This window comes from Aliivibrio sp. 1S128 (assembly GCF_001691065.1).
Lineage (GTDB): Bacteria > Pseudomonadota > Gammaproteobacteria > Enterobacterales > Vibrionaceae > Aliivibrio.
The window spans coordinates 1-57,671 of sequence record NZ_MAJV01000002.1; the positions used below are offsets into that span (position 1 = coordinate 1).

Consider the following 57,671-nt stretch of genomic DNA (forward strand, 5'->3'; position numbering starts at 1 on the left):
AAAGAGCCACGGATCCCCCCCACTATAAGAACACGCGTGTTGGGAGTACTTATCTCGCAAATTACAAAATAAACGTCCGTAATAATAATCGTTTAGATCTATCTGTTGCATTTATGTGTGATTTATATTTAGATTACGATCTTATAAAATATAAATATAATTACCAGGATGCATTATGAAAACTTATTGGTTACCAATAGCTTTTTCTTTATTCGTTATAGGCTGCGCAACTCACCCCGAGACCCCAATAAAAGCAGATCCTAATTGGGTCAGTGAACAACTTGATAATGGACTTCGTTACCATATTTATCCAGACACAGAAAAAGAGGTCTCAGTAAGACTGATTATTCACGCTGGCTCATTTCAAGAGACACAAGACCAAAAGGGATATGCGCACTTCGTAGAACACATGGCGTTTAATGGAAGTGAACATTTTTCTCAAAATGACGTAATTTCTTTATTTGAAAATGCGGGACTCAGTTTCGGTGCTGATATTAATGCGTATACTTCTTATGAGGAAACCGTTTATAAGTTAGATCTTCCAAATAATAGTGAATTAAACAACGCACTTACTTGGATGCGAGATATTGGAGATGGTATTGAACTTTCTTCTAAAGAAGTAGAAAAAGAGAAAGACGTTATCCTTGGTGAATTTCGATATTCTCGGCTTGAAGAGAAAAACATATCGACACAATTTTATGAGCACATGACTAACAATTCATATGATGCTTATGATCCTCTTGGTGATAAAGAATCGGTTGTGTCAGCGTCTTCAGAAACATTAAGCGAGTTTTATAAGAAATGGTATCAACCACAATTAGTTGAAATCATTATCTCGGGAGACGTTACTTTAGCGCAAGCGACTAAACTCGTTAAAAAACACTTCACTTCTTGGGAAAAAGGCACCACTACGGTAACAACAATGGAAAAGGAGGTATTAAATACATCTGATTTTATTGGTTATATTGCGGGTGGCGAAGCACCAAGCATCAATATGATTATTGATCGTGGAAACGCGAATGTTCAAAGCAGAGAAAAACAACATCAGCTTTGGTTAGATTACATTACTCAAAAATTAATTGAACAAAGAATGAATGCTGCATTTTTAGATGCAGCAATGCCAGCTCAGTGGATTTATTCGACAGAATATTTTGTTTCAGACCGTCGCTATTCAATTTCTTCAGTATCATTCCCCGCACGTTACAGAGAGCAAAGTGAAACGCAATTTTTAGAGGTGTTGGCTTCTTTACGTGACTATGGTGCAACGGCCAATGAGCTAGAAGACATCGTAAAATATTATCAATATGAATTAGATAATATTGGTAAAAACCAAGATGATTTAAACGCGGTTGATCATGCTGAAAACAAATCAATGAATATCGTTAACCAGCAACCAAGTCAGTCTATTTTAGATTATAAAGAAAGCTTGGAAGCTTTTATCTCTATGGTAGATCTTACGGTTGTTAATCAACATATGGATGATTTGCTATCAAGCACTTACCAATTTGGTATTGGTTTAGATGCGAGTGAAAGTATTGATGCGACTAAACTAAGAATTCCTGAATTAAGATCTCTGTATAACAAGCAGGGTAATAAGCCTTTACTTAATAATGTTACCTCTGCTTTCCCAGTTCCTGCTATTTCTGGAAGTCTTCTTTCAGAAGAATTAATATCGAGCGAAAGAAACTTAACAAGCTGGACGTTAGATAATGGCATTAATGTACTGTATTTAAGAGATGTGAACTCAGGGGATGACATCAGTATCTCGTTAGCAAGCAAAGGGGGAATGGCAGCATTGACTTCAAACTTAATCCCGGCTGCAAACATTGCGATTCCTGTTGTTAGTCGCAGTGGATTAGGCGACCTTACTGGGTCTCAATTAGATGCCCATCTAAGACGTAATGATATTGAGCTTTATCCATATATTAACTTTACTCATCATGGCATTGAAGTCTTCACCAATAGAGAAGGGGTTGCAGAAAGTTTTGCTATCTTATCAACGTTGATGTCTGAGATAAAAGTCGATGCTGACCAGCTTAAAGCAGTAAAACAGGAGTTTAATCAAAACCGCAGTGCATACCTAGAAACGCCATTAGGTAAATTTACTCAAGCGATTAACCACAATACGTATGTAGTAACGAGTAGCCATCGATTACTGGAAGGCACTGGAGTGGCTGACGTAACTGATGATCAAATAAAACAAATACATCAATTATTATTCCAACAGAATAGAAATTATCAGTTAGTGATTGTTGCTGATCTTAAACCAACAGAGTTAAAACCATTACTTCGCCAATATGTGGCTAGTATTCAATTCGCTAATTCTGAACCAGTTAACTATGCCGCAGGCTACAAAGAATCATTTGAGCCTAGCTTTACAATGGCAGTTAATACCGAAAACAACAGTCACTATATCGCTCATTTTATTGCGAATAAGGCTGATGAGAAGCTATCTGCAAAAACCTTGTTTATGAACGATATGATGCAACGCATTGTATCTAAACGTTTGATGTCTTATGTGCGTGAAGAGCTGAGCTTAGATTATGCACCTTATGCAGAAATCATAAATTTTGATGGTGAGTTACGAAGTAATTGGATTGTTGGTGCTCAAGTTGCCCCAAAAAATGCGGAGCTTATTGAATCAGCGATAGATAAAGTGATTGCTGATTTATTAAATGGAGTGTCCGAAGAGGAAACCCGTTCTGCTGCAAAACAGTTAGTGGTTGATTTGTCCCCGATGAAAAATAACTCATCACAACAAGCCTGGCTATTTACGAGGTACACAATACATGGCTATGGAATTGATGCGTTATTGAATATTCAAAAGACAGCTGATTCTATACATTCGCAGGAGATGACGGCGTTAATCCAGAGTACATTTGGAGACGATGTTCGTAAGTCTACATACTTAGCAACACCAACAAAGCGATAAATTTCATTTTTTTATGTAAATAAAGTGTGATCTAGATCTTGTTTTTTGGAAGGTAAGCAGTACAATTCGTTGCTTAATTAATCGCTAAGGTTTTATAACAATGAATTACGATTTAGGTTCTGTCTATCTTGGTCAAGTTGCTGCAAAAAATATGCTGAACGAAGAAATGTATGGCAAACAGCAATCAAGAAAGAAAAAATCAAACGTAACTAAAAAACTTTGGAAAGGATTCGAAAGTGTAAATACTAAAATGGTTAATGCGGTGAGTGGTTACACTCCTGTACTTACTTGGTAAGTTATTTACAAGAGTTACTAAAAAGGCGCTTAAATAATTAAGCGCCTTTTTATTTGCCATTTATTAATGATAGGAGTAGCATTTCTTCTGTTGATTGGTATGCGTACCGTTCATCAGGTGATGGATTTCCACCTTTAACCGCTCTAATTTAGAGATAATGATTCCTACTGTAGCGTATCCTTATCAGATAACTCTGATAGTTTTTGGATAGATCCGTCTATAGTAGAGCTGTTTGTTATTTCTCTTCTCTTCTAAGATAGTCTATCCTTTTGATTAACCATATATTAAAAGATAGAAATTCATGGCACATCCTCTTAATCGAAATTTTCAAAATATTTTCCAAGTATTCCGTTGGTCTTTACTTATACTTCCGGTTGCTTTGCTCGTTGGTTCATTTAATGCCTTCTTTTTATGGTTGCTCAGCGAGGCAACTCAGACTCGAATCAATAACCCTTGGTTAATTTACCTTTTGCCTCTTGCAGGGTTAGTGATTGTTTATAGCTACCGTAACTGGGGTAAGAACTCAGCCGGTGGTAATAATTTGATTATGGATGAGATAAATCAGGCTGGTGAGGGGGTTCCAGTTCGAATGGGGCCTTTAGTTCTGATCACAACCGTTATTACTCATCTATTTGGTGGTTCTGCTGGTCGAGAAGGGACCGCTGTTCAGATTGGTGGTGCAACAACGGATTGGTTATCAAGAGTATTTAAGTTATCTGAAGATGACCGACGAATGATGCTGACTGCTGGTGTTGCTGCGGGTTTTGCTTCTATCTTTGGTACCCCATTTACTGGCGCTATCTTTGCGCTTGAAGTGTTATTTATTGGTCGAATTAAATTCAATGCAATCATTCCTGCTTTGTTAGCGGCAATTTTAGCGAATGTCGTCGCCTCTGCATGGGGTGCTCATCATACTCATTACTTAATTAGTTTTGATCAAGTCAGTACCTTGTTTGGTCATGTGGTTGATATTGATCTGGTATTGATGGCTAAGGTAATTGTTGCTGCGATTGCGTTTGGTTTTGTGGGTTATTTGTTTGGCGAATTAACCCATGGTTTTAAAGACCTATTTAATGCCACGTTAAAAAATCCATATCTCATCGTGGTTGTTGGCGGTTTAATGGTGATTGGTATCACTCAACTTATTGGTAACTACGATTATATTGGTATAGGGGTATACCCAAGTCGGGATGGCGGTGTGAGTATTACCTCCGCATTTAGTGCTGGCGGAGCAGAATGGTATAGCTGGATTTTGAAGTTATTGCTTACCGCGATAACGTTAGCTGCTGGTTATAAAGGGGGAGAAGTAACACCACTGTTTTTTGTTGGTGCAACCTTCGGTAACTTCTTAGCTTGGGTGATGGGAGCGCCAGTTGATCTGTTTGCAGCTTTAGGATTTTTAGCCGTATTTGCAGCAGCAACCAACACTCCGCTAGCGTGTACAATCATGGGGGTTGAGTTGTTTGGCGCGGATTACTTACCTTACTTTGCGTTAGCGTGTTATACCGCTTATTACTTCAGTGGTCATACTGGGATTTATTCATCTCAACGTGTAGCGGTATCTAAAACATTAGAGCATGGTCGTGATCATGATGGCTCTAATAAAATTGGGTCATATCGAGAATATAATTCATCGACGTTAAAGCACATGGCTAAAAAATTGATGAAAGGTGATAAGTAGTTTCACGTGGAACATTGCTATTACGGTAGATTGGAATCTAATTTACCGTTGTCTGTGAGTTAGAGTTGGACATGCTTTAACTCGCAAACTCCACCAACCAGCGTGAAACAATGCCTTTCTTCGTTTCAATTTCAATTTACTTTCTTTATACTCCGATAACGTTCAGTTTTTCACCAAGAAATTCTGAAAGAAACTTGTCGGAGTGCTTAGTACTTTTTTAAAGTACGAGCTGAGACCGCATTGCGGGATCCGTAGAACCTGATCAGGCTAATACCTGCGAAGGGAACAAGAGATAATCTACATCTTAGTTATGAAAAATAGCTGAATTATTTGATAGGTAATAGAATCATTATAATTTTATTATTATTGAAAGTAACATCGGCGTGAGTGATAAAAGCTTACAGATACATTTTATTTCATACTGAGAACCTCTTGCTACAACTCAAATCCGACAAGCAATTATTCTATTTTTACCAAGGAATTTTGCTATGTCGTCAAGTCGTAAACAAGCACGTTTAGATGCTAAAACTAATATCGAATCGTTATCGGTTCAACCATACCCCAACTCAAGCAAAGTCTATATTCAAGGTTCACGCTCTGATATTCGCGTGCCTATGCGTGAAATTTCTCTGGCTGATAGCTTAGTCGGTGGCAGTAAAGAAAATCCAATTCTTGAACCAAATGAACCTATCCAGGTGTATGACACGTCTGGGGTCTATACCGATCCAAATTACGACATTGATGTTTATCAAGGCTTGCCAAAATTGCGTGAGCGTTGGGTAGAGGAACGAGCTGATACAGAAATGCTAGGTGGGGTTAGTTCGGTTTACTCCCAAGAACGATTGGCTGATGACACATTAGATGAGCTTCGTTATGGCAATCTACCAACCATTCGTCGAGCGAAAAAAGGACAATGTGTTACCCAACTTTATTATGCTCGCCAAGGTATTATTACCCCAGAAATGGAATACATCGCGATCCGTGAAAACATGGGACGTCAAAAATTTGCAGATGAACAACTAAATCATCAGCATGCTGGCCACAGTTTTGGTGCCAACCTTCCAAAAGAAATTACCCCTGAATTTGTACGTAACGAAGTCGCCGAAGGGCGAGCGATTATTCCTGCCAATATCAATCATCCAGAAGCAGAACCAATGATCATTGGTCGTAATTTTTTAATTAAAGTTAATGCCAACATTGGTAATTCATCGGTCAGTTCGTCGATTGAAGAAGAAGTCGAGAAGTTGGTTTGGTCTACGCGTTGGGGCGGCGATACCGTAATGGACTTATCTACTGGTCGAAATATCCATGAAACTCGTGAATGGATTTTACGCAATAGCCCAGTACCCATTGGCACTGTTCCTATGTACCAAGCACTTGAAAAAGTAAATGGCGTGGCTGAGAACCTAAACTGGGAAGTGATGCGAGATACCTTAATTGAGCAAGCGGAGCAGGGTGTAGATTACTTTACGATTCATGCTGGATTATTACTTCGTTATGTACCAATGACGGCGAAAAGAGTCACCGGAATTGTCTCTCGCGGCGGTTCTATCATTGCAAAATGGTGTTTAGCGCATCATCAAGAAAGTTTCTTATATACGCATTTTCGTGAGATTTGTGAGATTTGTGCAAAGTACGATGTTTCTCTTTCTTTAGGGGATGGCTTACGTCCGGGTTCAATTGCGGATGCCAATGATGAAGCACAGTTTGCTGAATTGAGAACGCTCGGTGAGTTAACTAAGGTTGCTTGGGGATACGATGTTCAAGTGATTATTGAGGGGCCGGGTCATGTGCCAATGCACATGATCAAAGAGAACATGGACGAGCAACTCAAGCATTGTCATGAAGCACCGTTCTATACATTAGGCCCGTTAACGACTGATATTGCTCCTGGCTATGATCATATAACGTCGGGAATTGGTGCGGCCATGATTGGATGGTACGGCTGTGCAATGCTTTGTTATGTCACACCAAAAGAGCACTTAGGCCTACCGAATAAAGAAGACGTTAAGATTGGTTTGATCACCTATAAATTAGCCGCTCATGCAGGTGATTTAGCCAAAGGTCACCCGGGTGCTCAAATTCGAGATAACGCCTTATCAAAAGCCCGTTTTGAATTTCGTTGGGAAGACCAGTTTAATCTGTCACTTGATCCGATTACGGCTCGTGAATTTCATGATGAAACGCTGCCTCAAGAGTCGGGCAAGGTAGCTCACTTTTGTTCAATGTGCGGACCTAAATTCTGCTCAATGAAAATTTCACAAGAGGTTCGTGAGTATGCCAAAGATATTGATCAAGTTGCATTAGACCAAGCGATAAACATTAAGATGATTGACGATCCACTTGAAGGGATGCGTCAAAAATCAGCAGAGTTTAAGGCGTCCGGTTCTGAGCTTTATCATCCAGCTTTTGGTGCGGAAACACTGGAAAGTTAATTCTCTTTTTACCCATAAAATTACTATCAGTGTTTCACGTGAAACACTGATATGGAGTTCAAACGATGTATTTTTTCCCAGCAATAGATAGAGAAAAGTTTGGCCTTTACCCTGTGGTAGATGATGTGGCATGGATAGAAACCTTACTTAAACTTAATGTTCAAACCATTCAATTACGAATTAAAAACCCAGAACACCCTGATTTAGAAAACCAGATCATCAAAGCGATTAGACTCGGCCGTGAATATGATGCCCAAGTCTTTATTAATGACTATTGGCAACTAGCAATAAAGCATGGCGCGTTTGGTATTCATCTTGGACAAGAAGACATTGAAGTGGCCGATTTACTTGCCATCTCTGATGCCGGTATTTGTTTAGGGCTATCTACTCACGATGACAGTGAGTTAATGACCGTTAAAGCACTGAACCCAAGTTACTTAGCTCTTGGTCATATTTTCCCTACGCCGACCAAAGACATGCCATCAGAACCTCAAGGTTTAGTTAACTTAGCGAACAACAGAAAATTAGCGGGTGATATACCAACCGTTGCTATCGGTGGTATTGATTTAACGGTTGCTGAGCAAGTGTGGCAAACAGGCGTTGATAGCATTGCGGTCGTTCGAGCTATCACTCAAGCCGATAATATTGAAAAAGCCGTCAATCAGTTTTCTGCGATTTTAGCCCAACCAAGAACATCCGATTACCTTCTTAAAACGCAAAATGCACTTGAGGTGATGGATGAGTAATTTATTGATGGAAGGATTAAATGATCAAGATTTCCTTCGTTATAGCCGACAAATCATGTTGCCTGATATTGGTGAGCGAGGACAATTGTCTCTTCGAAATAGCACCGTGCTAATGGTTGGTTGCGGAGGGTTGGGATCATCTGTTGGAATGTATTTGGCTGCTGCTGGCGTGGGAACGTTGATTATTGCCGATGGCGATGACGTTGAACTTAGTAACTTACAGAGGCAAGTGGTTTATCGTGAGCAGAGTATAAAACAGAATAAAGCGTTAGCGATGGCTCAAGAACTGCAATCGATAAACAAGACGATCACGATTGAGGTGATAACGAAGCACCTAACAGAACCTGCGCTTTCACGATTCATTACTCAGGTCGATGTTGTTCTGGATTGCACTGATAACTTAACAACACGTCACAATATTAATGCCGCCTGTGTTCAACATCAGGTGCCTTTAATTTCTGGCGCAGCGATTGGTTGGCAAGGACAATTGATGTTGTTTTCAAATAAGGGTGATGAGTTAGGCAACACATCGTCGTCTTGTTATCACTGTCTGTTCCCTTTTATTGAAAGCCAACAAACGAAAAACTGTCAATCTTTCGGAATTATTGGGCCAGTGGTTGGCATGATAGGCAATCTACAAGCCTTAGAGACAATTAAGTATTTAACGAAACCTGAGTGGATGGCATGGAGTTCACTGCATCAATTTAATGGTAAGTCATTATCTTGGTCGACGATGGGTATTCCCAAAGATCATTGTTGTCCTGTCTGTCAGTCACCAAGTGATTTTAACGATGTTTCACGTGAAACATGTAATAAAGAGAGAGAATCGGTCAGTGAATAATTTAATTAGTGTGGAATTAAATGGGGTTGTGCATCGGGTTGAAAAGAAAATGACGTTATTCATGTTTCTATCTCATCAACAAATAGAAACTCAAGGGTGTGCGTTAGCTATTGACCAACAAATCGTTCCTCGAAGTGAATGGCAACAACGTGGTTTATCTGACGGTGAATCTATTTCCTTATTCCAAGCCATTGCAGGAGGCTGATATGACACAACCATTGATTATCGCAAATACACCATTTTCTTCTCGGTTGTTTACTGGAACAGGAAAATTCCCCAATTCGTTAATAATGCAGCAGGCATTAATTGAGTCGGGTTCTGAGCTCGCAACGATGGCATTAAAACGAGTGGACGTGAGCAATCCTGAGGATGACATTTTAAAGCCAATTATTACAGCGGGCATAAATTTACTGCCTAATACATCTGGAGCTAAAAATGCCCGAGAAGCGATTTTTGCGGCTCAGTTAGCCAGAGAGGCATTGCAAACTAATTGGTTGAAATTGGAAATCCACCCAGATCCAAAATACCTAATGCCCGATCCGATTGAGACATTAAAAGCGGCGGAAGAATTAGTTCGCCAAGGATTTATTGTATTGCCTTATTGCCACGCTGATCCGGTGTTATGCAAACGACTTGAAGAAGTCGGTTGTGCGGCAGTGATGCCGTTGGGTGCGCCTATTGGGTCAAACAAAGGCATTGTGAGTCGTGATTTTTTAGAGATTATTATCGATCAAGCAAAAGTGCCCGTTGTGGTTGATGCTGGAATTGGCGCACCATCGCATGCGGCCTTTGCGATGGAGTTGGGTGCTGATGCGGTATTGGTGAACACCGCGATTGCTGCAGCAAGAAATCCAGTGGCGATGGCTACGGCATTTAAGTTGGCGGTTCAGTCTGGACGATTAGCGTATGAAAATGGGTTGGCGTCTGTGAGTTCTCAAGCGGTGGCATCGAGCCCATTAACGGCATTTTTGGATTAACTCCCGAGGCTAAGGAAAGACGATGACGTTTACTGATGAATGGAAAAAACTGAATTGGGATGAGGTCAAACTCTCCATCTACAGTAAAACAGCGCAAGACGTAGAAAGAGCGTTGAACAAACCAAAGCGTAATTTAGACGATTTTAAAGCGTTAATCTCACCAGCCGCAGAAGGGTATTTAGAGCAAATGGCTCAAGAATCCGCGCGGCTGACTCGCCAGCGATTTGGCCATACCATGGGGTTTTATATTCCTCTTTATCTTTCGAACCTATGTGCAAACGCGTGTACTTATTGTGGGTTCTCGATGGAGAATCGAATTAAACGAAAGACCTTGAATCAAGATGAAATTGCTAACGAGATTGATGCGATTAAAGCGATGAATTTTGACAGTGTACTTTTGGTGACTGGAGAGCATGAAACCAAAGTTGGGATGAATTATTTCCGTGATACGGTTCCTCAAATTAAGCGGTCATTTAATTATTTGGCCATGGAAGTTCAACCATTAGATCAACACGAATATGCAGAACTAAAAACATTGGGTTTAGATGCCGTGATGGTGTACCAAGAAACTTACCATCCATCGACGTATGCGGAACATCATTTGCGAGGTAACAAAACGGACTTTAACTACCGCTTAGAAACGCCGGACAGATTAGCCAAAGCAGGGATTGATAAAATAGGCATTGGAGCCTTGATTGGTTTAGAAGAGTGGCGCACCGATTGTTTTTATGTGGCTGCGCATTTAGATTACTTGGAGCGTACGTACTGGCAAACAAGGTACTCGATTTCCTTTCCACGTTTGCGTCCATGTGAAGGCGCTTTGCAACCCAAATCAATCATGAGTGATAAACAGCTTGTGCAGTTAATCTGTGCATACCGTTTATTAAATTCGGAAGTTGAATTGTCACTGTCTACTCGTGAGTCTGAATACTTTAGAGATAATGTATTATCGCTTGGAATTACTTCTGTTTCTGCAGCATCAAAAACTCAACCTGGAGGTTATGCAAATAACGAAGAGGCATTAGAGCAATTTGCTATTAGTGATGAGCGCTCAGCGTCTGCGGTTGCACAAGCGGTTAAGGCGAGGGGTTTTGAACCGGTATGGAAAGATTGGGAGCGAAGTTATTCGGGATAGTTAGCTCTCATGACAATTGAGTGTTTCACGTGAAACCTATTTAAAAAATGAATACAAAAATGCCACGTTAATTCGTGGCATTTTAATTTTTAATAATTAGTTTACGTTGATTAACTTTCGTAGCTTAATTCAGCCGTTGCTTTTCTTAGCCATTCTTTCACTTTGCCATCAACTAATGGGCCGACGTCATTCCATACTTTTTGATGGTAATTGTTTAACCAAGCAAGTTCTGGACGGTTTAGCATATCGATATTGATTAAGCGTTTATCAATAGGGCAACGAGTTAACGATTCAAAGCCAAGCACTGAAAAATCACCTTTAGTTTCAATCTCAACAACCAACTCTAAGTTTTCAATACGAATACCAAACTCGTCTGCACGGTAGTAACCTGGTTCGTTTGATAACACCATACCAGGAAGCAAAGCTGTATTATTGACGACTTTAGCAATGCGTTGTGGGCCTTCGTGAACACTTAAGAAGTGACCAACACCATGACCAGTACCATGATCATAATCATAGCCTTGAGCCCATAAATGTTGACGAGCAAGAATATCTAATTGATGACCACATGTACCTTTAGGGAAGCGAGCAGAAGCTAAACCAATGTGACCTTTTAAAACTAAAGTAAACTGCTGTTTAATATCATCACTTGGAGTGCCAACCGCAAGAGTTCGAGTGATGTCTGTTGTCCCATCTGGATACTGACCGCCTGAATCAACAAGGTATAAGCTGTTCATTTGTAGCTTGCCTGGTTCAGGTTGGTTTTCATGATTATAGTGGCACATTGCGGCGTTGCCTGCAGCCGCTGAGATAGTATCAAAACTTAAATCAGCTAATGTTTCATCTTCTTCACGGAAGCCTTGAAGTTTATCAGCAAGCACCGCTTCGTCATGTAAATTACCCGCTTCGATTTCTGCATCAAACCACGTTAAAAATTTCACCATTGCTGCGCCATCACGAACGTGACACGCTTTCATGCCTGCTTTTTCAGTGTCATTTTTAGCGGCTTTTGGCAATAAACATGGGTCAGATGCCTCTATGATAGTGGCACCAGCAGCTGAAAGTACAAGTGACATCCATGCATTTGAGGTTGCAGAATCTACTAATACTTTTTTACCTGTAAGTGATTCTAGAATTGATTGTAGTTCTTCAGGTTTATGTACTCTAACACCTTGACCAACATGTTGACTAAAGTCAGAAGGTAGGCGAGCTGGATCTAAGAAAAAATCGACGGTTTCATCGGCATGAATAATGGCGTGAGATAATAGCACTGGCAAACGAGATACGTCTAAACCACGAACGTTCAGTAACCAACAAATAGAATCTAATTGCGTCAATAGTGCGGCATCCGCATTTTTCTTTGCAACTTCTTCTGCTATCTCATTGCGCTTATCGGCGCTTGATTGACCAACTAGATCAATAGGCATTAAACGAACATCTGACACTTTTACTTCTGGACGTTCTGCCCAACAAAGGTCAATAGGGTTCGTTGTGATCGTTTCTAAGGAAACAAAACCATCAACCGTTATCGTGGCATTTTTTAACCATTGTGCAGTATGCATTCTAGGGTCTACAGCGACTTTTGAATGAGTAGCAAGTGTTTCCTTAATCCATTCTAATAATGGTTCTTCATGTAAGTGACGGTACTCAAACACATCCGCAGGCACTTGTTTACGAACTTGAACGGTATAGCGACCATCAACAAAAATCGCAGCTTTATCTTTGGTTATCACCGCTGCACCAGCAGAGCCTGTAAATCCTGTTGCCCATAATAAACGTTCATTATGTTCAGGAATGTACTCGCCTAAAAACTCATCTTCATGTGGAATGATAAGTGCGTCAAAATCTTGTTTAACAAGCCATGAGCGAAGTTGCTCAATGCGTTGAGAAGTCTGTGGGTGCATCTGAGTATCCTTATTGGTGTTCTGTCCGTATATGGCGAGGCAGAAAGCGGGATTATTATTCGAGTTATAACCTAGCGCTTTTATAGCGCATCTGCAATTGTTGATGCTGATAAATCTTTACAGCGATTAATAATGGTATTACGCAGCCAGCAATTTGCAGCATCATTCTCTTTTTGTTGATGCCAGAAAAGTGTATAGGCCATTTGAGGTAATTCGGTAGGTAAAGGCAATACGACTAAATTAAGTTGTTTTGCAATCAGCTTAATAAAGTGGCTAGGGGCCGTAAATATTAAGTCTGTATGGGTACATAAACTTGCTGCACTATTAAAATCAGGGACAATAATACCAATGCTTCGCTCAAGTCCTCGGTCTGCCAATTTGTAATCGAGTAGCCATTGGTCTTTACCATCACAGCGAACTTGAACGTGGCGCTGCTGAAGATAAGTATCTAACGTCCATTCTTGTGTTAATACGGGATGGTTTGGTCTAACTAAGCACATTTGACTGTCTCGATAAATCTCTTTTCCTCGTATATCCGCTGGCATTTGCATGGTGATATTGGCGTATTTTGGATCTAAATCTTTCCCTGTAATTCCAATGTCCATCTCTCCTGATTGCAATTTCTTCAAGGTGGTCATATCCCAAGGATGAGTGTCTAACATGACATTAGGCGCTTTATTTAAAATGTAAGACATGAAGTGTGGCAGTAACAACGGATAGGTGCTTTCTACTAACCCTAATCGAAATCGATAATGGCTGTGCCGAGGTTCAAAACTCGATGCTTCTGTGATGGTCTCTAAATGACTTAATAAGGTATGCAGTTGTGCTTGTAGATTGCGCGCTTTTGCTGTGGGTTGAAGGCCATAAGCAGTACGAGTAAAAAGGGGGTCATTAAATTGATCTCGTAATTTAGCTAAGTTTTTACTGACCGCGGATTGACTCAAACATAAGCGTTGAGATGCGCGTGTTACGCTTTTTTCCTCTAATAATAAATGCAGAGTTAAAAGGAGGTTGAGATCAATCTTAGCTAACTTTTCGAAGAACATAGAGATATTCCAAATGAGAATGTTAGATCTGAATATAAACCATTTCTGTTCATATCTCTAATTGAGTACACTCCTCGAACTATTTTAGGAGTTACACATGCACACGCCAGTTTCCGCTCAACCAGCAACACCGTTTACGCAACAATCAGATAAAAAAATCATTACTCTCATGGTCATCTTGGTTTTATTTAGCCCGTTAGCGATTGATATTTATCTTCCTGCTTTACCTATGATGGTAAGCGAATTTCAAGTGCCTTCAACCCTAGGTCAAGATACGATTACGTGGTTTATGTTTAGTATGGGTCTTGGGCAACTATTCGCAGGCCCATTAGCTGACCGTTATGGCCGTCGCCCAATTGCATTAACGGGTATTGTTATTTATGGTTTGAGTGCAGCATTAGCTTATTCAGCTCAAGAAATGGAAATGCTATTAATTGCCCGTTTATTACAAGGCTTTGGTGCTTGCGCTACGTCAGTTGCTGCATTTGCTTCAGTGCGAGATTCATTTGGTGCAGAGAAAAGTGGTCGAATGATCAGTTACCTTAATGGCGCAATCTGCTTTATTCCGGCATTAGCACCTATTTTAGGCAGTTACTTAACCATTCATTTTGGCTGGCGTTCAAACTTCAGTTTTATGGCTGGATTTGCACTTGTCGCTCTAGCGTTGATCGCGATTAATTACAAAGAAACAAAACCGAAAGACACAGTACAAACAGGGCGCTTAATCAGTCCATCTCGTTATTGGTCGGTACTACAGCACCCAACCTTCTTATTCCACGCAACCTTATGTATGTTAGCGATGGGAGTTATCTTAGCTTATGTTACTTCAGCGCCAGTATTTCTGATTGATAAGCTTGGACTGACAATGCAAGAATTTACTAATTGGTTTGCGGTAAATGCGGTATTAAATATCGCGGCGTGTTTTGCTGCACCTAAATTCATGGTCAGATTCGGAACGAAAAACGCCTTATTATTCGGCCTAAGCATACTTGTTATTGCTGGTGGTTTAATGCTTGGTTTTCAACATATTCAGCAAGCTTGGGCGTTTATGGTCCCGATCTTTTTCTCGTCAGTAGGCTTCGCATGGGTACTGGGTTCGGCGGCAGGTAAAGCATTAGCACCTTTTGGTGATAGAGCGGGTACTGCTGCTGCATTGTTAGGGTTATTTCAAATGAGTGGTGCGGGCGTCATTGTTGGCACAATGCAAAGATTAGCACTCCCTTCTGCACAACTCTTAACGATAATGATGTGGCTTCTTATCCCAGGCTTGCTGATCCTATTGACTAAAACAGGCCAACGCTGGCATTCAGGCATTACTGAGAAGTAATTCCTATAAATTGAACAGAAAAAGAACGATTTTGGTTCGTAATATATTCAGTTAATGTGACTTTCAGTGTATATTCAGCATTATTACTAATATTGACAACTGAAAGGCAAAACGCGCAATGTCGATGTCTATTATTGAAATGGCTCGTGTTCTAGAGCAGATGGAAGAGTCACCAGAAAAACTAATGTTTGGTAAACTTCTATCTGAGTTAGGAAACCAAAGCCAAGAGCGCGTGCGAAGCGCTGCGAGACAAGTGTCAGTTCCAACATTGCGTGATCTTATTTACCAATTTCAAGTGGTAATAGAAGAGCGCAAAGGCGAAACGACTAAGAAATTAGCTGAAGAGATGGCAAAAGAAGGTGTCTCTTTAGAAGACTTCCAAGCTTATTTGGCAAGTAAATAAATAGCTTGAGTAAACAAAAAAAGCAGCGATTAGTCGCTGCTTTTTTTATATCAAATAAAAGGTTGCCGACTAAATTTTACCGGTAATTTCTTTCTCTTTTTTCTTTCCATAAAATTGTTGTACTAATAATCCGCACACAATCATAAGCAAGCCAATCAATGTTGATGGGTGGATCTCTTCACCAATGATATTTGCCAGAAGCAATAAAGAGATAAACGGAGACGCAAAAATTAGGTTACTGATACGTGCTGTATTTTGAGTTAAACGCAACGCAGATAACCACAATACAAACGTTATGCCCATCTCAAACAAACCGACATAAGACACCGCTAACCAACCACTCATTGGGATTTGTGCCCAAGGTGCGCCTTCATAGATACTCAACCCAATCGCAACAGGAAGTGCGACTAAGAAACCAAGTAGTAATCCTAAAATTGGGTCTGCTTTATTTTTCGCATTTAAGATCCAATAGCTCGCCCATAATAATGTTGAAAATAGCGCTAAACCAACACCTAATGGACTATCAAACTCTAGTGCTAAAATATTGCCTTTAGTTGCAATTACGATCACACCAAAATAACCCAACACGCAAGCAATCCAATCTTGTTTTCTGATTTTTTGACCAAGAAAAACAGCGGCCATTAACGTTAAGGTTATCGCCCAACTGTAGTTTATTGGTTGGGCTTGCGAAGCCGGTAATAGGTCGTAAGATTTAAATAGAACTAAGTAATAAGCCAGAGGGTTAATTGCGCCAAGTAAAATGTAATACAAAGGGTTGGCAATAAAGGTGCCGATGAGTTTCGATAATGTTTTTTGATAAGCAGCAACACCAATCAAAGCAAGAATAGAAACGGCACTGGCAATGGTGAGCATTTGAATTGGTGTAAAGTGTTCTAAAGTAATTTTAAACGCGGTAGCAACAGTGGACCATAATAGAACCGCTGCGATACCAAATCCTAAAGCACGACGTTCGTTCATTGTTATTATTCTCAGTTAGAAATCCATTTAGATCAGGAGTGTACCTGCGCTTGATAAATAGTGTTAACTGGACATTTATCCAGTATCAAAATATCCTATAAGAATAAGTTTTTGTATTGAGTAAGTTATGGAATTTTTTAATCAATTTGGTGGGCACTTATTGTTTGGTTTTGCGGGAGCAAGCATTGCTTATGCCGTAGCACATGTCTTAGCAAAAAGTCGTAATCAACAAGAATTAGCCTTATTAGAGCATGAATTAGAATCAGAAAAAAAACTCGCATCAACTCAATTAAACCAACTCAATCTGCAATTAGAGAAACAGCAGAATGAGTTGGATGAACTGGATCTCGAAAGAGATAAGCTTGCCCAAGAACAAAAACAATCTCATGGTCGTTTAATGGCCGCCATGGAAAAGCTGCGTTATTTTGAAGCCATCCAAAAAGAGAAAGAATTTTTAACTCAACAATTAGAGTTTTCACGCCAAGCGAATTCTAATGTAGAAGCGGAACTGCGAGAGCAAGAAGCGCGTCATGAAGAAGAGCGTAAATCGAGCCAAGAAAAACTTGAGATGCTAGAGCGTGCAGAGTTGCGCTTAAAGCAGCAATTTGAAAACTTAGCGAATCAGTTATTTGAACAAAAAACCAAAACCGTTGATGAGCAAAATAAAGTCAGTTTAGAGGGCTTGTTGTCACCATTAAAAGAGCAGTTAGAAGGATTTAAAAGACAGGTTAACGACAGTTTTGGTTTTGAAGCCAAAGAGCGACATACTTTAGTGCATGAAATTCGTAGCTTACAACAGCTGAATGAACGAATGACACAGGAAGCGGTAAACCTGACCAATGCACTAAAAGGTGACAACAAACAGCAAGGTAATTGGGGTGAAGTCGTCCTTGCCCGAGTACTAAAAGAGTCAGGGTTACGAGAAGGCCATGAGTACGATACCCAAGTCAGTATGGATGATGAAGACGGTAAGCGTTTTTATCCCGATGTAATTGTTCACTTACCTGACGAGAAAGATGTCGTGGTCGATTCAAAAATGACCTTGGTTGCCTACGAGCGATTTTTTAACAGTGATGACTTTAACCAAAAAGAGCAAGCGCTTGATGAGCACTTAATGGCAATTCGTGCACATTTACGAGGGCTCAGTAAAAAGGATTATCATAAGTTAAATGGCTTACGCAGCTTAGATTATGTCTTGATGTTTATTCCTGTAGAGCCTGCATTCCAAGTGGCAATTGAAGCGGATCCCTCGTTGATATCAGATGCAATGGAGCAGAACATTATTATCGTTAGTCCAACAACCTTGTTGGTGGCATTAAGAACCATCAGTAATTTATGGCGAAACGAAAGACAAAATCAGAACGCAAAAATCATCGCCGATCGTGCCAGTAAGTTATACGACAAAATGCGTTTGTTTGTCGATGATATGGAAGCGGTAGGCAGTTCGTTAGATAAAGCGAATCAAAGCTACCAAGGTGCGATGAATAAATTGGCAAGTGGACGAGGCAATATTATTCGTCAGGCTGAAAGCTTTAAAGAGCTAGGTGTCGAAGTAAAGCGAGACATAAATCGTAAATTTATTGAGCAATCTTTTGACGCAGATACGATTCAAACGCTTGGAGATAACGGCTTGGATAAAGTAGACTAGAGTGCTGTTGAATTCAGAGTGTAGGGATTCAGCGAACAATCTCTAGAGGACGAAAAATGACGGACAAGATGAACATTGCTGAAGAAACAACGCACTTTGGCTTCACCACAGTCGCGAAAGATGAGAAAGTCGCGAAAGTTGCAGAAGTATTTCACTCTGTAGCAGCAAAATACGACATCATGAATGACCTTATGTCTGGTGGTGTTCACCGTGTTTGGAAACGATTCACGATTGATTGCAGTGGCGTACGTCCTGGTCATAAAGTTCTTGATTTAGCGGGCGGTACTGGAGACCTTACGGCTAAATTTTCACGTATCGTTGGTGACACGGGCCAAGTTATTTTAGCGGACATCAACAACTCAATGTTGAATGTTGGTCGAGATAAACTGCGCGATATGGGCATTGTTGGTAACGTAAATTACGTACAAGCAAATGCTGAAGAATTACCCTTCCCAGATGATTTCTTTGATTGTATTACTATTAGCTTTGGCCTACGAAACGTCACGGATAAAGATAAAGCCTTACGTTCGATGTTTCGTGTATTAAAGCCTGGCGGTCGTCTATTGGTCTTGGAGTTCTCAAAACCAATCATTGAACCATTATCTAAAATCTATGATGCGTACTCTTTCCATTTACTTCCTAAAATGGGTGAATTGATCGCGAATGATGCTGAAAGCTATCGTTATTTAGCGGAATCTATTCGTATGCACCCAGATCAAGAAACACTAAAAAGCATGATGGAAGACGCAGGTTTTGAGCAAGCAAACTATTACAACCTTACTGGTGGTATTGTTGCATTGCACCGTGGTTATAAGTTTTAAAGGATAAAACGATGCCATTAGAACCGTTTGTAACTGGCGTGATGGAAACGGGGTTAAATACTCTGTTGAAAGAATCACCGGACAGTAAAGCTGCTTTGCTGCGCTTAAAAGGTAAAATCATTCATGTTCATTTAAACGAAGTGAATAAAGATCTGTATTTCATCTTTAGCCAACAGCAAGTGGACATTCTGTCCAAGTTTGAAGGTGAGGTAGATTGCTATCTTGCTTTAAATCTTTCTGTCTTGCCTCAATTGCGTGAGCAAAATAATATTACTCAATTAATAAAACAAGATAAGTTGGTGCTTGAAGGTGATCTTAACCTCGCTCAACAATTTTCTGCATTATTAACAGAGTTGAAACCAGATGTGGAAGAAAAACTCTCTCAATACACCGGTGATATCGTGGCTCATACGTTAGTGAGTGGCGTAAAAAACAGTGCGTGTTGGGTAAAAACACAAATTTCTCGCCAAACACGTCACGCGGCAGAAGTGTTAACCGAAGAGTGGAAGATTGCACCTGCGCCGTTAGAAATTGCACATTTTTGTGACCAAGTGTCTGATGTTGACGCTCAACTTGCCGAGCTTGATGCTCGTTTAACTCGACTATTAAATCGTAATTCAGTGGAGAGCGCATGACCCCATCAGAGCTAAAACGCCTATATCATATTACCAAGGTACAACTTGAGTATGGATTAGATGAACTGCTGCCTGATCATGCATTAACTCAATTACCGAAACGTTTACGTCGAGGCCTTTTTTGGATTAAAAATAAACATCCAGAAAAACCGTTGGGTGAACGTTTACGTTTAGCGCTGCAAGAATTGGGGCCGGTATGGATTAAATTTGGTCAAATGATGTCGACGCGTCGTGACCTTTTTCCGCCTCATTTAGCTGATCAACTGGCGTTACTGCAAGATCAAGTTGCTCCGTTTGATGGCCAATTAGCTAAAGACCAAATGGAGATTGCACTTGGTGGACCACTAGAAAATTGGTTTACTGAGTTTGATATTATTCCATTAGCGTCTGCCTCTATCGCTCAAGTGCATACTGCAAAACTAAAAGAGTCAGGTCGTGAAATAGTTCTCAAGATTATTCGTCCTGATATTCGCCCAGTGATTGAAGCGGATATTCGATTGATGTACCGCATGGCTGGGTTAGTTGAGCAGCACATTCCGGAAGCCCGTCGTCTTAAACCGGTTGAGGTTATCGAAGAATATGAGAAAACTTTAATCGATGAACTAGACTTAAGAAGAGAGGCCAGTAATGCGATGCAGCTGCGCCGTAACTTTGAAGGCAGTGAAGAGTTGTATGTACCAGAAGTTATTTTAGATTTAAGTTCTGAAAATTTGATGGTGTCTGAGCGTATCTATGGTATTCAAGTTTCTGATATTGAACAATTAGAAAGAAATAACACCAACATGAAGCTGTTAGCAGAACGTGGTGTGTCAGTTTTCTTTACTCAAGTGTTTAGAGACAGCTTTTTTCATGCGGATATGCACCCAGGGAATGTCTTCGTAAATCCAGATAATCCAGATAATCCACAATGGATTGGATTAGACTGTGGTATTGTTGGAACTCTCAATAAAGAAGATAAGCGTTATTTAGCGGAAAACCTATTAGGTTTCTTTAATAGTGATTATCGTAAAGTCGCACAATTGCATGTTGATTCAGGTTGGGTTCCGGCAGACACTAATGTCGAAGAATTTGAATTTGCGATCCGCATGGTGTGTGAACCTATATTTGCGAAGCCATTAGGTGAGATATCCTTTGGTCATGTGCTGTTGAATTTATTCAATACAGCACGACGTTTTAATATGGAAGTGCAACCGCAATTGGTTTTATTGCAAAAAACATTATTGTACGTAGAAGGATTAGGGCGACAGCTATACCCTCAATTGGATCTATGGGCAACCGCCAAACCGTTTTTAGAAACGTGGATGGCAAAACAAGTTGGACCGGCAGCCTTCCTGACTGCTTTGAGTGAGAAAGCGCCATTTTGGGCTGAAAAATTGCCAGAGCTACCAGAGTTAGTTTATGACAGTTTGCGCCAGGGCAAAGTTCTCAATCAACGAATGGATAAACTCTACGCAGGTTATCGTCAAAGTAAGCGTCAACAAGCGAAAGGACAATTTCTATTTAATGCTGGAGCAACTCTGTTGATTTGTTCTGCGGTGTTATTAACCAGTAACATTACTGCGTTAGCATCAATTAGTGCTGCTACAGGAATCACGTTTTGGCTATTAAGCTGGCGAGCATATCGTCGATAAGCGTTATTCTTATTAGCAATTTTTTAACCCTAACACGCTGAGGAAACAAGCATGGGTGGTATTAGTATTTGGCAACTTCTTATTATTGCAGTAATTATCGTTCTGTTATTTGGTACGAAAAAATTACGCGGTGTAGGCAGTGATTTGGGTTCTGCAGTTAAAGGCTTTAAAAAAGCAATAAGTGAAGAAGATACAGCAAAAGATGCGAAAAAAGACGCTGATTTTACTGCTCCTCAAAACTTAGAGAAAAAAGAAGCAGAGACAGTAGAAAAGCAAAAGCAAAACGACAAAGAGCAGGCATAACACGTGTTTGATATCGGTTTTTGGGAACTGATACTAATCTCTGTTGTTGGACTCGTTGTATTAGGGCCGGAGCGCTTACCAAAAGCGATTCGCTCTGTAGCGCAGTTTGTTGGGGCAGCAAAAAGCATGGCGAATAACGTCAAAGATGAGCTGACACAGGAACTGAAAATACAAGAGTTACAAGATAATTTGCGTAAAGCAGAACAGATGAATATGGATGACTTATCGCCTGAACTTAAAAAGTCAGTAGAAGAGTTAAAACAAGCGGCAGCTGATGTCACTCGTCCATATGCCAAACCAGAAGAAACTGTAGATACACCAAAAGTAGATACAGAGATTCCGGTTGCGTCTGGTTCAACTTCTAAAACAAAAGCAGAGTAATTATGTCATCAGTTGAACACTCTCAGCCGTTGTTAACTCACCTATTAGAGCTAAGGAATCGATTACTAAAGGCATTAATTGCCGTCATAGTGGTGTTTTTAGGTCTAGTCTGGTTTGCTAATGACATTTATGAGTTCTTATCAGCGCCTTTGGTAGAAAGACTGCCTGCAGGTGCAACGATGATAGCAACTGATGTCGCGTCACCATTTTTCACGCCCATAAAGCTGACTTTGGTGGCATCGATATTTGTCGCTGTTCCAGTGATTCTTTATCAAGTGTGGGCATTTGTCGCTCCTGGATTGTATAAGCATGAAAAGAAACTCGTCATGCCATTATTGTTCTCAAGCTCAATGCTGTTTTATGCCGGCGTTTCTTTCGCTTATTTTATCGTCTTCCCATTAGTGTTTAGTTTTTTTACAAACATTGCTCCGGAAGGTGTTCAAGTAGCGACTGATATTGCCAGTTATCTTGATTTTGTATTAGCATTGTTTTTAGCGTTTGGTATTGCGTTTGAAATTCCTGTTGCCATCATTTTATTATGTTGGACGGGAGCGACAACGCCGGAAACGTTAAAGCAAAAACGTCCATACATTGTCGTGGGTGCTTTTGTTGTCGGTATGATGCTAACACCGCCAGATATTATTTCTCAAACTTTACTTGCAGTGCCTATGTGTATTCTATTTGAGTTTGGACTGTTCTTTTCTCGTTTCTATGTGAGAGAGAAAGACGAAGATGATATGGAACAAGATGAAGCGTAACGCTTGATAAATTGGGTAATATGAAAAGCGTTGATGTTATGTCAGCGCTTTTTTTATGGGGTCAATTTAGCTAACGTCTTTTATATAGTGATCTTGCTCACGCATACTCTTTATAGAGGTTTGGGACAAAGTGGAATAGCCGTGTGCGAGATCTCTTACAAATGAGTGAGATTTATCGTTTTATTTGTAATCATAAATACATTATTTCAACCTAAGCTCATGTAAAATAAGTTCTTTTTATTTTGTGGTTAATTTTGTATATATTTTTTTGCAAAAAATAGGATTTAGTCTATTGCCGAAATAGATGAAAAGCGTAATCTCAATGGTGTCGGAAGGATGCTGACACGGAACAGGAACTAGCCAAGGATTTGGTAAGCTTCAGGATGAAGCACTCGGTTACTTAGGATTAGTAATCGGCACGGATAGCAAAATGGACATTGAATGGACGCAATAGTAACTAGGATGGTTGCTACTAAGGAAAGACGATGGACACCTCTAGGATTGAGGTAAAAGGATTGCACATCAGGATGATGTAAGGGACACCGCTCAAGGAACAAGCGAAGAGAGTTAACTACGGATTGTTAACGGATCAGGATAAGATCAAGGACACCGCTAGGATGGCGAGAAAGGAATAAGCTGAAGGAATCAGCATACTATCAAGGATTTGATGCATGGAGCACCATTAGTAGCCGGATTGCTGCGAGTAAAGTTATAACCCCGTTAGACGAGAGTCTAGCGGGGTTTTTCTTGTTTGGAACAAAGTAAAAGAGCAGGGTTCAGATCGGTCGCAAGCTCCCTTTAAGGTTTCAGGGGGATGTGTGATTAGTTTATCTATATTCGCTAGAAACTATACGCTGCGCTAACTAGATACTATAAGAGCGACTATTGTGACGTTGGAATAACAGCGTTAAAGAATCAGCTTTTTTTCTTATAGAAGCGAAGCGGTCTAGCCTCTAGTTAGCGTAGCGTATAGATTCTTCCTGAAACCTCTAGCGAAGCGATCTGAATCCTTACTCCCAAAACACCATGACCCGTGTGCGAGATCTCTCACAAACAAGTGCGCTTTTTCGCTTTATTTATGGATAAAGATAACCAGTGATAATTTAAATTATTGATATTTAATGCCTTTGTGTGTTTCAACAAAAGGGCGATAATTATTTTTGCAAAAGTTTGAATTTAGTCTATTGCTGAAAATAATGAAAAGCGTAATCTTATTGGTGTCGGAAGGATGCTGACACGGAACAGGAACTAGCCAAGGATTTGGTACGCTTCAGGATGAGGCACTCGGTTACTTAGGATTAGTAATCGGCATGGATAGCGAAATGGACATTGAATGGACGCAATAGTAGCTAGGATGGTTACTACTAAGGAAAGACAATGGACACCTCTAGGATTGAGGAAAATGGATTGCACATCAGGATGATGTAAGGGACACCGCTCAAGGAACAAGTGAAGAGAGTTAACTACGGATTGTTAACGGATCAGGATAAGATCAAGGACACCGCTAGGATGGCGAGAAAGGAATAAGCTGAAGGAATCAGCATACTATCAAGGATTTGATGCATGGAGCACCATTAGTAGCCGGATTGCTGCGAGTAAAGTTATAACCCCGTTGGACGAGAGTCTAGCGGGGTTTTTCTTGTTTGGGACAAAGTAAAAGAGCAGGGACGAGAGGCGAGGACGCTTCGCTCGAGGAGCGAGGAAGAGAAAAATCCAAAGCCTATTCGCTTCTATAAGAGCAGAGCCAATTCAGAATCTTGATGAAATATGGTATCAACAACCCCCTCTAACTCCCCCTTATATTGATATTATCGATCCCAGTAATTCATAGATAAAGGGGGGAGAACCTTCTTTGGTATTGTTATTCTAGCGATCACAAGACAGCTCCTCCCCTTGAGTAATTATCTTATGTGATCACTACTGTTGATATAAGGGGAGGCTAGGAGGGGTTGTGAGTGCAGGGTTTAATTGTTCAGTATTTTTTTGATCTTATAGTTTCTAGTTAGCGAAGCGTATCGTTTCTAGTCGTATTAATCACTTACCACAATCACCTCTGAACCCTTCAAACAAAGCGATCTGAACTCTATTGTTTTCTCTTAAATCCCAAAAAGTTTTTTCGCATTCGCCGTCGTAACCGCATCCACATCCGCCAGACTCATCTCACGTAAATCAGCGACGCGTTGAGCAACCAACTGCGTATATGCAGGCTCATTACGCTTACCACGGTGAGGTACTGGTGCTAAATATGGGCAATCGGTCTCTAAGATTAAGTAATCCATATTAAGGTGAGGAATGATTTTATCCATACCGCCATTTTTAAAAGTAGAAACACCACCAAGACCTAAGTGAAAGCCTAAATCATTGATCGCTTTAGCTTCGTCAACAGAGCCACCAAAGCAGTGGAAAGTGCCTGATAACGAGCCGTCTTGCTCTTGTTTTAGCAGGGTTAATGTCTCTTCAATAGAGTCACGAGTATGAATCACTACCGGTAATTTCATCTCTTTTGCCCAGTTTAACTGAGTGATAAAAGCCATCTCTTGTTCAGCTTTAAAGGTTTTGTCCCAGTATAGGTCAATACCTATTTCACCTACCGCAATGAAGTTGTGTTTCTCAAACCAAGAGTGGATTGTCGCTAGGGTTTGCTTAACATCAGCATTCACATAGCATGGGTGTAGCCCTATCATTGAGCGACAAATCTCAGGGTAAGTCGCCTCGGTTTTTAACATTGGTTCGATAGACTCTAAATCAATGTTAGGCAATAAGATCTGATTGATACCTTGTGATAAGGCACGTTGAACAACCAAATCTCGGTCTTCATCAAATTCTTTCGCATATATGTGAGCGTGGGTATCAATCATAATTAAGGGTCTTTTATTCAAGTTATGTTTCCTATCATACCAAGTTAATCGTAAAAATCAGATCCCTAAGAAAATTTGGATTCAAAAGGCGATGGGTATATATTGAACGCATCATAAATACAAAAGGAGCTCAGTGTGTCTGTATCCATTCAAGGTACGTTTCCAAACCGTCGTATGCGTCGTATGCGTAAGCATGAATTTAGCCGCCGTCTAATGGCTGAGAACCAATTAACCGTCAATGACTTAATCTATCCAATGTTTGTGCTTATGGGTAAAGACCGTCGTGAAGCGGTAGATTCAATGCCGGGTGTTGAGCGTTTATCGATTGATTTATTACTTGAAGAAGCACAACGTTTATATGACTTAGGTATTCCTGCGATTGCCTTATTCCCAGTAGTGTCTCAAGATGCGAAAAGCTTATGTGCAGCAGAAGCTCACAATCCAGAAGGTTTAGTTCAGCGTGCTGTGAAAGAGTTAAAAGCACATGTTCCTGAGTTAGGTGTTATCACTGATGTCGCATTAGACCCATTCACGACTCACGGGCAAGATGGCATTATTGATGAAGATGGTTACGTGATGAATGACGTAACGACAGAAGTTCTGATTAAGCAGGCATTATCGCATGCTGAAGCGGGTGCTGATGTGGTGGCTCCGTCTGACATGATGGATGGTCGTATCGGTGAGATCCGTAAAGCGCTAGAAAAAGCGGGTTACGTTCATACGCAAATCATGGCGTATTCTGCAAAATATGCCTCTTGTTACTATGGCCCATTCCGTGATGCCGTTGGTTCTTCGTCGAATCTTAAAGGTGGCAACAAGAAGAACTACCAAATGGATCCAGCCAACAGCGATGAAGCAATTCACGAAGTGGCAATGGACATTAATGAAGGCGCAGACATGGTGATGGTGAAACCAGGTATGCCTTACTTGGACATCGTGCGTCGTGTTAAGACTGAGCTTCAAGTGCCTACCTTTGCTTATCAAGTATCAGGTGAATATGCGATGCACAAAGCCGCTATTATGAATGGTTGGTTGAGTGAGCGTGATACGGTGATGGAGTCGTTATTGTGCTTCAAACGTGCCGGCGCTGATGGCATCCTAACTTACTTTGCAAAAGATGTAGCAGAGTGGTTGGCGGAAGAGAAGAAATAAGATCAGGGTTCAGATCGCTTCGCTTAAAGGTTTCAGGGGTGGGTGTGGTGAGCTTTGGTGTTAACTAGAGACTATACGCTGCGCTAACTAGAGGCTATAAGAGCATTGAACTCAGTGTTGTTAACTTTTTTCTAAAAAATAAAAAAAGCATGATGATTTTAGTTAATCATCATGCTTTTATTTTTCCTGAATCCTGAATCCTGAATCCTGAATCCTGAATCCTGAATCTAGTATCTAGTATCAATCTAGCTCTTGATTTTGCTCTTATTAGAAGCGAAGCGTTCTAGTTTCTTGGCTCTATAACTAAATCCCAGCCAATATTCGTCTGCTTATCCGCTTCTATTTCCAACTCCGCTCTAGTTAGGGGGTTTTCCGCTAACCATTTCTTATCAATAGACAACGATAAAACATCGTCTTTTTCAGAAAGAGTGACCGATGGAGCTAAAGAAACATCACGACGATGAGTCAGAATAATAGCCAAGCGCAAAATGCGTAACATACGTTGAGCTGATAAATCAGAAACTGCGTGCTGAGTTGGTATGGCAGAGAACTGTTCACGATAACGACGCAGTAATTCACCTAATAGATGTTTTTGCGCTCGTGTATAACCCGGTAAATCTAGTGCATTGATTAGGTAGGCTGAGTGTTCGCCGCCTTTTTTATAATCAATAGAAATACCAATTTCATGCAATTGAGCCGCCGCTTTTAATAAGGGTAATGCTTGAGGTTCGTTCAGCCAATTAGTGCCACATTGCGCGATAAGTTGTTCTGCTAATTCGGTAACTTGATCGGCATAAGCAAAATCTAATTGATAGCGTTGTTGAACACTACTGATGGTGCGTTGGCATACTTCATCGTGTTGTAATGCTTCAATCATGCCATAGCATAAGCCTTCGCGCAGAGCACCACCAGCCAATGTCATTGAATCAATATTGAGTAATTCAAATATAGCGATAAGGATGGATAAACCACTTGGGAACACTAAGGCGCGCTCAAGGGTCAATCCATCAATATCTAATTCTTCTAAATGTTCATATTGCATTGCTTGTTTTTGAAGGCGCTTAAGCTTGGCTAAGGTGATAACCTCATCCATGCCTTGCGCCAACATAATTTCTTGCAATGCTTGTACCGTGCCACTAGCTCCAACACAGGTTTGCCAACCAAGGTCAGTGTACTGTTTTAAAATAGGAGCTAAAGTCTCTTTTGCGCCAGTAATCGCAGCATCAAAGTTTTTTTGAGTTAATGCACGGTCTTTAAAGTAGCCTTCAAGCCAAGTGACACAGCCCATTTTTAGGCTTGTGAGTGCTTGTGCTTCAAAACCTTCACCAATGATAAGTTCAGTACTTGCTCCGCCAATATCGACAACGAGTCGACGGCCATTACCACCGGAAGTGTGTGCAACTCCTTGGTAAATAGTACAAGCTTCTTCCTCTCCCTCGATCACATTAATATCATGACCTAAGATTTTATTGGCTTTTTCTAAGAAGATATCCACATTGGTCGCCACACGCAGTGTTGCAGTACCGACAATGCGAATATTTTCTACTGGGATGTCTTGCAGACGTTCTGCAAATAAGCTCAAACAATCCCACCCACGCTGCATAGCTTCATGGCTGAGTGTGTTATTTTCATCTAATCCCGCAGCTAAACGTACTTTACGTTTGATTTTAGCCATGGTTTGCACACTACCATTTATATGACGCACAACAAGCATATGGAAGCTATTGGAGCCTAAATCAATGGCGGCATACATCGGTGATATTGTTGAACTTTTCATAACATCCCTTTACTGTTTTTCCATAGTTCTCAATTACGCTTGAGGGCTACGAGGTTGACGTGGGCGTGAATATTTACGATTTCCGCCTGGACGTTGACCATTATTATTGCTGCCGTTACGACGATTTTGTTGCGGACGGCGTTGAAGTCTGATTGGTGCAGGTAACTCTTCCAATAGAGCTGAAGAATCATAATCCGATTGTGGGATTGAATGTTCAATGTATTCTTCAATTGCAGGAAGGTTAATTGCATATTCTTCACAAGCAAAACTAATCGAGTTACCGCTTTCACCAGCACGACCTGTACGACCAATACGGTGAACATAGTCTTCGGCTTCATTTGGTAAATCAAAGTTAAATACGTGTGTTACTTGTGGAATGTGTAGACCACGAGCCGCTACGTCGGTAGCAACAAGAATATCTACGTCACCTTTAGTGAATTCTTCTAGGATGCGTTCACGTTTTTTCTGTGGAACATCACCAGTAAGAAGACCTACGCGGTGTTTATCGGCAGCTAGGTGACCCCAAACTAATTCACATTTGTGTTTAGTATTGGCGAAAATAATTGCACGATCAGGCCATTCTTCTTCGATTAACGTTTGAAGAAGTGCCATTTTATGGTCATTTGAAGGATAGAATAATTCTTCCGTAATAAGATGACCTGTTTTTTGATCCGGTTCAACGACTACGTGCTCAGGTTCTTGCATGTGTTCAAATGCAAGTTCTTGTACACGATAAGATAACGTTGCTGAGAACAGCATATTTAGACGTTCTGTTGGCGCAGGCATACGACGGAAGATAAAGCGAATATCTTTAATGAAACCTAAATCGAACATACGATCGGCTTCATCAAGAACAACGACTTGAATCATCTTAAAGTCAATTTGACCTTGCTTGTAGAAATCTATAATACGGCCAGTTGTTCCGATTAGGATATCAACACCAGCTTCGATAACTTTCTGTTGTTTTTCATAACGTTCGCCACCGTAAGCAAGTGCCGCTTTTAAGCCAGTACTTGCGATTAGAGATTCAGCATCGTTATGAATTTGAATCGCTAACTCACGCGTAGGAGCCATAATAATAGCTCGTGGTTGCGTGATTTTACGACCTTCAGGAGCAGGCGTCGTTAATAGGTGATTAAAAGTAGCAGCAAGGAACGCGAGCGTCTTACCAGTGCCCGTTTGGGCTTGGCCTGCAATGTCTTGGCCGGCGAGCAGTACCGGCAATGCCTTAGCTTGAATAGGAGTACAATTAATGAACCCTTTTGCATTCAAACCATCAAGGACCTGAGGTTCTAAACCTAGGTCGGCAAACTTTTGCTCTGTGATGTGCGTCTTTTTCATTGCTATAGAATATCAGTTAAAGCTTGCAATACGAAACGTATTCCATTCAAATAGGGCATCAATTTGCTGGTTATCATCAAATCAGCCTTTAAATTTAACGTTGGAGTTGACGATGAGCGACAAAATTTTGCAGCTTACAGATAGCGGTTTTGAAGAAAGTGTGATCAATGCAGCAGGCCCAGTACTAGTAGATTTCTGGGCAGAATGGTGTGGACCATGTAAAATGATCGCACCTATTCTGGATGAAATCGCAGATGAGTACGAAGGCAAATTAACGATTGGTAAATTAAATATTGATCAGAATGCAGGAACACCACCAAAGTTTGGTATCCGTGGTATTCCGACGCTACTTTTGTTTAAAGATGGCGGCGTAGCTGCAACGAAAGTGGGTGCACTTTCAAAAACTCAGCTTAAAGAGTTTCTTGATGCAAACCTATAATATAGGGTGCAATTAAGTCAGATAGAACCGCATGTAATGAAAAATTATGTGCGGTTTTGTTTTTCTGAGCTAAGCTAAGCTTAGAAATCAGGGCCAAGCCCTAGACTAAAATGCAAATAAGTGATAATTTATTGGGCGTATTTCATACGATTTCATTTCTTGACCGAGCTCGAAGGTCATCCATTCTTAAATCAACTAAAGATAGAATCTGATTTTGACTAAACAACTACCTACCACTATGAATCTTACTGAACTTAAAAACAGACCAGTGTCTGACCTTGTTGCTCTTGGCGAATCATTAGGCCTAGAAAACCTAGCTCGTCTAAGAAAACAAGACATCATCTTCTCCATCCTTAAGCAACATGCGAAAAGCGGTGAAGACATCTTTGGAGATGGTGTACTTGAGATTCTTCAAGATGGCTTTGGTTTCCTTCGTTCAGCAGATTGTTCTTACTTGGCTGGCCCGGATGACATCTATGTCTCTCCAAGCCAAATTCGTCGCTTTAATTTGCGTACTGGTGACACGATTGGCGGAAAGATTCGTCCACCAAAAGATGGCGAACGTTATTTCGCTCTTCTTAAAGTAAACGCTGTTAATTATGACCGTCCAGACAATGCTCGTAACAAAATCCTTTTTGAAAACCTTACCCCTTTACACGCAAACGATCGTTTACGTATGGAACGTGGTAATGGTTCAACAGAAGACATTACGGCGCGTATTCTTGATTTAGCTTCTCCAATTGGCCGTGGCCAACGTGGTCTGATTGTTGCTCCGCCAAAAGCGGGTAAAACAATGCTACTTCAAAACATTGCTCAAAGTATTGCTCATAACCACCCTGAGTGTGAGTTAATGGTTCTACTTATCGATGAACGTCCAGAAGAAGTAACTGAGATGCAACGCCTTGTTAAAGGTGAAGTAATTGCATCTACGTTTGATGAGCCAGCGTCTCGTCACGTACAGGTTGCTGAAATGGTAATCGAAAAAGCGAAGCGTCTTGTTGAGCATAAAAAAGACGTGGTTATCCTATTGGATTCAATTACTCGTCTTGCTCGTGCATACAACACCGTTATTCCATCATCAGGTAAAGTTCTTACTGGTGGTATTGATGCAAACGCATTACACCGTCCTAAACGCTTTTTTGGTGCAGCTCGTAACGTTGAAGAAGGTGGTAGTTTAACTATCATTGCAACGGCATTGGTTGATACTGGCTCTAAAATGGATGAAGTTATCTACGAAGAGTTTAAAGGTACTGGTAACATGGAATTGCATTTAAACCGTAAAATTGCGGAAAAACGTATATTCCCAGCGATTGACTTTAGTCGTTCAGGTACTCGCCGTGAAGAGCTACTTACGAAGACTGATGAGCTACAGAAAATGTGGATCTTACGTAAGATTGTTCATCCAATGGGTGAAAGTGATGCGATGGAATTCTTAATTGATAAATTATCAATGACGAAGACGAATGATGAGTTCTTTGATGCGATGCGTCGCCAGTAATTGAGATTCTCCTCAATTATTGATATCTAACTCAATAAATAATAAAACGCTGCCAAATTGGCAGCGTTTTTTGTTGCTTATTTGTTAATTTGACGGCATCATCATTTGTACTAGGTTGTGTAATATAAACTTAGTTAATTTAAGGAGCTACATATGCAACAAGGACTGTTGGCATCGATCCTCCTCTCTGCAAGTTTGCTGGTTGGTCACGTATCAGCCTCTGAAGTTCAACCTAATTTTGTTCATAGTTTATTGGTTGATCAGCAACTCAATAAGAAGGTCGATGAACTGCATCAATATTTAATTGATGGCGATATCATCACGCTTAATTTTTCTCTCAATCGTTTATCTATGCCACAACAGGAAGCTGTTCGGTTCATGTTGGTAAAACAGATAGAGCAACAACAATTAATTTTAGATCCGAAAGGCACTATTTGGCTAAGGGAGCAATTAGCTATTCATCCAACCTATACCATTAAACAAGCAGGTAATGGGTATGTGGTGACGAAACTTGCGTTTGATTACAGCAGTATTGCTTCTCGTGTATTAAACCAAATGTCGAAAGACCAACAAGTGTTAGATTTTATTCTTGCAGCGGAAGAACATAAATTGGTGCTGTCTGAATGGCTAGTGGGTGAGCCTCATCAGGTTCGCGTTCGCCAATCAATTGTATTAGCTGAATTGGACAGCTTAACGCCAGAAGCATTGAATTATTTAGTCTCACAGATTACAGACGGCTCATTATCTGTTTGGTTACCAACAACAGAAGTAATGGTTCGTTTAGCTCAAATATCTCAAAATTCTGATGTGTATAAAATTCTATGGAAAATGAGAACGGATCAATACAGCGTGGCTGAATTGGGTCGATTATCAAACATTGCTCCCGATCCATTTGCGATTCAGCAATTAATGTCGGCCACCAATAATCCGTCATTAAAACAGAGTGCTTTTGCTTCGCTAGCGCAACTCCATCCTCTCCCTCAAGATGTTCAGCAGTTCTTATTAGCTAAAATCGATCATATTCAAGACGGTGGTGCTGTTGCCATGCATTTAGCAAATTATGGGCATCAATCTTGGTTAGAAAGTTTACCGATAACGCGAAATAAAGTTCGAAAACAACACGTAAGGTTAGCGCTGTCACAACGTTAATAATGAGAAAAGTAGGTAAAGATAAATAGAGAGTGTGAGTTTGAATTGGGTTGGGTATAATCTAGTCAAACTTCACGATATGTAGATAGCGATGCAATATAAGGATTTACGCGGTTTTCTTGATCACTTGGAAGGGATCGGACAGTTAAAACGCATTTCACACCCCATTGACCCTCATTATGAAATGACAGAGATCAGCGATCGTACTTTACGAGCGGGTGGTCCAGCATTGTTGTTTGAAAATCCTATCGGTTACGATATCCCCGTATTAACGAATCTCTTTGGTACTGCTGAACGAGTGGCGATTGGTATGGGACGTCAAGACGTTCTTGAGCTGCGTGAAGTCGGTAAATTACTGGCGTATTTAAAAGAGCCTGAGCCACCAAAAGGCTTTAAAGACGCGTTAGATAAACTGCCTGTTTTTAAACAAGTTTTAAACATGCCAACCAAGAATATTCGTAAGGCCAACTGCCAACAGATTGTTTGGCAAGGCGATGCGGTTGATTTAGATAAAATTCCAGTAATGAGTTGTTGGGCTGATGATGTTGCCCCGTTATTAACTTGGGGTCTAACCGTTACTAAAGGCCCAAATAAAAAACGTCAGAATTTGGGGATTTATCGTCAACAGAAATTGAGTAAAAACAAAGTCATCATGCGCTGGCTTGCGCATCGTGGTGGAGCTTTGGATTTGCGTGACTGGATGGAAACCAATCCAGGTGAACCTTTCCCTGTTTCTGTCGCATTTGGTGCTGATCCTGCCACAATTCTTGGTGCGGTCACTCCTGTACCGGATACCTTATCTGAATATGCATTTGCTGGTCTTCTACGTGGTAGTAGAACCGAAGTAACCAAATCTATTAGTAACGATTTGGAAGTGCCGGCCAGTGCTGAAATTGTGCTTGAAGGCTATATTGACCCAACAGAATTTGCCGATGAAGGTCCTTATGGGGATCACACCGGTTATTATAATGAAGTTGAAAAGCACCACGTATTTACTGTTACTCACATTACGATGCGTAAAGACCCCATTTATCACAGTACCTACACCGGTCGTCCGCCAGATGAACCTGCCGTATTGGGTGTGGCATTAAATGAAGTGTTTGTGCCAATTCTACAAAAGCAATTCCCTGAAATTATTGATTTCTACTTGCCACCAGAAGGCTGTTCGTATCGCATGGCGGTCGTGACGATGAAGAAGCAATACCCTGGTCATGCAAAACGCGTGATGATGGGTGTGTGGTCTTTCTTGCGTCAATTCATGTACACCAAATTTGTATTGGTGTGTGATGAAGAGGTGAATGCTCGAGATTGGTCACAAGTGACAGCAGCAATGTCTCAGCATATGGACCCATCACGTGATAGCTTGATGATAGAGAACACGCCAATCGATTCATTAGATTTTGCTTCGCCAGTCGCGGGTTTAGGCTCAAAGATGGGTTTGGATATCACAAAAAAATGGGATGCCGAATTAGCATTATCACCTAATGTAGAATATTCACTGACAGACAGTGAGCAGATTGAAGGCTGCCTAGCTGAAATAACCAAAGCATGCCCTGAGATTATCGATATTCATTTGCAAAACAACAACGCCAGTATGGTCGTCGTGTCTATCAATAAGCAAGCGGTCGGTAATGGTAAGAAAATCATGCAAGAGGTTTGGTCTCAATTTAGTGAGAACAAGTTTGTTATCGTGTGTGATGAAGATGTCGATGTGAGTGATTGGAACGACATTATTTGGGCAGTAACTACTCGAATGGATCCTGCAAGAGATACGTTATTTTTGCAAGATGGCGACGGACACTCGAAAATGGGATTAGATGCGACCAATAAATTGGGCTCTGAATGTCTTCGTGAGTGGGGAACACCAATCAAGAAAGACCCAGAAGTTGTCGCTAAAATTGATTCTATTTGGGATGAATTAGGTATTTCATTAAGCTCTGAAAAAGATAAAGTGTGATGAAAAAAATAACCTTATTACCACAACAAAAAGAGTTCAGCATTGAAGAGGGGCAAACCATCTTAGATGCAGCATTGGAGGCGGGGATTAATTACCCGAATCGATGCCAAGTAGGTGCGTGTGCTATGTGCCTATGTAAAAAGTTAGAAGGGGAAATTGAATACGATTTAGAACCACTTCTAACCGACAAAGAACAACAAGAAGGGTGGATATTTGCGTGTCAGGCAACAGCAAAAAGTGATTTAGTACTGTTGTTAGAATAAATCCTCCCCGTATAATTAGAGTTTAATGCTCAATTCTCATAATAATTACAGCGTATAAATATCATTTAAAAATAGATATCAGCTGAAAAAGGAAAGTCATGCCAATCAATTGCAAAGTAAAGTCTATCGAGCCGTTGGCTTGTAATACTTTTCAAATATTACTTCATCCAGAACAACCCGTAGAGTTCAAAGCTGGTCAATACTTAATGGTTGTGATGGGAGAGAAAGACAAACGTCCATTTTCAATCGCTAGCAGCCCTTGTCGCCATGAAGGCGAAATTGAGCTTCATATTGGCGCAGCAGAACATAACGCTTATGCGGGTGAAGTGGTCGAATCAATGAAAGCAGCACTAGAAAATGGCGGAGATATTCAAATTGATGCTCCTCATGGAGAAGCCTGGATCCGCGAAGACAGTGATCGTTCAATGCTCTTAATCGCGGGAGGAACAGGGTTTAGCTACGTACGTTCAATTCTTGATCACAGCATTAGCCAAAAGATTCAAAAGCCCATTTATCTTTATTGGGGTGGTCGTGATGAGTGCCAGTTATACGCAAAAGCCGAAATAGAAGCCATTGCAGCTACACATGACCATATTACGTTTGTACCCGTTGTCGAACAAACAGAAGGCTGGGCTGGAAAAACAGGTAATGTACTTGAAGCGGTTAAAGAAGACTTTACTTCATTAGCTGAGATGGATATTTATATTGCCGGTCGTTTTGAGATGGCGGGTGCAGCTCGTGATCAATTTATTACTGAGAAAAAAGCGAAAAAAGAGCAGTTATTTGGTGATGCGTTCGCTTTTATTTAATCTGTTATGGATTATAGACAAATAAAAACGCCACTCTATTAAGGGGTGGCGTTTTTTATATGCATTGTTTAATCAGAGCTAATTGTTATCATCAACCATGGTTAATGCTTTACGCGAAAGATCCGCCGCCGCTTGTTTTCTGTTTTGTTTATCTAAAACACGCGCAAGATAAGCATAATCAGACATATTTTCACGTATCTCTAATGCGGCTTCAAAATGTTCACGAGCAGGTTGCCATTTTTGAGTGCGCATATAAAGTTGTGCAAGTGTGCTTTGGATGACAGGATTGCGAGCATCGTAATTTACCATGTCTTCAAGTAATAGGGTTGCAGGATGATAATCAGCAAGGTTCAATGTTGGTAGTAATTCTATTAAGCGATCATCTGCGCGTTTTTTTAGGTTATCTCGTAAAATAATATAGGCTTCAGAATCCGCTTTACGGTTGTGTAACTGCCTAATTAAACAGACTAATATAGGAACGTGTTTCTTTAGCTTTTTAGGTAAAGAGTTCCAATGATCTAATAACCCAGCAGTGCCTTTATTTGTCGCAATGAAGGCCATTAATCCACACTCTGCTTTTTCTTCTAATTCTAAAGCTTGCTGCTCCGAAATTAGATTAGCCTTCGTTAATGGATGAATAATATTCTTTAATGGCAGCCATTCATTTAGAGCTAAATAACACTCTTTAAGCAAGCTTAGCAATACAGGGTTACGCGGGTAATCTACTTTTACTGATTGTAGTGTCGCAAGAGCTAACTCATATTGACCTTCACGAATTTGCAATTTTGCACTGGTCAATGCGACAGCTAATGTGCTGTCTGATTGTTCAGAAGCCAGTTGTAAATAACGGTCACGTTGTTCAAGTTGCTTACGACCTTGTGCTGCTTCTGCTGCGGCAAGATAGTTTAATAATGGAAAATCGTTATGACGTCCACCTTTAGTTATTAAGCGTTCAGCTTCTTTCCATTCACCTTCATGTAATTTAATCATGCCTTTAAAGGTGTTATAGCGAGCTTTACGTAAATGACGAGCACTAAACCAACCGCGAGTAAAATTACCGACTGATAAGATGCGTTTTACGAGGATCTCTAGTAAGAACAGACCTGCTATTAATGCGCCAATAAAAAGAACTAACGTGGTTAAGCTCATCTCTATTGTGGTATCTGCAACCGAAATTAAGACATAACCTTGTTGATCGGCAAACGTCGTCCCTACAATTAATCCACCGACTAAAACGATTGCCAGAAGAAGTAATCGGATCATGATTTATCTCCTTCAACCGTTTCCGCTTTCTTTACTGGTGTTGCTTTTATTGGAGTGGATCCAACAGCTTGAACATTTCGGCGTAAACGTTCAGAAATGAAGTCTGATAATAAAGCCTGTGTTTCCATTTTTTGTGGGTAGCGAACATCAACTTTGAATTTGGCTAGTGAGTCTAATTGAGCCATGAAACTCTTAACTGCAGGGTCATCTTGTTGGAAGTATTGAGAAGACCATAGCTTCGCACTTTCTAATGAGGTTGCATACACTTCACTTTGTTCGCGATATAACGCCTTAGAAGCAAGCAGTAGCTTACCTTTGATGTTCTCTTTTAGGTAAAAATGTTGTTCGGGACTAAGCAAAGGAATGACATTACCTTCACGTACACGGTAAGTAATAAAATGACCAGCAAAGTTATCCAGAGACTGCATTAAGTTTGATTGCCAATCATTAATGTTGGTTGACACTTTTTTCTGTTCTACCGCTTCAGCTTCAGGAAGCACCGCGCTAGCAAGGGGAAGTTTATTGATTTGTTGTTCTAGGCTGTTCAGTTTCAGTACCAAACCATCACGATCAATTAATGGAATGGCCTTTAATGTCGCAATGTCATCTGCCATTGCTCGGCGTAGTGGTGTTAAACTTGGGTCGTTTAAGGCAGAGATGCGCTGGTCTGCATTTTCCATTAGGCGCGTGGCACTTACAACATCATGCTCAAGCCATAATTTACGGCCAGCCATTTTTACTAGGTAATCAGCTTCAGCAAGTAGCCAATCATTTGGACGGCGACCTTTAACATCTGCAATGGCTAATTGAAGGCTAGCAATGCTCTTGTCTTGTTGTTGCATTAAGACGGTAGCCTTACGAACAATTTCATCAGCTTTATCTGTAATACGCTGTTCAGCAGTTACTAATTTTGCATCAAAGGTACTGTCGGCGCTTTTTAATTGCTGTTCAAGTTGAGCAATATGAATTTGTTGCTGAGTTACTTGTTGTTGCGACGTTAAAAAAGCACCGCCACTTAATAAGATAGAAATAATGATAGCAACAGTGCCTAAACGGCGGCCTTTTTTATCGACAAGCTCTTCTGATTTTTTAGGTGGAGTCGTAGAAGTTGAATGCGTAGTTTGGTCTTGTGTTGCCGAAGAAGGCACGATAACCGGTGCTGCGTTTTCTTCGGCAGACTGTGGCTTATTGTTATTTTTTGTCATTTGAAAGTCCCATCATGATGATGCTCACTGAGATAGTGCAGCAAGTCGGAATTAGAGGCTCCGCCAACCGTTTCAATATGTTGATAACCAAGTTGTTGCCCAATTTGGTTAATTCGTTCGCTAGGTACTAATAATCGACACGTTAATACCCAATCTAAATCTGTATTGGTAAATTGCGAGGTGAAAAAAGTAAGTTGTTCACCGCTCGTGACCACCAGCGTATCTACGTTTTTCTCTTGCCACTCTTTAGCTTTTATTGAACCATCAAACGACGTTGATTGTCGCTGATAAGTTTCACAATAGGTGACTTTGGCTCCAAGATCTTCGAGTGCTTGATAAATAAGATCTCGACCGCCATTACCTCGCAGAATTATAGCTCTTTTTCCAGTCACGTTTTTTAAGACAGGGAGTGCAAGTAAATGTTCACTGTCGCTTGGTGTTGGGAAGTGTACTGGATCTGAAATATAGGTTTTGAGGTATTGCGCGCTCTTTTGGCCAACCGCAATGTAATTAACGCCTTTTTTCCATTCTTTTTGCTGCTTTTTAAGGAAAAGTTGAGCATGTTCAACGGCATGTTGACTGACGGATATGATGAAATCCCCATCAGATAAAGAAGAGAATAATGACGGTAGTTGAGACAGTTCTCTACCTGGATGTATGGTGAGTAAAGAGTGAGAAATAGCAGAATGCCCTAATTGATTAAGGGCATTACAGAGTGCTTGGCTCTCTTGCTCTGGGCGAGTCACCAAAATCGTCATGTTAAGCGTCAGCGTATAGGCGATCTAAAATATCTTTCGCGCCATTATTAAGCAGTTGTTCAGCTAACTGGGTGCCTAATGCTTCTGCATCAGAAACCGATCCCGTAATTTCACCACGGACCATGATAGAGCCATCAGGTTCACCAACCAGTGCTCGTAACCAAATCTGGTCGCCATCAATGAGTGAGTAGCTGCCGATTGGCACCTGACAACCACCTTCAAGACGATTATTCATCGCACGTTCACACAGTACTCGGTGTGCCGTTTCTGGGTGATTTAGTGGTGCAAGTAAAGCGCGGATACGATCGTCATTTAGGCGAGTTTCAATACCAACGGCGCCCTGGCCAACAGCAGGTAGAGATTGTTCTGGTTCAATAGAGCTTTTGATTCTGTCTTCTAAACCTAAACGGATAAGGCCTGCACAAGCAAGAATAATGGCATCGTAATTACCATCGTCTAATTTTTGTAGACGAGTACCGACATTGCCACGAAGATCTTTGATAATTAAATCAGGGCGCGCTTCTTTTAACTGGCATTGACGACGTAAGCTACAAGTACCAACGACAGCCCCTTGCGGTAGCTCTTCAATATTGTTGTAGGTATTAGAGACAAATGCGTCACGCGGGTCTTCTCGCTCACAAATGGTCACCAGACCCAACCCTTCAGGAAACTCAACTGGAACATCTTTCATTGAGTGAACCGCAAGATCAGCACGACCTTCTAACATTGCCACTTCAAGTTCTTTTACGAATAGCCCCTTTCCGCCCACTTTTGCTAAAGGGGTATCTAGAATGATGTCACCTTTAGTTACCATCGTAACTAATTCGACCTCCAAACCAGGGTGGATAGATTGCAGTGCGTCTTTAACAAAATGAGCTTGCCATAGCGCTAAAGGGCTTTTACGAGTGGCAATTCGAACTGGTAATTGCTGTGACATAATAGTATCCGATCAAAATAATTACCTTATCCTACCACTACTTGAGGGTGAGGTGAAAATACAGGATGACAACAGTGTGATTATAGGTTAAAAACAACACCGAAAATTATAGGGATATCTATGATTACACTTAATGCGTGAACTTTACGGCAGTAATGAAAAGTGTTATCTTGATCACGTTTTATAGTCGGTATTGGCTGAGTTCTATCCAATATTAACCGTCATCATTGATGACAAAAGATGGACTAGGCTTTCTATTTGCAAACCTATATTGAAACCTTAATTGCTCGACAACAACGCCTTACTGAACAACGTATAGAGCGTGCGTTAGCATTAATGAAACCACTTGGGCAAGAGATCTTCCATCAATTGCCATTGCTACTGCATTTCAATCACTCGGAACTCCCGGGGTTTATTGAAGGTGCACCTAGTGGTATTAAGCAATTTCATGCAAATCAGAAGCAGCGTGAGTGGATGGCTCAACTGACGCTTCGCTATCCTCTTTCTACTTCTAATCAAGAAAACATCCTTGGTTTGTATTCTATGGGTAGTACTTCATCTATCGGGCAAACTGTCGCCAGTGATCTTGATATTTGGGTATGTATTCCTGAATCACTCCCTCTTGATAAAAAAGTACTTCTACAGAAAAAATGTGACGCTCTGACTAAGTGGGCGGCACAATTCTATATTGAAGCTAACTTTTTCTTAATGGAACAAACCCGTTTTCGTGAAGCGTATTCTGAAGAAATGACAGGAGATAACTGTGGGTCCTCACAGCATCTTTTGCTGCTTGATGAATTTTATAGAACCGCAGTTTGTTTAGGCGGACAGCAATTATTATGGCAGATAATTCCTCCAGAAATGGAAGAAAGCTATGATGAATATGTTGATCAGCTTTGTCAGAGAGGTGTCATTCGTAAAGATGAGTGGATCGATTTTGGTCGTCTAAATCATATCCCTGCGGAAGAATACTTTGGTTCTAGTCTATGGCAACTTTATAAAAGCATAGATTCCCCATTTAAGTCGGTGTTAAAAGCCATCTTATTGGAAGCCTATTCTTGGGAATATCCGCACACTCAATTATTAAGTATTGATAGTAAACGCCGTTTCTTTGCTGAAGAGCCCGATCTCTATGGCATGGATGCGTATTATCTAATGCTAGAAAAAGTAACTCGTTACCTTGAACGAACCAATGATATGGCTCGTTTAGAACTTGTTCGCCGTAGTTTTTATTTAAAAACACATGAAAAATTGTCTCGAAAAGAGGGGCAAGACTCAGTGGAATGGCGTCGTAAAGCGTTAACAGAACTAACCACACGATGGGGTTGGTCTCAAGCAACAATTATTGAGCTTGATTCTCGTCGTTCGTGGAAAGTGGAGCAAGTTAAAAAATCACATAATGATTTGCTTGAAGCATTAATGCAAAGCTATCGTAATTTGATCAGATTTGCACGTAACAACGATATAACGTCATCGATAAGCCCTGAAGACATTAGTATTCTTGCTCGTAAGCTCTACGCTGCATTTGAAGAACTTCCTGGTAAAGTTACGCTATTAAATCCGCAAATTTCACCTGACTTGCATGAAAGTGATTTAAGCTTTATTGAAGTGCAAGATACCGGAATTAATAACGCGGGTTGGTATGTATACAAAAAACCGCTAATCGCTAAAGAATTGATGGGTGCGAAGTATTTAGAACACAACCGATACTTAAGTAAGTTGGTTGCGTGGGCATTCTTTAATGGATTACTTACTGAATCAACACGTTTAGATGCCGTTGTACGCCAAGCTGATCTGAATATTGATAAGTTTTACCAAATGGTAAGCGACTTAAGAAATACGTTTTCTGTTCATATGCCGCAACCAACCAAAGAAGAATTAGGTAGCCCGTGTGAAGTTCGTCAACTTTCAATTTTTATCAATTTAGAAAATGACCCGACTGAAACATTGAAAATGAAGCCTGAGCGAATGAATCAAGCAGATGCAGATATTTTCAGTTGTGGTAGTAATCAAAATAATTTGATCGGAAGTGTTGATTTGGTTTACCGAAATTCATGGCATGAAGTGAGAACGCTTAACTTCAGTGGTGAAACGGCCATTCTTGATGCACTAAAAACGGTACTGTGTAAAATGCACCAAGACGCGGCTCGTCCTGAATCTGTTGACGTATTTTGCTATAGCAAACAAATGCGTGGCATCATTCGTAATAACATTTATCAGTTATTGGCTGAGTGTATTGAACTTCGCCTAAAACCGGTTGAAAATAACGAAAAACGCCGTCGGTTTAAAGGCATTAAAATTGGCTCAACCATGTACGGTCTATTCTTTGAACGTCGTGGCGTATCGATTCAAAAGTTAGAAGATTCGGTGCAATTTTACTCAAGTATTTCAACCAATAAAGCCATTGGTTCAACGACTATTCCTTTAGGTGATAGCAGCGGTGTCATTATCCCAGATGTCGTGGATTCATTTGCAAGTGAAGGATTAATTCAATTTTTCTTTGATGTATCAGATAAGAACGATGATGGATTCAATATTTATGTCTTGGATGAAGAGAATAAGGTTGAGATTTATCATGAGTGTTATGGCAGTAAAGATGACATGGTAAACAGCATTAACCATTACTACACCTCAAGCCGTAATAACATTGATTTAGATCTCCCTGATAAAGTGAACTTTAATTTACCTCAATTTTATGAGGTGGTTTACGGTGAAACAAAAGAAGCCTCAGTGCTTTCTTATCGCAGTGGGCAGCAACAGTGTAAATCAAAACAAGTGCAGTGATTTTTAAATAAAGCATAAAATAACAAAGCTAAGCGAGTATTTTGTCTTAGCTTTGCTCAATTCAAAAGCAAATCTAGCCTCTAGGTTGGGTCTCACTTCATTTCAGTATATACTTCACTCACATGTATAAATAACCAGTGTGATGTGATGGACGTTTCTTTTCTTCTTGATGGTCTTAATGACAAACAGCGCGAAGCCGTAGCTGCTCCGTTAGAAAACATGCTTGTACTTGCGGGTGCCGGTAGTGGTAAAACTCGAGTACTTGTTCATCGTATCGCATGGTTAATGCAAATCGAACAAGCGTCTCCTTTCTCTATTATGTCAGTGACATTTACTAATAAAGCGGCGGCAGAAATGCGTGGCCGTATTGAAGAGTTAATGCATGGCAGTGCGGGTGGAATGTGGAACGGAACTTTCCATGGTATCTGCCACCGTATTCTTCGTGCGCATTATCTTGATGCAAAACTACCTGAAGGTTTCCAAATTATTGATTCAGATGATCAGCAACGTTTATTAAAGCGGTTGATCAAAGCTCAGAATTTGGATGATAAAAACTGGCCTGCGCGTCAAGCGGCTTGGTTTATTAATGGTAAGAAAGACGAAGGTCTACGCCCACATCAAATTAATTCATTTAATGATCCTATCGCTGAAACATGGCTAAAAGTATACCGAGCATACCAAGACGCGTGTGATCGCTCTGGATTGGTTGATTTTGCTGAGATCCTACTTCGAGCTCATGAACTTCTTCGTGATAATAAACACATTCGTGAGCACTATCAGGCGCGCTTTAAGCATATTTTGGTCGATGAATTCCAAGATACCAACAACATCCAATACGCATGGTTACGCATGATGACCGGTTCTGATTGTAAAGTGATGATCGTGGGTGATGATGATCAATCTATCTATGGTTGGCGTGGCGCCCAGATCGAAAATATTCAAAAATTCTTAGATGAGTTTGTGGGTGCAAAAACCATTCGTTTAGAGCAAAATTACCGTTCAACCGCTAATATCCTAAATGCTGCCAATGAACTGATCAGTAACAATACTGAGCGTATGGGTAAGAAGTTATGGACTGAAGATGCAGATGGCGATCTGATCTCTATTTACTCTGCTTATAACGAAATGGATGAAGCTCGCTTTGCGGTTGGGAAAATTAAAGAGTGGCGTGATAATGGTGGTGCTTTGCAAGACTCTGCATTCCTATATCGTAACAACGCCCAATCTCGTGTATTAGAAGAAGCTTTAATTCAAGCAGGATTACCGTATCGAATTTATGGTGGTATGCGATTCTTCGAACGACAAGAGATCAAAGATGCCTTGTCTTACCTACGTTTAATGAACAATCGTCATGATGATGCGGCTTTTGAGCGTGTAGTGAATACGCCAACACGTGGTCTTGGTGATAAAACACTCGAAACCGTGCGTTTTGCTGCGCGTGAACGCGGGGCGACCATGTGGCAAGCTAGTCTTGCTTTGATTGAAGAGCAAGTATTACCGGGTCGTGCGGCTGGCGCATTAAGCCGTTTTATCGAGCTAATTAATGCATTAGAAGACGATACTCGTGATTGTCGCTTACATGAACAAACTGACCAAGTGATTAAAAACTCAGGCCTGTTTACGATGTATGAGCAAGAGAAAGGCGAAAAATCAAAAGCCCGTATTGAGAACTTGGAAGAATTAGTAACGGCGACTCGTCAGTTTGATAAACCAGAAGAAGCCGAAGAGATGACGGATTTAACGGCGTTCTTAACTCACGCAGCATTAGAGTCTGGTGAAGGTCAGGCGGATGAGTTTGAAGATGCCGTTCAACTAATGACATTACACAGCGCGAAAGGGTTGGAATTCCCATTGGTATTTATGGTGGGCGTTGAAGAAGGTATGTTCCCAAGCCAAATGTCAGCAGAAGAAGCGGGGCGCTTAGAAGAAGAGCGTCGTCTTTGTTATGTTGGTATGACGCGTGCGATGGAAAAGCTGTATATTATTTATGCAGAAACGCGCCGAGTGTATGGCCAAGAGAAATACCACAAACCATCACGCTTTATTAAAGAACTACCGACGAACTGTGTTGAAGAAGTACGTATGAAGGCCAAAGTAAGCCGAACAGGATCTTATGGAAGCTATGGTTCTCAAGACAGCTCATCTGACAGTCGATTTGGTCAGAAAGCGATGAATAATAACTTTAATGAAACTGGTTATGGCTTAGGTCAGCGTGTGAAGCACCCTAAATTTGGTGAAGGAACAATCATTAACTTTGAGGGAGCTGGGCCACAAGGACGAGTTCAGGTGGCTTTTAATGGGGAAGGGATTAAGTGGCTTGTGACTCAGTATGCGAAATTAGAGTCAATGTAATATAGCGTTATATTTCCAGTATAAAAAAAGAGAGCGAATTCGCTCTCTTTTTTTTATTTTGTTATGCCACTTTTATTTGAATCAAAGGGATTTATAAATTGTAATTCATTACATTTATGACATGTAAATTTTTTTGTATTACGTTGTGTTATGTGCCTTTCTACAAGGCTTCTTTTTGACGGTAATAGCGGTAGTTCCGCTTTACAATTTTTACACCTAGCCATAGTTATAACCTATTTACAATATTGTCAATTATTTGTAGTTTTATTATTGGCTTAGTGTCACATATTGAGAAATAAATTTCACGGCTGCATTTTGATTTCTTCATAAAAATAACAAAATTGAAATGCAATTCATGAAATTAGAATGCAAATATTGCAATCTTGTTTGTTTGGTGTATTTAATTTTGGCTGTTATTTATTTTTTCTTTTATTAGTGATAAATGCATCAGTTGTAAATATGATTAATGCTCCCCAAATAAAACCAAATGTAATGGCTTTATCTGCACTAAATACCTCGTCATATAAGCCAACAGCAAGAATAAACATTAAGCTTGGACCGACATACTGAAAGAAACCTAGCGTGGTTAGCTTTAATCGAGTCGCGGCACCAGTAAAACAAAGCAGAGGAACGGTGGTGATGATACCGGCGGCAATCAATAATAAATTCAGGTTTGTTGAATTCGTGGCGAAGTCAGAGGTTGGGGAATTCGCGATAAACAATAAATAGGTAGCTGCTATTGGTAATAGAACTAAGGTTTCAATAAATAAACCAGATTGTGCATTCATAGCGACTTTTTTTCGTAATAAGCCATAGAAACCAAAACTACAGGCTAATGCTAAAGCCACGATGGGAATTGAACCAAAAGTGAACAGTTGAATAAGTACGCCAATCGCAGCAAAACAAACCGCAAGCCATTGCAATTTTCTTAGTCTTTCGCCTAAAAAAAGCATCCCAAGCATGACATTAAAAATGGGGTTGATGAAATAACCTAAACTGGCATCCAACATGTGATCAGCAGTGACTGCCCAAATGAAAATTAACCAATTAGCGCCTATCAACACACTGCTTGTCATTAGGTAACCCATTTTCCGTTTATCTTTTAGGGTGTTCGCAACCGTTTTCCAACCTTTAGATAAAAACAATAGTCCCGCTAGAAAAAAGAAAGACCAAATAACACGGTGGCTTAAAATCTCTAACGGGGAAACCTCACTAATAGTTTTGAAATAAATAGGTGCGATGCCCCACATGGTATAGGCACTAAGAGCCAAAAAAACGCCCTGGCGGGTGCGTTGTTGTTCGAGTTCTGTGGTTGGCATAAATAGATTCTTAACGAAATAATGTAATAGAAAAGGTGTCTTTATGATCACACCTTGTATGAATTGTTGTTCGATGGAGTATAGAGCTCAGTGTCGAATGTGCCTAGTATTTTCCTATTGCTCTTTTCCTCACCAATAAGCATAGGTAGAATGAGCCTCCCATAGTATTGATGAGTTTTTTATGTCCAGCATTATCGCAGAACAGCCAATTGAACAGGGTTCACAGAGTTACACTGTTTTAAAAGACGTGTTTGGCTATCAAAAATTTCGTGTTGGACAAGAAGAAGTCATTAATGCTGTTCTTGATGGTCAAGACAGCTTGGTTATTATGCCGACGGGTGGCGGTAAATCACTTTGCTATCAAATCCCAGCATTAGTATTTGATGGATTAACGTTAGTTATATCGCCATTAATTTCTTTAATGAAAGACCAAGTTGATCAACTTAAGGCCGATGGCGTTAGGGCGGAATGTTTGAACTCGACTATTGATCGTGATGAGCAAGTCGCGATTTGGAATCGTATCAATTCAGGCCAAGTTAAGATGTTATACGTTTCACCTGAGCGCGTAATGATGCGTGATTTTATGGAGCGTTTAGAGTCTCTGAATTTATGCATGATTGCCGTTGATGAAGCGCATTGTATCTCGCAATGGGGTCATGATTTCCGTCCAGAATATGCGTCACTTGGCCAAATCAAACAGCGCTTTCCCAACGTTCCAATTATGGCACTTACGGCGACGGCTGATGAAGCAACCCGAAAAGATATTCTAAGTCGTCTCTCGTTACCTAACCCTCATGAGTATTTGGGCAGTTTTGATCGCCCTAATATCCGTTATACCGTGTTAGAAAAACACAAACCAGTCAGTCAAATTGTGCATTACCTTGCAACGCAGAAGAATCAATGCGGCATCATCTACTGTGGCAGTCGTAAAAAAGTAGAAATGCTGACAGAAAAACTTTGTAATAACCACATCCGAGCAGCGTCTTATCATGCAGGTTTGGATCTGGATGAGCGTAATTATGTTCAAGAAGCGTTTCAACGTGATGATATTCAGATCGTTGTCGCGACCGTTGCGTTTGGTATGGGGATCAACAAATCCAACGTCCGTTTTGTGGCGCATTTTGATATTCCAAAGAACATTGAATCTTACTACCAAGAAACCGGTCGAGCAGGGCGTGATGGCCTACCAGCAGAAGCTGTCATGCTTTACGATCCTGCGGATATAGTATGGTTGCGTAAACTGGTTGAAGAAAAGCCAGAAGGGCCTCAAAAACTGGTTGAAAGCCATAAGCTTAATGCCATGACGGCTTTTGCTGAAGCGCAAACATGTCGTCGCCAAGTACTGTTGAATTATTTTGGGGAATACAGCCCGAAACCTTGTGGCAATTGTGACGTATGTTTAGACCCACCAAAGCAATTTGATGGTACAGAAGCCGCTCAAAAAGCGCTATCGTGCGTATATCGAGTGAATCAAGGCTTTGGTGTGGGTTATGTGGTGGAAGTATTACGAGGGCTAAAGATCGCCCGTATTCGTGAGCATGGACATGACAAGTTATCGACTTATGGTATTGGTAAAGAACACAGCCATGAGTATTGGGTTAGTGTTATTCGACAGCTGATCCATAAAGGGTTATTAGCGCAAAACATTACTCGAAATTCGACATTGCAATTAACTGAAGAAGCACGTCCTATCTTAAAAGGCCAAGAATCTTTAGAGCTTGCTGTGCCACGACTGGATACCGCAGCTAAAACGGCTAAATCAGAGAAACTCAATAACCGTCATTACGATAAACAGCTGTTTGCAAAGTTACGAAAACTGCGTAAATCGATTGCTGATCGTGATGATTTGCCTCCTTATGTGGTTTTCAGTGATGCCACGTTAATGGACATGGCAGATATAACGCCGACCTCGTATGGCGAAATGTTGGCGGTTAATGGAGTAGGGCAGAAGAAACTAGAAAAATACGCTGATCCATTTTTAGATTTGATTGAAATGCACATTACCGGACAAGGATAAATCATGAGCCTATTTTCAGTGGTTGAGTTTGATAAAGAAGCGGGACGCATTATTTTTTCTATTCCAGAATTTGATTTTGATTCTTTTGAAGTGATAGGAAAGCAGTTAGTCAACGCAATGGATGCGAAGATCACTGAGCAACAAATCGATGCAGACCTTCACTCGTGGTTAATCGACTTTGAAGGTGCACAATTTATGTTACGCGCTGAGCATTATTCGAATTCGGTATGGCTTGAAGCATTGGCTCGTACCGAGAGTCAAGACGAGTTAACTTTTATTGCAGGTTTGTTTTAAGCGGCTCTTGTGATCAAAAGTGGTTAATGTATAATCGCCGCCTTGAAAATTGGCTAGAGTCATTACGTAAATAAACGGTGATTTTAGCTTTGTGTTTAATTTGGGTTCCCTCGCCCCCAATGACAAAAAGGTACTTATATGAGTACATTTACGCCCGCGCAACAGCGCAACGCTTTATCTTTCCTTGTGGTATTCCACCTTGTAATTATTGCATCTAGTAACTATTTGGTTCAGATCCCATTCACTTTGTTTGGGTTTCATACCACATGGGGTGCATTTACCTTCCCATTCATTTTCTTAGCAACGGATTTAACGGTTCGGATCTTTGGTGCCAAGATGGCAAGAAGTATTATCTTCTTTGTTATGTTGCCAGCCTTAGCGGTCTCTTATTTCTTATCGGTTATTTTCTTTGAAGGTCAATATCAAGGTTTTTCACAACTGGGTGAATTTAACTTGTTTGTTGCTCGTATTGCGATCGCAAGCTTCATGGCTTATTTACTCGGACAGATATTAGATGTTCATGTATTTAATCGTCTTCGTCAGCTAAAACAGTGGTGGGTAGCACCAACGTGCTCAACTCTATTTGGTAATGCGATTGATACCTTAGCATTCTTTGCTATTGCTTTTTATCACAGCCCAGATGCCTTTATGGCTGAACACTGGACAGAGATAGCATTAGTAGATTATGGCGTTAAGTTAGTTATCAGTTTAGGGCTGTTTGTTCCTATGTATGGCATCTTATTGAATTATCTGATTCGTAAATTAACTTCTGAAGGGCATCAATTAGCGACTCAAGCTTCTCAGCCGTAGATTGAAAAATAATACAGTATGAAAAGGTCAGCAAAGAGCTGACCTTTTTTTGTTATATCTGATTGAAAATAATAGTTTTTAATTATTAGTTGAGAATTAATGTCATTTAGATGTTGTATTTTAAATGAGAATGGTTATTATTACATTGTCTTCAGGGAATAACGCACTGTGGTTTACCCCGCACTATTTCAAGAAGGCACGACATTGCTCACATTGCTTCCAGTGTAAATCAGCTTGATGATTAATGGTGAAGGTTTCTAAGTTAATTATTTGCCATTATTCTTTTTCTGCTGAGCGGCGCTTCTTATCGAAGACGCCGCTTTTTTTTGTCTATTTTTTGAGTTATTTGCAAGTTTTATTACAAATGATGCACTTTGAAATAGGGATTTTTTTTATAGAAAAGTAGGCGGTTAATATTATTGTCCACAAAGCATGATCAATTAAGGATCTCTTTGTTGATCATTTGACCTGATCTAAGTTTTTGATTTTTTAGTTTTTAATCTACTTTTTTTGAATTGATAAAATAGTTATTAATTATGCGAAAAATAATTACAAACAGAGTTATCCACAGATGGGTGAGGATGTATATCTTAACTTTTGATAAATAAAAGAAGAAAAAAGGAATGAAGAGCAGCATTTTGATGTGGCTTGGGTATAAAATGAAACTCATTGATCATAATAACCTCTGGATAATACCGACTATGGCAAGAATTCCTGATAATCCATTCATCTTAGTGGATGGCTCTTCGTATCTTTTCCGTGCGTATCACGCAGCGCCTAATTTTACTAATGGCGATGGCCAACCAACGGGTGCGGTGTATGGCGTTATCAATATGCTACGTAGTCTTCTAAAACAATTTGAAACGGATCGTGTTGCGGTTATTTTTGATGCGAAAGGAAAAACCTTCCGTAATGATATGTATCCAGAGTACAAAGCGAATCGTCCACCAATGCCAGATGATTTACGCTGCCAAATTGAACCTCTGCATAAACTGATCAAAGCAATGGGTTTACCGCTGATATCTATCTCAGGGGTAGAAGCCGATGATGTGATTGGTACTCTTGCTTCACAAGCATCTAAAGCGGGTATCCCTGTACTTATTAGTACCGGTGATAAAGATATGGCGCAATTGGTTGATGAAAACGTCACCCTAATTAATACCATGACTAATGTGATCATGGGACCTGAAGGTGTTGAAGAAAAATTCGGCGTTCCACCAGAGCTGATTATTGATTATCTTGCATTGATGGGTGACACCTCAGATAACATTCCGGGTGTTCCTGGCATTGGTGACAAAACAGCAAGAGCATTATTACAAGGCGTTGGTGGTTTAGATACCCTTTACGCCAATCTTGATGATATTGCGCCATTAGGTTTCCGTGGCTCAAAAGGCATGGCGAAGAAGCTAGAAGAGAATAAAGAAGGGGCTTACCTTTCTTATAAACTTGCGACTATTAAACTTGATGTTGAATTAGAGCAAAGACCTGAAGAGCTTGTAAAACAAGATCCAAATGTAGATGAATTAATTCAAATGTTTGGTCAAATGAACTTTAAGCGTTGGTTAACCGAAATGCTAGATGGCAGTGACGGTAAGATCGTTTCACATGAAACATCAGCCAATCGTAAAATTGAGTCATCATCAGAGAACAGTGGTGAAACTCAAGATGAAGTGATTGTTGCAGCTCAAGTTGATCGCTCAAAGTACGAAACAATTTTAACCAAAGAAGCATTTCTGTCTTGGTTAGAAAAACTAAATAATGCAGAAATCGTTGCATTTGATACAGAAACTGACAGCCTAGATTACATGGTGGCTAATCTTATCGGTCTGTCATTTGCTATCGAAGAAGGCGAAGCCGCTTATGTTCCTGTTGCTCATGATTATCTTGATGCACCAGAACAACTTGATCGTGATTGGGTTCTTGAGCAATTAAAACCGTATTTAGAAGATGATAGCAAAGCAAAAGTGGGTCAAAACTTAAAATACGATGCAAGTGTATTAGCTCGTTATGATATCGAAATGAAAGGCATTAAGTTCGATACCATGTTGGAGTCATACGTTTATAACAGTGTGGCAGGCAAGCACAACATGGACAGCCTAGCTCTACGTTATCTGCAACATAACACCATCTCATTTGAAGAGATCGCGGGTAAGGGTAAGAAACAACTTACGTTTAACCAAATTGCATTAGAGCAAGCAGCCCCTTATGCGGCGGAAGATGCTGATATTACGCTGCGTCTGCATAACGTATTAAATGCAAAATTAAAAGCAGATGACAAATTGAATGCCGTGTTTACTGATATTGAACTTCCTTTAATCTCTGTACTTTCTCGTATGGAAAGAAAAGGCGTCTATATTGATGACATGCTACTTTCTGCACAATCACTCGAGATTGGTCAACGTCTTGATGAGCTAGAAAAAGCAGCGTATGAAGTTGCAGGGCAAGAGTTCAACATGAATTCACCAAAGCAGCTTCAAGCTATTCTATTTGAGAAAATGGAACTGCCAGTCATTAAAAAGACACCATCAGGCGCAGCATCAACCAATGAAGAAGTACTGCAAGAGCTAGCGTTAGACTATGAACTTCCTAAGCTGATTTTAGAATACCGTGGCTTAGCAAAATTAAAGTCGACTTATACCGATAAACTTCCAAAGATGATCAATCCAACGACGGGTCGTGTGCATACCTCTTATCATCAAGCGGTAACCGCTACGGGTCGTTTATCATCGACCGATCCAAACTTACAAAATATTCCAATTCGTAACGAAGAAGGTCGTCGCATTCGTCAGGCATTCGTAGCTCCTCATGGTTGGAAAATCTTAGCAGTCGATTACTCTCAAATTGAATTGCGTATCATGGCGCATTTATCTCAAGATAAAGCATTACTAGAAGCGTTCTCTGCAGGTAAAGACATTCACTCAGCAACAGCAGCTGAAGTGAAAGGCGTGCCAATTGAAGAGGTAACCTCTGAAGATCGTCGTCGTGCTAAGGCCATCAACTTTGGTTTGATCTATGGCATGAGTGCATTTGGTCTTGCTAAGCAAATTGGTATCTCTCGTGGTGAAGCCCAAGATTACATGAATGTGTACTTCGAGCGTTACCCTGGTGTAATGCAATACATGGAAGAAACGCGACTATTAGCAACCGAGCAAGGTTATGTAGAAACCTTATACGGACGTCGTTTACATTTACCTGAAATCAATGCTCGTAATGCGATGCGTCGTAAAGCGGCTGAACGTGCTGCAATCAATGCGCCAATGCAAGGTACTGCGGCTGATATTATTAAGAAAGCAATGATCTTAGTGGATAACTGGATTGAAGCGGAAGGGAATGGTCAAGTTAACTTACTAATGCAAGTACACGATGAATTGGTCTTTGAAGTGAAAGAAGACGCATTAGAAGACGTGACTAAGCAAGTAACGGCATTAATGGAAAGTGCTGTAGAGTTAGATGTCCCATTAATTGCAGATAGTGACTTTGGCAACAACTGGGATGAAGCCCACTAAAGCTAACGATTTTGTTATAAAAATGATAAATATTATTACTGACTGAATTGTAACTAAGTTACATCTAAATTTAAAACTATGAGCCAGCGCACGCGTTGGCTTTTTTTTACCTAAAATAAAGTGACCTTCATCAGGTGAATGTTGTGTTTTTATGAACGAAACTGAAAAAAAATTACAAAAAAAGGTTTTCAAAACTGTTCGTTTGTTGTACATTTATCTGCGTAGGGTACAGAGGTAAAGATGTTCTATCTTTCAGACCTTTTGTTTCACGTTATTGGATTTGGCTAAATTCAGCCGCCTCAGTCAACCTTTTTGACTGGGGCGTTTTTTCTTTCTAAGCCTTCAAAAAATATTTTATCATTTCCTTCTAAAATACTTCTTTCTGTAACTTTCCCACAAAATGTAATTTTTACTACACGTTGCTATATTGATAATTCACTTATATTATTATCTTAACTTTATGTTTTTAAAGGATTAATGTGGTTTATTGTATTGGTTTTTATACAATAATAAAGACGATGTGAGGTTTTGGGTAATTAGAGGGGGAACTGCTGGGGAGTGGTGTTTGTTTCATAAGAAGGTTTGGTGCATGATTCGCGACAGAAAAATAATAACACCTCTTTATCTCTCCCATTTCCCCACCCGTTAAGGTGGGGGTTTTATTTCTTACAGGCAAGCCTGCTTATCAATCAAACGTGTTGATTGATATTAGATGTGATTACTCAGCATCTAGATTTTCAATGAATTCTTCGTCAATTTCAAACGCTGGTGCAAACCATGTGTCTAGCTTAGCTCGAAGAACCTCTACGCCAATTCCTTTCAATGACGAAAAGGCATCAACAACGACTTCACCACCAAAATCAGCCGCCGCTTCACGTACTTTTAGTACTTGAGTGTTACGAGCGCCGCTTTTCAGTTTGTCAGCTTTGGTTAACAAGATCTGTACTGGAATGTTTTGGTCAACAGCCCAAAAGACAAGTTGTTGGTCAATGTCCTTTAATGGGTGACGGATATCCATCAATACCACTAAACCTTTTAAACACTGACGCTTCTGTAGGTATTCACCTAAAGATTTCTGCCATTTTTTCTTCATCTCAATAGGAACTTGAGCAAAGCCGTATCCTGGTAAATCGACAATGTGACAATTTTCATCGACTTTGAATAAGTTAATCAATTGCGTACGGCCAGGAGTCTTAGATGTTTTTGCTAAGCCTCTTTGGTTTGTTAAGCGGTTTAATGCGCTTGATTTACCCGCATTCGAACGGCCAGCAAAGGCAACTTCAATACCTTCGTCTTCAGGTAGATGGCGAATATCTGGTGCACTGGTAATAAAGTGTGTCTTTTGATAGTGAATGATTTTGCTCACTGTTAACTCCGTCTCGAGTGAAACCAAGCTGTAGATAATGATCCAAGTAGGATTATTGTAGTCAGCTGATTACTTTTTTGTGAAAATGTGTAAAATAACCGCATCAAGGTTGTCACTATTAACTTTTTGGTGACAAACTTAGAACAAAAACGGTAAAGGTCGCTCATTATATCATGCTGTAGCCAATTTAGAGCGGTACTGGAAGCTTAATATTCAACACAGTGCGAAGAAACCTTGTTAAAAAGGGTAACTCATTGTGAGGGAACGATAATAATAAATGGAATGTCATGAAAAAATTAGCGCTGATATTAACTCTCCTAGCTAGTTGCTCAACATGGGCTCAAGGAGACATCGAAGCTGGGAAGCAAAAATCTGTAACTTGTACGGCTTGTCATGGTCAAGAGGGTAATAGTACTCTGACTCAATATCCGAATTTAGCTGGTCAACACGCCGGTTATCTTGAAAAGCAGCTCAATGAATTTAAATTGGGCATGCAAACGCAAGGTAAGCAAGGTCGTATGGAACCGGTGATGAGCGCAATGGCAATGCCATTAAGCGATCAAGACGCAAAAGATATCGCTGCGTATTATGCCTCTTTACCGATGGCTGATAATACAACACCAGAAGAATCAATTCCTACTGGTAAAGCTTTGTACTTAGCGGGTGATATGGAACGAGGGATTACGGCTTGTGTCGCTTGTCATGGACCTCGAGGTAATGGAACGTCACTGTCAGGTTTTCCTAAAATATCAGGACAACATTCTGACTATGTAAAAGCACAATTAGAAAAATTCCGCTCAGCTGATCGTGCAAATGATATGAATGGTATGATGCGTGATATCGCCAAAAAACTTACTGATGATGACATTACAACATTGTCTCAGTACGTTGGTGGTCTACATTAATATTTATTGTAATTGTTGCACTAATTTAAGACTAAATTTGAAGAAGCAGCTCTTGTAGCTGCTTTTTTTTATGAAAAAGACGTTAAAACGATTATCTTTGCACCAGTATCGGGTATACTTCCCGCCCTAGAATTTTCAGGGAGTGGAGTGAGCTTATGATGCAATCTTGCCCTTTATGTCAGTATTCACACGCTGATAAATTCCACCAAGATAAGCATCGACGCTATTATCGCTGTCAGCAATGTTATCTTATTTATGTGGATGAGGCGGATCGTTTCGACGCTGAAGCTGAAAAAGCTCACTACGATTGTCATAAAAATAGTCTTGAGGATGAAGGGTACCGAACCTTCTTATCACGATTTTCTGAGCCTTTGTTGCAGCGTGTTGGTGAGATACCTCAGCAAGGTCTAGACTTTGGATGTGGCCCTGGACCATTGCTTGCTCATATGATGAGAGAAGCCGGTCACCATATCGAACTCTATGATATTTATTACACACCAGATAAGTCCGTGCTAGATAAGCAGTATGACTTCGTCAGTTGTACAGAAGCTATTGAGCATTTTTATCAGCCTCAAAACGAATTGGAATTGTTATTGAGTTTGATAAAACCTGGTGGTTGGTTAGGTATCATGACGAAACTAGCCAGGGACGAAAGCGCGTTTGCCACTTGGCATTACAAGAGTGATTTAACCCATGTCAGCTTTTTCAGCAAAGAAACATTTGAGTTTGTAGCAAAGCGCTATCAACTTGAGATGGAATTTGTTGGAGATGATGTCATTTTACTGAGGAAAACCCAGTAATGAGCCGTACTAAAAAAGCCCGTACTCCGGGAATGGCGAGTGAGCCAGTAGTTGTAACACGTAACCGTACTGATCGTGACGTAGACAGCCGCGAAATCAAGCGTAAAAGAAAGCGTAAAGGCCTAAAAGCCGGTGCTCGTAATGCAGAAAGTAATGCAGAACAAGCGCGCCGTTTTGGTCTTAAAAAAGATCCTCGTATTGGCAGTAAAAAACCAATTCAACTTGTCGTTGAAGAGAAAACGAAGACAAGTAAGCAAGAGCGTCGTCTGACTAACGAACAAGAATTAGCGATGCTAGAAAATGACGCACAGCTAATGGTTCTTTTAGATCGTATCGATAATGGTGAAAACCTAGGTATGGGTCTGCAAAAATACGTAGATGAAAAATTAGCGCGTATTGAGCACTTAATGGGTCGTTTAGGCTTATTAGAAGACGAAGAGTCAGAAGAAGAAATTGCAGAATTCCCAGAATTTGAAGATCGTAAAGCGAAAAGCGATGATGATCTACTGGCAGAATTTGATAACTTCAATATGGATGATTTTAAATAATTATGTCTACAGTAACCCTGTTAGCGCTGCTTGGCGGTGCAATTATTCTTGCGTTGGCTAGCTATGCTGGCAGCTTACTGATGAAGTTAAAAAAGCAGAAGGAACTGCAAGAACAACACAGAAAATTGGCGATACAAAAGCGTAACGCCAATATTTTTGATAATGTGGTGCTGCTTTGCCAAGCTGGTTTACAAGAGCAATGTGATTACTCTGAATTGTCTATTCGTATCTATTGCATCATGGATTATCTACAAGAAGGTGATCGTATTGATGTCGAGGCTGAATATCCTGCGCTGTCTGAGTTATATCATGTTGTGAAAAATATGCCGCGTGGTGATGAGCGACAAGAATTAGCGAAGCAAGATCGAATGAAAGATAACTTAGTTCGAACTAAAGCCGAAGCGCGCTTGCAAGATACTGTAAAAGTTGAGATCCAACAATTACATGATCGCATCAAACCACTGAATCAAAAAATTGATATTAAAATGATCTGATCGACACTTCTATTTCTTATCGCATTGAAGTCATCGGCTTTATTGAGCAAATGTTTTATGATGCAGAGAATAGTGTCAATGCAGATATAAAGAGATGGAAGTAGTCATGTCAAATCAACAAATAGTATGGGACCAAGAGATCATTGAGAAGTATAACTACTCAGGCCCACGTTACACCTCTTACCCAACTGCT

47 protein-coding genes, 1 pseudogene and 2 riboswitches (1 of these 50 running past the window's edge) are annotated in these 57,671 nt (G+C 40.4%); of the genes and pseudogenes, 36 read left to right on the plus strand and 12 right to left on the minus strand.

Translation table 11 applies throughout. The features are described 5' to 3' along the window. The first annotated feature begins 175 nt into the window (after nucleotides 1-175). From A6E03_RS00880 to thiH, 9 genes and pseudogenes are all read left to right on the plus strand, one after another. Nucleotides 176-2,932, plus strand: a complete 2,757-nt coding sequence (locus A6E03_RS00880) for a pitrilysin family protein (RefSeq protein WP_065599985.1) — start codon at nucleotides 176-178, stop codon at nucleotides 2,930-2,932. Nucleotides 2,933-3,032: 100 nt separating this feature from the next. Continuing rightward, entirely contained in the window at nucleotides 3,033-3,227 is a 195-nt protein-coding gene (locus A6E03_RS00885) for a hypothetical protein (protein ID WP_065594525.1), read from the plus strand. A gap of 107 nt (nucleotides 3,228-3,334) precedes the next feature. Then, nucleotides 3,335-3,401: riboswitch (Fluoride riboswitch) on the plus strand. A gap of 127 nt (nucleotides 3,402-3,528) precedes the next feature. After that, nucleotides 3,529-4,908, plus strand: coding sequence for a voltage-gated chloride channel family protein (locus A6E03_RS00890; protein WP_065594524.1), 1,380 nt, complete (start codon nucleotides 3,529-3,531; stop codon nucleotides 4,906-4,908). A gap of 188 nt (nucleotides 4,909-5,096) precedes the next feature. Beyond that, a riboswitch (TPP riboswitch) is annotated at nucleotides 5,097-5,210 on the plus strand. A 186-nt stretch (nucleotides 5,211-5,396) separates the two neighbouring features. After that, on the plus strand, nucleotides 5,397-7,343 hold the full coding sequence (gene thiC / locus A6E03_RS00895) for a phosphomethylpyrimidine synthase ThiC (protein ID WP_065599986.1): 1,947 nt from the start codon (nucleotides 5,397-5,399) through the stop codon (nucleotides 7,341-7,343). Between the two features lie 74 nt (nucleotides 7,344-7,417). Beyond that, nucleotides 7,418-8,089: pseudogene (gene thiE / locus A6E03_RS00900) on the plus strand (thiamine phosphate synthase); the annotation flags it as partial. Then, nucleotides 8,082-8,930 (plus strand): HesA/MoeB/ThiF family protein, encoded by an 849-nt coding sequence (locus tag A6E03_RS00905; protein ID WP_065599987.1) that lies wholly within the window; start codon nucleotides 8,082-8,084, stop codon nucleotides 8,928-8,930. The pseudogene thiE and the gene A6E03_RS00905, both read left to right, overlap by 8 nt. Then, nucleotides 8,923-9,135 (plus strand): sulfur carrier protein ThiS, encoded by a 213-nt coding sequence (gene thiS / locus A6E03_RS00910; RefSeq protein WP_083190263.1) that lies wholly within the window; start codon nucleotides 8,923-8,925, stop codon nucleotides 9,133-9,135. Before A6E03_RS00905 ends, thiS begins: the two co-directional genes overlap by 8 nt. 1 nt (nucleotide 9,136) lies before the next feature. Beyond that, nucleotides 9,137-9,907 carry a thiazole synthase gene (locus A6E03_RS00915; RefSeq protein WP_017022927.1) on the plus strand — a complete coding sequence of 257 codons (771 nt, stop codon included), beginning with the start codon at nucleotides 9,137-9,139 and terminating at the stop codon, nucleotides 9,905-9,907. 22 nt (nucleotides 9,908-9,929) lie between these two features. Next, nucleotides 9,930-11,042 carry a 2-iminoacetate synthase ThiH gene (thiH, locus tag A6E03_RS00920; protein WP_065599988.1) on the plus strand — a complete coding sequence of 371 codons (1,113 nt, stop codon included), beginning with the start codon at nucleotides 9,930-9,932 and terminating at the stop codon, nucleotides 11,040-11,042. Between the two features lie 110 nt (nucleotides 11,043-11,152). Here thiH and A6E03_RS00925 read toward each other — a convergent pair whose 3' ends face one another. Beyond that, nucleotides 11,153-12,946: an aminopeptidase P family protein gene (locus A6E03_RS00925; protein ID WP_065599989.1), complete on the minus strand. Its 1,794-nt coding sequence runs from the start codon at nucleotides 12,944-12,946 to the stop codon at nucleotides 11,153-11,155. A gap of 80 nt (nucleotides 12,947-13,026) precedes the next feature. Further along, complete coding sequence (locus tag A6E03_RS00930; protein WP_065594516.1) at nucleotides 13,027-13,992, minus strand: LysR family transcriptional regulator; 966 nt, start codon at nucleotides 13,990-13,992, stop codon at nucleotides 13,027-13,029. Between the two features lie 97 nt (nucleotides 13,993-14,089). Here A6E03_RS00930 and A6E03_RS00935 point away from each other — a divergent pair, with 97 nt between their 5' ends. Together A6E03_RS00935 and A6E03_RS00940 are read left to right on the plus strand one after the other, a co-directional pair. Continuing rightward, nucleotides 14,090-15,319 (plus strand): multidrug effflux MFS transporter, encoded by a 1,230-nt coding sequence (locus A6E03_RS00935; protein ID WP_065594515.1) that lies wholly within the window; start codon nucleotides 14,090-14,092, stop codon nucleotides 15,317-15,319. A 118-nt stretch (nucleotides 15,320-15,437) separates the two neighbouring features. Next, nucleotides 15,438-15,722 (plus strand): hypothetical protein, encoded by a 285-nt coding sequence (locus A6E03_RS00940; protein ID WP_065594514.1) that lies wholly within the window; start codon nucleotides 15,438-15,440, stop codon nucleotides 15,720-15,722. 69 nt (nucleotides 15,723-15,791) lie between these two features. Here A6E03_RS00940 and A6E03_RS00945 read toward each other — a convergent pair whose 3' ends face one another. After that, entirely contained in the window at nucleotides 15,792-16,700 is a 909-nt protein-coding gene (locus A6E03_RS00945) for a DMT family transporter (protein WP_065599990.1), read from the minus strand. A 127-nt stretch (nucleotides 16,701-16,827) separates the two neighbouring features. Here A6E03_RS00945 and rmuC point away from each other — a divergent pair, with 127 nt between their 5' ends. The 7 genes from rmuC to tatC are packed head-to-tail and all read left to right on the plus strand — an operon-like array spanning nucleotide 16,828 to nucleotide 22,877. Then, nucleotides 16,828-18,348 (plus strand): DNA recombination protein RmuC, encoded by a 1,521-nt coding sequence (rmuC, locus tag A6E03_RS00950; RefSeq protein WP_065594512.1) that lies wholly within the window; start codon nucleotides 16,828-16,830, stop codon nucleotides 18,346-18,348. A gap of 56 nt (nucleotides 18,349-18,404) precedes the next feature. After that, on the plus strand, nucleotides 18,405-19,169 hold the full coding sequence (ubiE, locus tag A6E03_RS00955; protein ID WP_065594511.1) for a bifunctional demethylmenaquinone methyltransferase/2-methoxy-6-polyprenyl-1,4-benzoquinol methylase UbiE: 765 nt from the start codon (nucleotides 18,405-18,407) through the stop codon (nucleotides 19,167-19,169). A gap of 11 nt (nucleotides 19,170-19,180) precedes the next feature. Then, nucleotides 19,181-19,804: an SCP2 domain-containing protein gene (locus A6E03_RS00960; protein WP_065599991.1), complete on the plus strand. Its 624-nt coding sequence runs from the start codon at nucleotides 19,181-19,183 to the stop codon at nucleotides 19,802-19,804. Continuing rightward, the gene (gene ubiB, locus A6E03_RS00965; protein ID WP_065594509.1) at nucleotides 19,801-21,435 is read left to right on the plus strand and encodes a ubiquinone biosynthesis regulatory protein kinase UbiB; all 1,635 of its coding nucleotides are present in this window, start codon (nucleotides 19,801-19,803) and stop codon (nucleotides 21,433-21,435) included. The genes A6E03_RS00960 and ubiB overlap by 4 nt, the downstream gene beginning before the upstream one ends. 51 nt (nucleotides 21,436-21,486) lie before the next feature. Beyond that, the gene (gene tatA / locus A6E03_RS00970; protein ID WP_065594508.1) at nucleotides 21,487-21,738 is read left to right on the plus strand and encodes a Sec-independent protein translocase subunit TatA; all 252 of its coding nucleotides are present in this window, start codon (nucleotides 21,487-21,489) and stop codon (nucleotides 21,736-21,738) included. Between the two features lie 3 nt (nucleotides 21,739-21,741). Beyond that, nucleotides 21,742-22,119: a Sec-independent protein translocase protein TatB gene (gene tatB, locus A6E03_RS00975; protein WP_065599992.1), complete on the plus strand. Its 378-nt coding sequence runs from the start codon at nucleotides 21,742-21,744 to the stop codon at nucleotides 22,117-22,119. 2 nt (nucleotides 22,120-22,121) lie between these two features. Further along, nucleotides 22,122-22,877, plus strand: coding sequence for a Sec-independent protein translocase subunit TatC (tatC, locus tag A6E03_RS00980; protein ID WP_065594506.1), 756 nt, complete (start codon nucleotides 22,122-22,124; stop codon nucleotides 22,875-22,877). A 2,096-nt stretch (nucleotides 22,878-24,973) separates the two neighbouring features. Here tatC and A6E03_RS00985 read toward each other — a convergent pair. Further along, nucleotides 24,974-25,735 carry a TatD family hydrolase gene (locus A6E03_RS00985; RefSeq protein WP_065599993.1) on the minus strand — a complete coding sequence of 254 codons (762 nt, stop codon included), beginning with the start codon at nucleotides 25,733-25,735 and terminating at the stop codon, nucleotides 24,974-24,976. Between the two features lie 135 nt (nucleotides 25,736-25,870). Here A6E03_RS00985 and hemB point away from each other — a divergent pair, with 135 nt between their 5' ends. After that, a complete protein-coding gene (hemB, locus tag A6E03_RS00990) occupies nucleotides 25,871-26,887 on the plus strand; it encodes a porphobilinogen synthase (RefSeq protein WP_065599994.1) in 1,017 nt (338 codons plus the stop codon). Nucleotides 26,888-27,170: 283 nt separating this feature from the next. Here the strand turns inward: hemB and gppA are convergent, their stop codons facing one another. Beyond that, entirely contained in the window at nucleotides 27,171-28,664 is a 1,494-nt protein-coding gene (gppA, locus tag A6E03_RS00995) for a guanosine-5'-triphosphate,3'-diphosphate diphosphatase (protein WP_065599995.1), read from the minus strand. 33 nt (nucleotides 28,665-28,697) lie between these two features. Then, on the minus strand, nucleotides 28,698-30,005 hold the full coding sequence (rhlB, locus tag A6E03_RS01000) for an ATP-dependent RNA helicase RhlB (RefSeq protein WP_065594502.1): 1,308 nt from the start codon (nucleotides 30,003-30,005) through the stop codon (nucleotides 28,698-28,700). Between the two features lie 112 nt (nucleotides 30,006-30,117). Between rhlB and trxA the strand changes: the two genes are divergently transcribed. From trxA to fre, 6 genes are all read left to right on the plus strand, one after another. Next, nucleotides 30,118-30,444: a thioredoxin TrxA gene (gene trxA, locus A6E03_RS01005; RefSeq protein WP_060993417.1), complete on the plus strand. Its 327-nt coding sequence runs from the start codon at nucleotides 30,118-30,120 to the stop codon at nucleotides 30,442-30,444. Between the two features lie 238 nt (nucleotides 30,445-30,682). Further along, nucleotides 30,683-31,942 carry a transcription termination factor Rho gene (rho, locus tag A6E03_RS01010; RefSeq protein ID WP_065594501.1) on the plus strand — a complete coding sequence of 420 codons (1,260 nt, stop codon included), beginning with the start codon at nucleotides 30,683-30,685 and terminating at the stop codon, nucleotides 31,940-31,942. A gap of 153 nt (nucleotides 31,943-32,095) precedes the next feature. After that, the gene (locus A6E03_RS01015) at nucleotides 32,096-33,091 is read left to right on the plus strand and encodes a hypothetical protein (protein ID WP_065594500.1); all 996 of its coding nucleotides are present in this window, start codon (nucleotides 32,096-32,098) and stop codon (nucleotides 33,089-33,091) included. A gap of 91 nt (nucleotides 33,092-33,182) precedes the next feature. Continuing rightward, entirely contained in the window at nucleotides 33,183-35,048 is a 1,866-nt protein-coding gene (gene ubiD, locus A6E03_RS01020) for a 4-hydroxy-3-polyprenylbenzoate decarboxylase (protein ID WP_065594499.1), read from the plus strand. Next, nucleotides 35,048-35,311: a 2Fe-2S iron-sulfur cluster-binding protein gene (locus A6E03_RS01025; protein ID WP_065594498.1), complete on the plus strand. Its 264-nt coding sequence runs from the start codon at nucleotides 35,048-35,050 to the stop codon at nucleotides 35,309-35,311. The genes ubiD and A6E03_RS01025 overlap by 1 nt, the downstream gene beginning before the upstream one ends. 98 nt (nucleotides 35,312-35,409) lie before the next feature. Further along, nucleotides 35,410-36,120 carry an NAD(P)H-flavin reductase gene (fre, locus tag A6E03_RS01030; protein ID WP_065599996.1) on the plus strand — a complete coding sequence of 237 codons (711 nt, stop codon included), beginning with the start codon at nucleotides 35,410-35,412 and terminating at the stop codon, nucleotides 36,118-36,120. 78 nt (nucleotides 36,121-36,198) lie between these two features. Here the strand turns inward: fre and A6E03_RS01035 are convergent, their stop codons facing one another. Genes A6E03_RS01035 through hemC form a run of 4 tightly spaced genes read right to left on the minus strand, consistent with a single transcriptional unit; the run spans nucleotide 36,199 to nucleotide 40,283 of the window. Next, a complete protein-coding gene (locus tag A6E03_RS01035) occupies nucleotides 36,199-37,383 on the minus strand; it encodes a heme biosynthesis HemY N-terminal domain-containing protein (protein WP_065594496.1) in 1,185 nt (394 codons plus the stop codon). Then, the gene (locus tag A6E03_RS01040) at nucleotides 37,380-38,588 is read right to left on the minus strand and encodes a uroporphyrinogen-III C-methyltransferase (RefSeq protein WP_065599997.1); all 1,209 of its coding nucleotides are present in this window, start codon (nucleotides 38,586-38,588) and stop codon (nucleotides 37,380-37,382) included. Before A6E03_RS01040 ends, A6E03_RS01035 begins: the two co-directional genes overlap by 4 nt. Beyond that, nucleotides 38,585-39,346, minus strand: coding sequence for a uroporphyrinogen-III synthase (locus A6E03_RS01045; protein ID WP_065594494.1), 762 nt, complete (start codon nucleotides 39,344-39,346; stop codon nucleotides 38,585-38,587). The genes A6E03_RS01040 and A6E03_RS01045 overlap by 4 nt, the downstream gene beginning before the upstream one ends. Nucleotide 39,347: 1 nt before the next feature. Continuing rightward, nucleotides 39,348-40,283, minus strand: coding sequence for a hydroxymethylbilane synthase (gene hemC / locus A6E03_RS01050; RefSeq protein ID WP_065594493.1), 936 nt, complete (start codon nucleotides 40,281-40,283; stop codon nucleotides 39,348-39,350). Between the two features lie 258 nt (nucleotides 40,284-40,541). Here hemC and A6E03_RS01055 point away from each other — a divergent pair, with 258 nt between their 5' ends. Both A6E03_RS01055 and uvrD read left to right on the plus strand, forming a co-directional pair. Then, a complete protein-coding gene (locus tag A6E03_RS01055; RefSeq protein ID WP_065594492.1) occupies nucleotides 40,542-43,067 on the plus strand; it encodes a class I adenylate cyclase in 2,526 nt (841 codons plus the stop codon). Between the two features lie 147 nt (nucleotides 43,068-43,214). Beyond that, a complete protein-coding gene (uvrD, locus tag A6E03_RS01060) occupies nucleotides 43,215-45,419 on the plus strand; it encodes a DNA helicase II (RefSeq protein ID WP_065599998.1) in 2,205 nt (734 codons plus the stop codon). 413 nt (nucleotides 45,420-45,832) lie between these two features. On the opposite strand, the gene rarD is transcribed toward uvrD, so the two are convergent. After that, nucleotides 45,833-46,738 (minus strand): EamA family transporter RarD, encoded by a 906-nt coding sequence (gene rarD / locus A6E03_RS01065; protein ID WP_065599999.1) that lies wholly within the window; start codon nucleotides 46,736-46,738, stop codon nucleotides 45,833-45,835. 181 nt (nucleotides 46,739-46,919) lie between these two features. Between rarD and recQ the strand changes: the two genes are divergently transcribed. The 4 genes from recQ (at nucleotide 46,920) to polA (ending at nucleotide 53,365) form a co-directional block, all read left to right on the plus strand. Then, nucleotides 46,920-48,755, plus strand: a complete 1,836-nt coding sequence (gene recQ / locus A6E03_RS01070; RefSeq protein ID WP_065600000.1) for an ATP-dependent DNA helicase RecQ — start codon at nucleotides 46,920-46,922, stop codon at nucleotides 48,753-48,755. Between the two features lie 3 nt (nucleotides 48,756-48,758). Continuing rightward, nucleotides 48,759-49,049 carry a DUF3630 family protein gene (locus tag A6E03_RS01075; RefSeq protein ID WP_065594488.1) on the plus strand — a complete coding sequence of 97 codons (291 nt, stop codon included), beginning with the start codon at nucleotides 48,759-48,761 and terminating at the stop codon, nucleotides 49,047-49,049. Between the two features lie 138 nt (nucleotides 49,050-49,187). Continuing rightward, nucleotides 49,188-49,859: a 7-cyano-7-deazaguanine/7-aminomethyl-7-deazaguanine transporter gene (locus A6E03_RS01080; protein WP_065594487.1), complete on the plus strand. Its 672-nt coding sequence runs from the start codon at nucleotides 49,188-49,190 to the stop codon at nucleotides 49,857-49,859. A gap of 701 nt (nucleotides 49,860-50,560) precedes the next feature. Further along, complete coding sequence (polA, locus tag A6E03_RS01085) at nucleotides 50,561-53,365, plus strand: DNA polymerase I (protein WP_065600076.1); 2,805 nt, start codon at nucleotides 50,561-50,563, stop codon at nucleotides 53,363-53,365. Nucleotides 53,366-54,083: 718 nt separating this feature from the next. On the opposite strand, the gene yihA is transcribed toward polA, so the two are convergent. Next, nucleotides 54,084-54,731, minus strand: a complete 648-nt coding sequence (yihA, locus tag A6E03_RS01090; RefSeq protein ID WP_065594486.1) for a ribosome biogenesis GTP-binding protein YihA/YsxC — start codon at nucleotides 54,729-54,731, stop codon at nucleotides 54,084-54,086. A gap of 287 nt (nucleotides 54,732-55,018) precedes the next feature. Between yihA and A6E03_RS01095 the strand changes: the two genes are divergently transcribed. From A6E03_RS01095 to hemN, 5 genes are all read left to right on the plus strand, one after another. Further along, a complete protein-coding gene (locus A6E03_RS01095) occupies nucleotides 55,019-55,636 on the plus strand; it encodes a cytochrome c (protein ID WP_065594485.1) in 618 nt (205 codons plus the stop codon). Nucleotides 55,637-55,794: 158 nt separating this feature from the next. Then, on the plus strand, nucleotides 55,795-56,436 hold the full coding sequence (locus A6E03_RS01100; protein WP_141676861.1) for a class I SAM-dependent methyltransferase: 642 nt from the start codon (nucleotides 55,795-55,797) through the stop codon (nucleotides 56,434-56,436). Next, a complete protein-coding gene (gene yihI, locus A6E03_RS01105) occupies nucleotides 56,436-56,984 on the plus strand; it encodes a Der GTPase-activating protein YihI (RefSeq protein ID WP_065594483.1) in 549 nt (182 codons plus the stop codon). Before A6E03_RS01100 ends, yihI begins: the two co-directional genes overlap by 1 nt. A 2-nt stretch (nucleotides 56,985-56,986) precedes the next feature. Continuing rightward, the gene (locus A6E03_RS01110) at nucleotides 56,987-57,478 is read left to right on the plus strand and encodes a DUF2489 domain-containing protein (protein ID WP_065594482.1); all 492 of its coding nucleotides are present in this window, start codon (nucleotides 56,987-56,989) and stop codon (nucleotides 57,476-57,478) included. A 106-nt stretch (nucleotides 57,479-57,584) separates the two neighbouring features. Further along, nucleotides 57,585-57,671, plus strand: the beginning of a protein-coding gene (gene hemN, locus A6E03_RS01115; protein WP_065594481.1) for an oxygen-independent coproporphyrinogen III oxidase. 1,287 nt of this gene lie beyond the right edge of the window; 87 of the gene's 1,374 nt are visible here — the first part of the coding sequence; it begins with the start codon at nucleotides 57,585-57,587; its stop codon lies beyond the right edge, outside the window.

Excerpts from the sequence above, each read along its gene's own strand:
- A6E03_RS00880 (WP_065599985.1), top strand. The coding sequence starts at position 176 with ATGAAAACTTATTGGTTACCAATAGCTTTTTCTTTATTCGTTATAGGC.
- A6E03_RS00885 (WP_065594525.1), top strand. The coding sequence starts at position 3,033 with ATGAATTACGATTTAGGTTCTGTCTATCTTGGTCAAGTTGCTGCAAAA.
- A6E03_RS00890 (WP_065594524.1), top strand. The coding sequence starts at position 3,529 with ATGGCACATCCTCTTAATCGAAATTTTCAAAATATTTTCCAAGTATTC.
- thiC (WP_065599986.1), top strand. The coding sequence starts at position 5,397 with ATGTCGTCAAGTCGTAAACAAGCACGTTTAGATGCTAAAACTAATATC.
- A6E03_RS00905 (WP_065599987.1), top strand. The coding sequence starts at position 8,082 with ATGAGTAATTTATTGATGGAAGGATTAAATGATCAAGATTTCCTTCGT.
- A6E03_RS00915 (WP_017022927.1), top strand. The coding sequence starts at position 9,137 with ATGACACAACCATTGATTATCGCAAATACACCATTTTCTTCTCGGTTG.
- thiH (WP_065599988.1), top strand. The coding sequence starts at position 9,930 with ATGACGTTTACTGATGAATGGAAAAAACTGAATTGGGATGAGGTCAAA.
- A6E03_RS00925 (WP_065599989.1), bottom strand. The coding sequence starts at position 12,946 with ATGCACCCACAGACTTCTCAACGCATTGAGCAACTTCGCTCATGGCTT.
- A6E03_RS00930 (WP_065594516.1), bottom strand. The coding sequence starts at position 13,992 with ATGTTCTTCGAAAAGTTAGCTAAGATTGATCTCAACCTCCTTTTAACT.
- A6E03_RS00935 (WP_065594515.1), top strand. The coding sequence starts at position 14,090 with ATGCACACGCCAGTTTCCGCTCAACCAGCAACACCGTTTACGCAACAA.
- A6E03_RS00940 (WP_065594514.1), top strand. The coding sequence starts at position 15,438 with ATGTCGATGTCTATTATTGAAATGGCTCGTGTTCTAGAGCAGATGGAA.
- A6E03_RS00945 (WP_065599990.1), bottom strand. The coding sequence starts at position 16,700 with ATGAACGAACGTCGTGCTTTAGGATTTGGTATCGCAGCGGTTCTATTA.
- rmuC (WP_065594512.1), top strand. The coding sequence starts at position 16,828 with ATGGAATTTTTTAATCAATTTGGTGGGCACTTATTGTTTGGTTTTGCG.
- ubiE (WP_065594511.1), top strand. The coding sequence starts at position 18,405 with ATGACGGACAAGATGAACATTGCTGAAGAAACAACGCACTTTGGCTTC.
- A6E03_RS00960 (WP_065599991.1), top strand. The coding sequence starts at position 19,181 with ATGCCATTAGAACCGTTTGTAACTGGCGTGATGGAAACGGGGTTAAAT.
- ubiB (WP_065594509.1), top strand. The coding sequence starts at position 19,801 with ATGACCCCATCAGAGCTAAAACGCCTATATCATATTACCAAGGTACAA.
- tatA (WP_065594508.1), top strand. The coding sequence starts at position 21,487 with ATGGGTGGTATTAGTATTTGGCAACTTCTTATTATTGCAGTAATTATC.
- tatC (WP_065594506.1), top strand. The coding sequence starts at position 22,122 with ATGTCATCAGTTGAACACTCTCAGCCGTTGTTAACTCACCTATTAGAG.
- A6E03_RS00985 (WP_065599993.1), bottom strand. The coding sequence starts at position 25,735 with ATGATTGATACCCACGCTCACATATATGCGAAAGAATTTGATGAAGAC.
- gppA (WP_065599995.1), bottom strand. The coding sequence starts at position 28,664 with ATGAAAAGTTCAACAATATCACCGATGTATGCCGCCATTGATTTAGGC.
- rhlB (WP_065594502.1), bottom strand. The coding sequence starts at position 30,005 with ATGAAAAAGACGCACATCACAGAGCAAAAGTTTGCCGACCTAGGTTTA.
- trxA (WP_060993417.1), top strand. The coding sequence starts at position 30,118 with ATGAGCGACAAAATTTTGCAGCTTACAGATAGCGGTTTTGAAGAAAGT.
- rho (WP_065594501.1), top strand. The coding sequence starts at position 30,683 with ATGAATCTTACTGAACTTAAAAACAGACCAGTGTCTGACCTTGTTGCT.
- A6E03_RS01015 (WP_065594500.1), top strand. The coding sequence starts at position 32,096 with ATGCAACAAGGACTGTTGGCATCGATCCTCCTCTCTGCAAGTTTGCTG.
- ubiD (WP_065594499.1), top strand. The coding sequence starts at position 33,183 with ATGCAATATAAGGATTTACGCGGTTTTCTTGATCACTTGGAAGGGATC.
- A6E03_RS01025 (WP_065594498.1), top strand. The coding sequence starts at position 35,048 with ATGAAAAAAATAACCTTATTACCACAACAAAAAGAGTTCAGCATTGAA.
- fre (WP_065599996.1), top strand. The coding sequence starts at position 35,410 with ATGCCAATCAATTGCAAAGTAAAGTCTATCGAGCCGTTGGCTTGTAAT.
- A6E03_RS01035 (WP_065594496.1), bottom strand. The coding sequence starts at position 37,383 with ATGATCCGATTACTTCTTCTGGCAATCGTTTTAGTCGGTGGATTAATT.
- A6E03_RS01040 (WP_065599997.1), bottom strand. The coding sequence starts at position 38,588 with ATGACAAAAAATAACAATAAGCCACAGTCTGCCGAAGAAAACGCAGCA.
- A6E03_RS01045 (WP_065594494.1), bottom strand. The coding sequence starts at position 39,346 with ATGACGATTTTGGTGACTCGCCCAGAGCAAGAGAGCCAAGCACTCTGT.
- hemC (WP_065594493.1), bottom strand. The coding sequence starts at position 40,283 with ATGTCACAGCAATTACCAGTTCGAATTGCCACTCGTAAAAGCCCTTTA.
- uvrD (WP_065599998.1), top strand. The coding sequence starts at position 43,215 with ATGGACGTTTCTTTTCTTCTTGATGGTCTTAATGACAAACAGCGCGAA.
- rarD (WP_065599999.1), bottom strand. The coding sequence starts at position 46,738 with ATGCCAACCACAGAACTCGAACAACAACGCACCCGCCAGGGCGTTTTT.
- recQ (WP_065600000.1), top strand. The coding sequence starts at position 46,920 with ATGTCCAGCATTATCGCAGAACAGCCAATTGAACAGGGTTCACAGAGT.
- A6E03_RS01075 (WP_065594488.1), top strand. The coding sequence starts at position 48,759 with ATGAGCCTATTTTCAGTGGTTGAGTTTGATAAAGAAGCGGGACGCATT.
- A6E03_RS01080 (WP_065594487.1), top strand. The coding sequence starts at position 49,188 with ATGAGTACATTTACGCCCGCGCAACAGCGCAACGCTTTATCTTTCCTT.
- polA (WP_065600076.1), top strand. The coding sequence starts at position 50,561 with ATGGCAAGAATTCCTGATAATCCATTCATCTTAGTGGATGGCTCTTCG.
- A6E03_RS01095 (WP_065594485.1), top strand. The coding sequence starts at position 55,019 with ATGAAAAAATTAGCGCTGATATTAACTCTCCTAGCTAGTTGCTCAACA.
- A6E03_RS01100 (WP_141676861.1), top strand. The coding sequence starts at position 55,795 with ATGCAATCTTGCCCTTTATGTCAGTATTCACACGCTGATAAATTCCAC.
- yihI (WP_065594483.1), top strand. The coding sequence starts at position 56,436 with ATGAGCCGTACTAAAAAAGCCCGTACTCCGGGAATGGCGAGTGAGCCA.
- A6E03_RS01110 (WP_065594482.1), top strand. The coding sequence starts at position 56,987 with ATGTCTACAGTAACCCTGTTAGCGCTGCTTGGCGGTGCAATTATTCTT.